53 protein-coding genes, 1 pseudogene and 1 other annotated feature (1 of these 55 running past the window's edge) are annotated in these 57671 nt (G+C 57.3%); of the genes and pseudogenes, 36 read left to right on the forward strand and 18 right to left on the reverse strand.

Annotated features, from left to right (window positions below; translation table 11 throughout):
• The 4 genes from dnaA to gyrB all read left to right on the forward strand — a co-directional run.
• On the forward strand, positions 1-1398 hold a 1398-nt coding region (gene dnaA / locus ACQG22_RS00005), incomplete at its 5' end, for a chromosomal replication initiator protein DnaA (protein ID WP_235172482.1).
• A 4-nt stretch (positions 1399-1402) separates the two neighbouring features.
• Positions 1403-2503, forward strand: a complete 1101-nt coding sequence (dnaN, locus tag ACQG22_RS00010; protein ID WP_008500170.1) for a DNA polymerase III subunit beta — start codon at positions 1403-1405, stop codon at positions 2501-2503.
• Positions 2503-3576, forward strand: coding sequence for a DNA replication/repair protein RecF (gene recF, locus ACQG22_RS00015; RefSeq protein WP_013094779.1), 1074 nt, complete (start codon positions 2503-2505; stop codon positions 3574-3576). The genes dnaN and recF overlap by 1 nt, the downstream gene beginning before the upstream one ends.
• A gap of 28 nt (positions 3577-3604) precedes the next feature.
• On the forward strand, positions 3605-6016 hold the full coding sequence (gene gyrB / locus ACQG22_RS00020) for a DNA topoisomerase (ATP-hydrolyzing) subunit B (RefSeq protein ID WP_013094780.1): 2412 nt from the start codon (positions 3605-3607) through the stop codon (positions 6014-6016).
• Between the two features lie 43 nt (positions 6017-6059).
• Here gyrB and ACQG22_RS00025 read toward each other — a convergent pair.
• Positions 6060-6986 (reverse strand): annotated as a pseudogene (locus ACQG22_RS00025) (LysR substrate-binding domain-containing protein); the annotation flags it as partial.
• 110 nt (positions 6987-7096) lie between these two features.
• On the opposite strand from ACQG22_RS00025, the gene ACQG22_RS00030 reads away from it, so the two are divergent.
• The 8 genes from ACQG22_RS00030 (at position 7097) to ACQG22_RS00065 (ending at position 15320) form a co-directional block, all read left to right on the forward strand.
• Complete coding sequence (locus ACQG22_RS00030) at positions 7097-8122, forward strand: zinc-dependent alcohol dehydrogenase family protein (protein ID WP_102751827.1); 1026 nt, start codon at positions 7097-7099, stop codon at positions 8120-8122.
• A gap of 114 nt (positions 8123-8236) precedes the next feature.
• Positions 8237-9049 (forward strand): sugar-phosphatase, encoded by an 813-nt coding sequence (gene yidA / locus ACQG22_RS00035; RefSeq protein ID WP_020685441.1) that lies wholly within the window; start codon positions 8237-8239, stop codon positions 9047-9049.
• Positions 9050-9275: 226 nt separating this feature from the next.
• A complete protein-coding gene (gene dgoR / locus ACQG22_RS00040; protein WP_003861109.1) occupies positions 9276-9965 on the forward strand; it encodes a D-galactonate utilization transcriptional regulator DgoR in 690 nt (229 codons plus the stop codon).
• Positions 9962-10840, forward strand: a complete 879-nt coding sequence (locus tag ACQG22_RS00045; protein ID WP_102751826.1) for a 2-dehydro-3-deoxygalactonokinase — start codon at positions 9962-9964, stop codon at positions 10838-10840. The genes dgoR and ACQG22_RS00045 overlap by 4 nt, the downstream gene beginning before the upstream one ends.
• Positions 10824-11441, forward strand: a complete 618-nt coding sequence (locus tag ACQG22_RS00050; RefSeq protein WP_102751825.1) for a 2-dehydro-3-deoxy-6-phosphogalactonate aldolase — start codon at positions 10824-10826, stop codon at positions 11439-11441. Before ACQG22_RS00045 ends, ACQG22_RS00050 begins: the two co-directional genes overlap by 17 nt.
• Positions 11438-12586 (forward strand): galactonate dehydratase, encoded by a 1149-nt coding sequence (gene dgoD, locus ACQG22_RS00055; RefSeq protein WP_013094786.1) that lies wholly within the window; start codon positions 11438-11440, stop codon positions 12584-12586. Before ACQG22_RS00050 ends, dgoD begins: the two co-directional genes overlap by 4 nt.
• 116 nt (positions 12587-12702) lie before the next feature.
• The gene (locus ACQG22_RS00060; RefSeq protein ID WP_161496901.1) at positions 12703-14040 is read left to right on the forward strand and encodes an MFS transporter; all 1338 of its coding nucleotides are present in this window, start codon (positions 12703-12705) and stop codon (positions 14038-14040) included.
• Positions 14041-14090: 50 nt separating this feature from the next.
• Positions 14091-15320: a DUF3748 domain-containing protein gene (locus ACQG22_RS00065; RefSeq protein WP_369706824.1), complete on the forward strand. Its 1230-nt coding sequence runs from the start codon at positions 14091-14093 to the stop codon at positions 15318-15320.
• Here the strand turns inward: ACQG22_RS00065 and ACQG22_RS00070 are convergent.
• Positions 15317-15649, reverse strand: a complete 333-nt coding sequence (locus ACQG22_RS00070; protein ID WP_020685435.1) for a YceK/YidQ family lipoprotein — start codon at positions 15647-15649, stop codon at positions 15317-15319. The genes ACQG22_RS00065 and ACQG22_RS00070 overlap by 4 nt on opposite strands.
• A gap of 249 nt (positions 15650-15898) precedes the next feature.
• Positions 15899-15971: a sequence feature (ROSE (Repression Of Heat Shock gene Expression) occurs in the 5'-region of heat shock genes and acts as an RNA thermometer to modulate expression.), on the forward strand.
• On the opposite strand from ACQG22_RS00070, the gene ibpA reads away from it, so the two are divergent.
• The 3 genes from ibpA to ACQG22_RS00085 all read left to right on the forward strand — a co-directional run bounded on the left by ibpA (position 15965) and on the right by ACQG22_RS00085 (position 18767).
• Positions 15965-16375, forward strand: a complete 411-nt coding sequence (gene ibpA, locus ACQG22_RS00075; RefSeq protein WP_006177605.1) for a small heat shock chaperone IbpA — start codon at positions 15965-15967, stop codon at positions 16373-16375. It overlaps the preceding feature by 7 nt.
• Before the next feature lie 136 nt (positions 16376-16511).
• The gene (gene ibpB, locus ACQG22_RS00080; RefSeq protein WP_013094790.1) at positions 16512-16940 is read left to right on the forward strand and encodes a small heat shock chaperone IbpB; all 429 of its coding nucleotides are present in this window, start codon (positions 16512-16514) and stop codon (positions 16938-16940) included.
• A 165-nt stretch (positions 16941-17105) separates the two neighbouring features.
• A complete protein-coding gene (locus ACQG22_RS00085; protein WP_013094791.1) occupies positions 17106-18767 on the forward strand; it encodes a putative transporter in 1662 nt (553 codons plus the stop codon).
• Here the strand turns inward: ACQG22_RS00085 and ACQG22_RS00090 are convergent.
• Positions 18735-19481, reverse strand: coding sequence for a GntR family transcriptional regulator (locus ACQG22_RS00090; protein ID WP_369706825.1), 747 nt, complete (start codon positions 19479-19481; stop codon positions 18735-18737). The genes ACQG22_RS00085 and ACQG22_RS00090 overlap by 33 nt on opposite strands.
• 222 nt (positions 19482-19703) lie before the next feature.
• Between ACQG22_RS00090 and ACQG22_RS00095 the strand changes: the two genes are divergently transcribed.
• The 4 genes from ACQG22_RS00095 (at position 19704) to ACQG22_RS00110 (ending at position 23422) form a co-directional block, all read left to right on the forward strand.
• Positions 19704-21326, forward strand: coding sequence for an alpha-glucoside-specific PTS transporter subunit IIBC (locus ACQG22_RS00095; RefSeq protein ID WP_013094793.1), 1623 nt, complete (start codon positions 19704-19706; stop codon positions 21324-21326).
• Positions 21323-22645: a 6-phospho-alpha-glucosidase gene (locus tag ACQG22_RS00100; RefSeq protein WP_013094794.1), complete on the forward strand. Its 1323-nt coding sequence runs from the start codon at positions 21323-21325 to the stop codon at positions 22643-22645. The genes ACQG22_RS00095 and ACQG22_RS00100 overlap by 4 nt, the downstream gene beginning before the upstream one ends.
• A 92-nt stretch (positions 22646-22737) precedes the next feature.
• On the forward strand, positions 22738-23085 hold the full coding sequence (locus tag ACQG22_RS00105; protein ID WP_013094795.1) for a YidH family protein: 348 nt from the start codon (positions 22738-22740) through the stop codon (positions 23083-23085).
• Entirely contained in the window at positions 23075-23422 is a 348-nt protein-coding gene (locus ACQG22_RS00110) for a DUF202 domain-containing protein (RefSeq protein WP_013094796.1), read from the forward strand. The genes ACQG22_RS00105 and ACQG22_RS00110 overlap by 11 nt, the downstream gene beginning before the upstream one ends.
• Positions 23423-23454: 32 nt before the next feature.
• Here ACQG22_RS00110 and dsdA read toward each other — a convergent pair whose 3' ends face one another.
• Both dsdA and dsdX read right to left on the reverse strand, forming a co-directional pair.
• Positions 23455-24741: a D-serine ammonia-lyase gene (dsdA, locus tag ACQG22_RS00115; protein ID WP_369706826.1), complete on the reverse strand. Its 1287-nt coding sequence runs from the start codon at positions 24739-24741 to the stop codon at positions 23455-23457.
• Positions 24742-24758: 17 nt separating this feature from the next.
• Positions 24759-26096, reverse strand: coding sequence for a D-serine transporter DsdX (gene dsdX, locus ACQG22_RS00120; protein ID WP_029881850.1), 1338 nt, complete (start codon positions 26094-26096; stop codon positions 24759-24761).
• A gap of 204 nt (positions 26097-26300) precedes the next feature.
• Between dsdX and dsdC the strand changes: the two genes are divergently transcribed.
• Positions 26301-27227: a DNA-binding transcriptional regulator DsdC gene (gene dsdC, locus ACQG22_RS00125; RefSeq protein ID WP_038418253.1), complete on the forward strand. Its 927-nt coding sequence runs from the start codon at positions 26301-26303 to the stop codon at positions 27225-27227.
• A gap of 84 nt (positions 27228-27311) precedes the next feature.
• Positions 27312-28400 (forward strand): glycoside hydrolase family 5 protein, encoded by a 1089-nt coding sequence (locus ACQG22_RS00130; RefSeq protein ID WP_032618344.1) that lies wholly within the window; start codon positions 27312-27314, stop codon positions 28398-28400.
• Here the strand turns inward: ACQG22_RS00130 and emrD are convergent.
• The 4 genes from emrD to tisB all read right to left on the reverse strand — a co-directional run bounded on the left by emrD (position 28303) and on the right by tisB (position 31159).
• Entirely contained in the window at positions 28303-29487 is a 1185-nt protein-coding gene (gene emrD, locus ACQG22_RS00135) for a multidrug efflux MFS transporter EmrD (protein ID WP_038420858.1), read from the reverse strand. The genes ACQG22_RS00130 and emrD overlap by 98 nt on opposite strands.
• Positions 29488-29662: 175 nt before the next feature.
• Complete coding sequence (locus tag ACQG22_RS00140) at positions 29663-30496, reverse strand: EamA family transporter (protein WP_369706827.1); 834 nt, start codon at positions 30494-30496, stop codon at positions 29663-29665.
• 62 nt (positions 30497-30558) lie between these two features.
• The gene (locus ACQG22_RS00145) at positions 30559-31005 is read right to left on the reverse strand and encodes a GNAT family N-acetyltransferase (RefSeq protein WP_013094803.1); all 447 of its coding nucleotides are present in this window, start codon (positions 31003-31005) and stop codon (positions 30559-30561) included.
• Positions 31006-31069: 64 nt separating this feature from the next.
• On the reverse strand, positions 31070-31159 hold the full coding sequence (gene tisB, locus ACQG22_RS00150) for a type I toxin-antitoxin system toxin TisB (protein ID WP_020684667.1): 90 nt from the start codon (positions 31157-31159) through the stop codon (positions 31070-31072).
• A gap of 584 nt (positions 31160-31743) precedes the next feature.
• Between tisB and ltrA the strand changes: the two genes are divergently transcribed.
• From ltrA to ACQG22_RS00205, 11 genes are all read left to right on the forward strand, one after another.
• Entirely contained in the window at positions 31744-33231 is a 1488-nt protein-coding gene (gene ltrA, locus ACQG22_RS00155; protein WP_004178082.1) for a group II intron reverse transcriptase/maturase, read from the forward strand.
• A gap of 325 nt (positions 33232-33556) precedes the next feature.
• On the forward strand, positions 33557-33871 hold the full coding sequence (locus ACQG22_RS00160) for a type II toxin-antitoxin system HigB family toxin (RefSeq protein ID WP_020684666.1): 315 nt from the start codon (positions 33557-33559) through the stop codon (positions 33869-33871).
• Positions 33871-34287 carry a helix-turn-helix domain-containing protein gene (locus ACQG22_RS00165; RefSeq protein ID WP_028027984.1) on the forward strand — a complete coding sequence of 139 codons (417 nt, stop codon included), beginning with the start codon at positions 33871-33873 and terminating at the stop codon, positions 34285-34287. The genes ACQG22_RS00160 and ACQG22_RS00165 overlap by 1 nt, the downstream gene beginning before the upstream one ends.
• Positions 34288-34433: 146 nt before the next feature.
• Complete coding sequence (ivbL, locus tag ACQG22_RS00170) at positions 34434-34532, forward strand: ilvB operon leader peptide IvbL (protein WP_071830013.1); 99 nt, start codon at positions 34434-34436, stop codon at positions 34530-34532.
• Positions 34533-34695: 163 nt separating this feature from the next.
• Positions 34696-36384, forward strand: a complete 1689-nt coding sequence (gene ilvB, locus ACQG22_RS00175) for an acetolactate synthase large subunit (protein WP_045293106.1) — start codon at positions 34696-34698, stop codon at positions 36382-36384.
• Positions 36385-36387: 3 nt separating this feature from the next.
• A complete protein-coding gene (gene ilvN, locus ACQG22_RS00180; protein WP_001171659.1) occupies positions 36388-36675 on the forward strand; it encodes an acetolactate synthase small subunit in 288 nt (95 codons plus the stop codon).
• 82 nt (positions 36676-36757) lie between these two features.
• Entirely contained in the window at positions 36758-37351 is a 594-nt protein-coding gene (gene uhpA / locus ACQG22_RS00185; protein WP_013094809.1) for a transcriptional regulator UhpA, read from the forward strand.
• The gene (gene uhpB, locus ACQG22_RS00190; protein ID WP_013094810.1) at positions 37348-38853 is read left to right on the forward strand and encodes a signal transduction histidine-protein kinase/phosphatase UhpB; all 1506 of its coding nucleotides are present in this window, start codon (positions 37348-37350) and stop codon (positions 38851-38853) included. The genes uhpA and uhpB overlap by 4 nt, the downstream gene beginning before the upstream one ends.
• Complete coding sequence (locus ACQG22_RS00195; protein ID WP_013094811.1) at positions 38846-40165, forward strand: MFS transporter; 1320 nt, start codon at positions 38846-38848, stop codon at positions 40163-40165. Before uhpB ends, ACQG22_RS00195 begins: the two co-directional genes overlap by 8 nt.
• Positions 40166-40305: 140 nt before the next feature.
• Positions 40306-41697, forward strand: coding sequence for a hexose-6-phosphate:phosphate antiporter (gene uhpT, locus ACQG22_RS00200; protein WP_013094812.1), 1392 nt, complete (start codon positions 40306-40308; stop codon positions 41695-41697).
• A 161-nt stretch (positions 41698-41858) separates the two neighbouring features.
• The gene (locus ACQG22_RS00205; protein WP_032618346.1) at positions 41859-42863 is read left to right on the forward strand and encodes an alpha/beta fold hydrolase; all 1005 of its coding nucleotides are present in this window, start codon (positions 41859-41861) and stop codon (positions 42861-42863) included.
• On the opposite strand, the gene ACQG22_RS00210 is transcribed toward ACQG22_RS00205, so the two are convergent.
• Positions 42851-43753 (reverse strand): LysR family transcriptional regulator, encoded by a 903-nt coding sequence (locus ACQG22_RS00210; protein WP_369706839.1) that lies wholly within the window; start codon positions 43751-43753, stop codon positions 42851-42853. The genes ACQG22_RS00205 and ACQG22_RS00210 overlap by 13 nt on opposite strands.
• A gap of 99 nt (positions 43754-43852) precedes the next feature.
• On the opposite strand from ACQG22_RS00210, the gene ACQG22_RS00215 reads away from it, so the two are divergent.
• The 3 genes from ACQG22_RS00215 (at position 43853) to nepI (ending at position 46184) form a co-directional block, all read left to right on the forward strand.
• Positions 43853-44305 carry a DUF1198 domain-containing protein gene (locus tag ACQG22_RS00215; protein ID WP_369706840.1) on the forward strand — a complete coding sequence of 151 codons (453 nt, stop codon included), beginning with the start codon at positions 43853-43855 and terminating at the stop codon, positions 44303-44305.
• A gap of 96 nt (positions 44306-44401) precedes the next feature.
• Complete coding sequence (locus ACQG22_RS00220; RefSeq protein WP_369706841.1) at positions 44402-44929, forward strand: SRPBCC domain-containing protein; 528 nt, start codon at positions 44402-44404, stop codon at positions 44927-44929.
• A 64-nt stretch (positions 44930-44993) separates the two neighbouring features.
• Positions 44994-46184: a purine ribonucleoside efflux pump NepI gene (gene nepI, locus ACQG22_RS00225; protein ID WP_023620618.1), complete on the forward strand. Its 1191-nt coding sequence runs from the start codon at positions 44994-44996 to the stop codon at positions 46182-46184.
• Between the two features lie 48 nt (positions 46185-46232).
• On the opposite strand, the gene ACQG22_RS00230 is transcribed toward nepI, so the two are convergent.
• The 6 genes from ACQG22_RS00230 to ACQG22_RS00255 all read right to left on the reverse strand — a co-directional run bounded on the left by ACQG22_RS00230 (position 46233) and on the right by ACQG22_RS00255 (position 52143).
• A complete protein-coding gene (locus tag ACQG22_RS00230) occupies positions 46233-47138 on the reverse strand; it encodes an EamA family transporter (protein WP_023620617.1) in 906 nt (301 codons plus the stop codon).
• A 134-nt stretch (positions 47139-47272) separates the two neighbouring features.
• Complete coding sequence (locus tag ACQG22_RS00235; protein WP_013094819.1) at positions 47273-48652, reverse strand: carbohydrate porin; 1380 nt, start codon at positions 48650-48652, stop codon at positions 47273-47275.
• A gap of 134 nt (positions 48653-48786) precedes the next feature.
• Positions 48787-49089, reverse strand: coding sequence for a PTS lactose/cellobiose transporter subunit IIA (locus ACQG22_RS00240; protein WP_008500136.1), 303 nt, complete (start codon positions 49087-49089; stop codon positions 48787-48789).
• 11 nt (positions 49090-49100) lie between these two features.
• Positions 49101-50474, reverse strand: coding sequence for a glycoside hydrolase family 1 protein (locus ACQG22_RS00245; protein ID WP_369706842.1), 1374 nt, complete (start codon positions 50472-50474; stop codon positions 49101-49103).
• Between the two features lie 17 nt (positions 50475-50491).
• Entirely contained in the window at positions 50492-51817 is a 1326-nt protein-coding gene (locus tag ACQG22_RS00250; RefSeq protein WP_013094821.1) for a PTS cellobiose transporter subunit IIC, read from the reverse strand.
• A gap of 11 nt (positions 51818-51828) precedes the next feature.
• A complete protein-coding gene (locus tag ACQG22_RS00255) occupies positions 51829-52143 on the reverse strand; it encodes a PTS sugar transporter subunit IIB (protein ID WP_013094822.1) in 315 nt (104 codons plus the stop codon).
• Positions 52144-52436: 293 nt separating this feature from the next.
• Here ACQG22_RS00255 and ACQG22_RS00260 point away from each other — a divergent pair, with 293 nt between their 5' ends.
• A complete protein-coding gene (locus ACQG22_RS00260) occupies positions 52437-53387 on the forward strand; it encodes a LacI family DNA-binding transcriptional regulator (RefSeq protein ID WP_013094823.1) in 951 nt (316 codons plus the stop codon).
• A gap of 101 nt (positions 53388-53488) precedes the next feature.
• On the opposite strand, the gene ACQG22_RS00265 is transcribed toward ACQG22_RS00260, so the two are convergent.
• Positions 53489-54853, reverse strand: coding sequence for an efflux transporter outer membrane subunit (locus ACQG22_RS00265; protein WP_369706843.1), 1365 nt, complete (start codon positions 54851-54853; stop codon positions 53489-53491).
• Positions 54853-57671: the 3' portion of an efflux RND transporter permease subunit gene (locus ACQG22_RS00270; protein WP_029881863.1), read on the reverse strand. It continues 292 nt past the right edge of the window; 2819 of the gene's 3111 nt are visible here — the last part of the coding sequence; the start codon falls outside the window, past its right edge; its stop codon occupies positions 54853-54855. The genes ACQG22_RS00265 and ACQG22_RS00270 overlap by 1 nt, the downstream gene beginning before the upstream one ends.

Here is a 57671-nt window from a genome sequence, read left to right on the forward strand (position 1 = left end):
GTGTCACTTTCGCTTTGGCAGCAGTGTCTTGCCCGATTGCAGGATGAGTTACCAGCCACAGAATTCAGTATGTGGATCCGCCCGTTGCAGGCGGAACTGAGCGATAACACGCTGGCTTTGTATGCGCCAAACCGTTTTGTGCTCGATTGGGTAAGGGACAAGTACCTTAATAACATCAATGGACTGCTGAATGATTTCTGCGGGTCAGATGCCCCGCAGCTGCGCTTTGAAGTAGGCACAAAGCCGGTTACCCAGACGGTGCGCGAAACCGTAAACGTGGCAGCGCCTGCTCAGGCGGCACCCGCTCCGGCTCCTCGCGTTGCTCCTGCTGCACGTCCGGGTTGGGATAATGTGCCTGCCCCGGCAGAACCGACCTACCGCTCTAACGTTAACGTCAAACACACCTTCGATAACTTCGTGGAAGGTAAATCGAACCAGCTGGCACGCGCGGCGGCTCGCCAGGTGGCAGACAACCCCGGTGGAGCCTATAACCCGCTGTTCCTCTATGGCGGCACGGGTCTGGGTAAAACGCACCTTCTGCACGCGGTGGGTAACGGCATTATGGCGCGCAAGCCAAATGCGAAAGTGGTGTATATGCACTCCGAGCGCTTCGTTCAGGACATGGTAAAGGCCCTGCAAAACAATGCGATCGAAGAGTTTAAACGCTATTATCGTTCTGTTGATGCGCTGCTGATCGATGACATTCAGTTCTTTGCGAATAAAGAACGATCGCAGGAGGAGTTTTTCCACACCTTCAATGCGCTGCTGGAAGGTAACCAGCAGATCATTTTGACCTCGGATCGTTATCCAAAAGAGATCAACGGTGTGGAAGATCGTCTGAAATCCCGCTTCGGCTGGGGCCTGACCGTGGCGATCGAGCCGCCGGAACTGGAAACCCGCGTCGCGATCCTGATGAAAAAAGCCGATGAGAACGACATTCGCCTGCCGGGTGAAGTGGCGTTCTTTATCGCCAAGCGTCTGCGTTCCAACGTTCGTGAGCTGGAAGGGGCGCTGAACCGCGTCATCGCCAATGCCAACTTTACCGGCCGCGCGATCACCATCGATTTTGTGCGTGAAGCGCTGCGCGATCTGCTGGCACTGCAGGAAAAACTGGTCACTATCGACAACATTCAGAAGACGGTGGCCGAGTACTACAAAATCAAAGTGGCAGATTTACTGTCTAAACGTCGTTCCCGCTCGGTGGCGCGCCCGCGTCAGATGGCGATGGCGCTGGCAAAGGAGTTAACCAACCACAGTCTGCCGGAGATCGGCGATGCGTTTGGTGGCCGTGACCATACGACCGTGCTGCACGCTTGTCGCAAGATTGAGCAGTTACGCGAAGAAAGCCACGACATAAAAGAAGATTTTTCCAATTTAATCAGAACATTATCATCGTGACGCTATGAAATTTACCGTTGAACGTGAACATTTATTAAAACCGCTGCAACAGGTGAGTGGCCCATTAGGTGGCCGCCCAACGCTGCCTATTCTCGGAAACCTGCTGCTTCAGGTCGCGGACGGTACGCTGTCGCTGACCGGCACAGACCTGGAAATGGAAATGATCGCGCGCGTTACGCTGACTCAGCCGCATGACGCAGGCGCGACCACGGTTCCGGCACGTAAATTCTTTGATATCTGCCGCGGGCTGCCGGAAGGCGCAGAGATCGCGGTGCAGCTGGAAGGCGACCGCATGCTGGTGCGCTCTGGCCGCAGCCGTTTCTCCCTCTCCACGCTGCCTGCTGCGGACTTCCCGAACCTGGACGACTGGCAAAGTGAAGTCGAATTCACCCTGCCGCAGGCGACGATGAAGCGTCTGATTGAAGCCACGCAGTTCTCTATGGCGCACCAGGACGTTCGTTACTATTTAAACGGCATGCTGTTCGAAACCGAAGGGGAAGAGCTGCGTACCGTGGCCACCGACGGCCACCGTCTGGCGGTCTGTTCCATGCCAATTGGCGACTCACTACCTAACCATTCGGTGATCGTGCCGCGTAAAGGCGTAATTGAGCTGATGCGTATGCTCGACGGTGGCGACACGCCGCTGCGCGTGCAGATCGGCAGCAACAACATCCGCGCTCACGTGGGTGATTTCGTCTTCACATCCAAGCTGGTTGACGGTCGTTTCCCGGATTATCGCCGCGTATTGCCGAAGAACCCGGACAAAACGCTGGAAGCGGGTTGCGATAGCCTCAAGCAGGCGTTTGCCCGCGCGGCCATTCTCTCGAACGAGAAATTCCGCGGTGTGCGCCTGTACGTAAGTGAAAACCAGATCAAAATCACCGCCAACAACCCGGAGCAGGAAGAGGCAGAAGAGATTCTGGACGTCACCTACGCCGGGGCGGAGATGGAAATCGGGTTTAACGTCAGCTACGTGCTGGACGTGCTGAATGCACTGAAATGCGAGAACGTTCGCATTCTGCTGACTGACTCCGTTTCGAGCGTACAGATTGAAGATGCCGCATCACAGTCGGCTGCGTATGTTGTTATGCCAATGAGACTGTAATGTCGCTCACCCGTCTGTTGATCCGCGACTTTCGCAATATCGAAAGCGCGGATCTCGCTTTATCCCCTGGCTTTAACTTCCTGGTTGGCGCAAACGGCAGCGGCAAAACCAGCGTGCTTGAAGCCATCTATACGCTCGGCCATGGCCGGGCGTTTCGCAGTTTGCAGATTGGTCGCGTGATTCGCCACGAACAGGAATCCTTTGTCCTGCACGGGCGTTTGCAGGGTGAGGAGCGGGAAACCGCCATTGGCCTGACCAAAGACAAGCAGGGCGACAGCAAGGTGCGCATCGACGGTACCGACGGCCACAAAGTGGCGGAGCTGGCGCTGCTGATGCCGATGCAGCTGATCACGCCGGAGGGGTTTACTTTACTCAACGGCGGCCCCAAATACAGAAGAGCGTTCCTCGACTGGGGATGCTTTCACAACGAAGCCGGTTTCTTTAACGCCTGGAGCAACCTGAAGCGTCTGCTTAAGCAGCGTAACGCCGCATTGCGCCAGGTCACGCGCTACGCCCAGCTGCGCCCGTGGGACATGGAATTAATTCCTCTTGCGGAACAAATCAGCCGCTGGCGTGCCGAATACAGCGCAGGCATCGCCGAAGATATGGCCGACACCTGCAAACAGTTTTTACCTGAATTTTCTCTCACCTTCTCCTTCCAGCGCGGCTGGGAAAAAGAGACGGATTATGCCGAGGTGCTGGAGAGAAACTTCGAGCGCGACCGTATGCTGACCTACACCGCGCACGGCCCGCACAAGGCGGATTTCCGCATTCGTGCTGACGGTGCGCCGGTAGAAGACACCCTGTCGCGCGGGCAGCTCAAGCTCCTGATGTGCGCGCTGCGCCTGGCGCAGGGGGAGTTCCTCACCCGCGAAAGCGGGCGACGCTGCCTGTACCTGATAGATGATTTTGCCTCGGAACTTGACGACGCGCGGCGCGGGCTGCTTGCCAGCCGCCTGAAAGCCACGCAGTCGCAGGTTTTCGTCAGCGCCATTAGCGCTGAACACGTTATGGACATGTCGGACGAAAATTCGAAGATGTTTACCGTGGAAAAGGGTAAAATAACGGATTAACCCAAGTTGAAATGAGCGAGAAACGTTGATGTCGAATTCTTATGACTCCTCCAGTATCAAAGTCCTGAAAGGGCTGGATGCGGTGCGTAAGCGCCCGGGTATGTATATCGGCGATACGGATGACGGCACCGGTCTGCACCACATGGTATTCGAGGTGGTAGATAACGCTATCGACGAAGCGCTCGCGGGTCACTGTAAAGACATTATCGTCACCATCCACGCCGATAACTCTGTTTCCGTACAGGATGACGGCCGTGGTATCCCCACCGGTATCCACCCGGAAGAGGGCGTGTCTGCTGCAGAAGTGATCATGACCGTTCTGCACGCAGGCGGTAAATTTGACGATAACTCCTATAAAGTCTCCGGCGGCCTGCACGGCGTAGGTGTTTCCGTGGTAAACGCCCTGTCGCAGAAACTGGAACTGGTTATCCAGCGCGAAGGCAAAATTCACCGCCAGATCTATCAGCACGGCGTGCCTGAAGCGCCGCTGGCCGTGACCGGCGATACCGAAAAAACCGGTACCATGGTGCGTTTCTGGCCGAGCCTCGAAACCTTCACCAACGTCACCGAGTTCGAGTACGACATCCTGGCAAAACGCCTGCGTGAACTGTCGTTCCTGAACTCCGGCGTCTCAATTCGTCTGCGTGACAAACGCGACAACAAAGAAGACCACTTCCACTATGAAGGTGGTATCAAAGCGTTCGTTGAATACCTGAACAAGAACAAAACGCCAATTCACCCAAATATCTTCTATTTCTCTACGGAAAAAGACGGTATCGGCGTGGAAGTGGCTCTGCAGTGGAACGACGGTTTCCAGGAAAACATCTACTGCTTCACCAACAACATTCCACAGCGTGACGGTGGTACGCACCTTGCGGGCTTCCGTGCGGCGATGACCCGTACCCTGAACGCCTACATGGACAAAGAAGGCTACAGCAAAAAAGCGAAAGTCAGCGCCACCGGTGATGACGCCCGTGAAGGCCTGATTGCTGTTGTCTCCGTGAAAGTGCCGGATCCGAAGTTCTCCTCACAGACCAAAGACAAGCTGGTCTCCTCTGAGGTGAAATCGGCGGTTGAACAGCAGATGAACGAACTGCTGAGCGACTACCTGCAGGAAAACCCGAACGACGCGAAAATTGTTGTCGGTAAAATTATCGATGCGGCGCGTGCCCGTGAAGCGGCGCGTAAAGCCCGTGAAATGACCCGCCGTAAAGGCGCGCTGGACTTAGCGGGTCTGCCGGGCAAACTGGCTGACTGCCAGGAACGCGACCCGGCGCTGTCCGAACTGTACCTTGTGGAAGGGGACTCCGCGGGCGGTTCTGCGAAGCAGGGCCGTAACCGTAAGAACCAGGCCATCCTGCCGTTGAAAGGTAAAATCCTCAACGTTGAGAAAGCGCGTTTCGACAAAATGCTCTCTTCTCAGGAAGTGGCGACGCTGATCACCGCGCTGGGCTGCGGCATTGGTCGTGACGAATACAACCCGGACAAGCTGCGCTATCACAGCATCATCATTATGACCGATGCGGACGTCGACGGCTCGCACATCCGTACGCTGCTGTTGACCTTCTTCTACCGTCAGATGCCGGAAATCGTTGAACGCGGCCACGTCTACATTGCACAGCCGCCGCTGTACAAAGTGAAGAAAGGCAAACAGGAACAGTACATCAAAGATGACGACGCGATGGATCAGTACCAAATCGCGATCGCGCTTGATGGCGCGACCCTGCATGCGAACTCCAGCGCCCCGGCACTGGCAGGTGAGCCGCTGGAGCGTCTGGTGTCTGAGTTCAACGCCACGCAGAAAATGATTGGTCGTATGGAGCGTCGCTATCCAAAAGCGCTGCTGAAGGAGCTGATCTATCAGCCAACCCTGACTGAAGCCGATCTGAGCAACGAGCAGGCGGTGACCCGCTGGGTGAACGCGCTGGTGAGCGAGCTGAACGAGAAAGAGCAGCACGGTAGCCAGTGGAAGTTCGACGTTCAGCAGAACGCGGCGCAGCAGTTTGAGCCGATTATTCGCGTGCGTACCCACGGCGTCGATACCGATTACCCGCTGGAGCACGAGTTTGTGACCGGCCCGGAATACCGTCGTATCTGCACTCTCGGCGAGAAGCTGCGTGGTCTGATTGAAGACGATGCGTTCATCGAACGTGGCGAACGTCGTCAGCCGGTGGCCAGCTTCGAACAGGCGCTGGAATGGCTGGTGAAAGAGTCCCGTCGCGGCCTCTCTATCCAGCGTTATAAAGGTCTGGGCGAAATGAACCCGGATCAGCTGTGGGAAACCACCATGGATCCGGAAAGCCGTCGCATGCTGCGCGTTACCGTTAAAGACGCGATTGCTGCCGACCAGCTGTTCACGACCCTGATGGGCGATGCGGTTGAACCTCGTCGTGCCTTCATCGAAGAGAATGCGCTGAAAGCGGCGAATATCGATATTTAATCGTTGTTATACAGCACGACTCAGGCCGCGCATTTAGCGCGGCTTTTTTTTTTGGCTCAGGCATATCCAGCGACAGCACTGACGGTAAACGGCTGGCAAGCGTATCGATGGCAATTCTGACTCTGAGTGGCAGATGCGGCGTCTGTTGCCAGACGGCATGAACGTCGAAGCGTACGTCCGGCGCCTGCTTTAAAAGCGGGATGAGTTTCCCCTGCTGTATTTCTCTGCGGGCCATCCAGCAGGGCAACCATGCAATGCCGTGTCCTGCCAGTGCTGCGTCGCAAATCGCCTGCAAATCATCCATATTGAGGGATGAGCGGGGAGTAAAGGTGTGCGATCTCCCTTCGTTATCCATCAGCTGCCAGGGTAACACTCTGCCTGCTCGCAGATAGTTAATGGCAGTATGGTGGGGTAAATCAGCAACGGTGTCTGGCTGACCGCTTTTTTGCAGATATTCTGGCGCAGCACACAGCACCATGCGGTGTTCTCCCAGCCTTCTGGCGACCAGAACGCTACTGTCCTGCAGCGTGCCGTTGCGCACCGCCATATCAAACCCTTCCTCAACGAGATCCACCACGCGGTCGCTGAATGACATTTCCAGTTCAAGACCGGGATGTTCCTGCGCCAGTTCTATCAGCAGTGGCGCGACGCACTGGCGACCAAACAGCACCGGCATGGCCACACGCAGGCGGCCGCTGACCTGCTGCTTCCCCGTTTCCAGCAGCGACTCCGCGCCCCTAATCTCCTCCAGCGCACGCAGGCAGCGCTCGTAAAAAAGCGCCCCGTTATCGGTCAGGCTTTGGCTGCGGGTGGTGCGGTGAAACAGACGGACTCCCAGCCGCTCTTCCAGGCGAGCGATGCTTTTCCCCACCGCGGAGCGCGACAAATGCAGGCGGATCGCGGCCTGCGCAAAACTGCCCGCCTCCACGGCGGCCACGAAAACGGGAATATCCTTCAGCGTACTGGTCATGGATTGTTTCCATTATGGCGTCAATAGTGGGAAAAGTTATCGCCACTGGCAACAAGGAGTCAACGGTAGACTGTCGATACTGAAGCTTATTTAACGGCAGGAGAAAAACGATGGCAGAGAGAATGCAACGCTGGTCAATGAACGCTCTCGGACGGGAGAATCTTAAACTCACCCAGGAACCTGTTCCGAAGCCAGGTCCAGGCGAAGTGCGCGTGCGGGTGAATGCCGTTGCGCTCAACTATCGCGATAAAATGGTGATTGAAGGCATGATGCCGATCCCGCTTTCCTTCCCGTTCACACCGGCGTCTGACATGGCCGGCGTGGTGGACAGCATTGGTGAAGGCGTGACGCGTTTTCAACCCGGCGCTCGCGTCATCTCGACGTTCTTCCCGGAGTGGATCGACGGCAGGCCGCAGGCGGATGCCCGTCATTTGCCCTATAAAACGAGCGGAGGGTACTTCCCGGGGATGCTGGCTGAGTACGTGATCGTGAATGAAAACGGGCTGGTGGCCGCTCCGGAAACCCTGGATGACGTTGAGGCCAGCACATTACCTTGTGCAGGGCTAACCGCCTGGTTTGCGCTGGTGGAGCGCGGGAACTTGCGAGCCGGACAATCGGTGCTGGTACAAGGCACCGGCGGGGTGGCGATTTTCGCACTGCAAATTGCAAAAGCATTCGGTGCAGAGGTTTACGTGACTTCGGGGAGTGATGAAAAGCTGGCGCGGGCTAAAAAACTGGGAGCCGATCGGGGTATCAACCGGCTGAAAGGCGACTGGGCTGAAGCGCTTTTAACGCTGACTCAGGATCGCGGCATTGACCACATAATTGAAACCGTGGGGGGAGAAAACCTGCAGCACTCCCTGCGTGCCGTTGCCGTTCATGGACGCATCTCGGTGATTGGCGTGCTGGCCGGGAGCGAGATTACGCTATCAGCGGGTGAGTTGTTGCTGAAATCCCCGGTTATTCAGGGGATTGGTGTCGGGCATCGCCGTGCGCTGGAAGAGTTTGTCCGCGCCGTGGAGGTGACAGGGCTGAAACCGGTCATTGAGCAGCGCTACCGTTTTGACCAGCTGGAGCAGGCGCTGGAACACCTCGATCGCGGCGCGTTTGGTAAAATCGTCCTCACCCGCGAGTGAGTCAACGTTCCCCGGGATTGCGGAAAAAGGGGTTTTCTGTTGCGCAATGTAGCTCTATTTTTGTGTGCTTAATCGCGTTAGCATGAGGTAGCACTCATTTATCCCGGGGACCTCATGGCTATCAAACTCATTGCAATCGATATGGACGGCACGCTGCTGCTGCCAGACCACACTATCTCTCCAGCCGTTAAAAACGCAATCGCCGCGGCGCGCGCAAAGGGCGTGAATGTGGTACTGACCACCGGGCGTCCGTATGCGGGCGTGCACAGCTACCTCAAAGAGCTACACATGAATCAGCCGGGTGATTACTGCATCACCTATAACGGCGCGCTGGTGCAGAAAGCGGCGGACGGCAGCACGGTTGCGCAAACCGCGCTGAATTATGATGACTATCTGTTCCTGGAAAAACTGTCCCGTGAAGTCGGGTCTCACTTCCACGCGCTCGATCGTACAACGCTCTACACCGCTAACCGCGACATCAGCTATTACACCGTGCACGAATCGTATGTCGCTACCATTCCGCTGGTGTTCTGTGAAGCAGAAAAAATGGATCCGAACACTCAGTTCCTGAAAGTGATGATGATCGATGAGCCAGAGATCCTCGATAAAGCCATTGCGCGCATCCCGGCGGAGGTCAAAGAGAAATACACCGTGCTGAAAAGCGCACCGTACTTCCTCGAAATCCTCGATAAACGCGTCAATAAGGGCACCGGCGTGAAGTCGCTTGCCGACGCGCTGGGCATTAAGCCTGAGGAGATCATGGCCCTGGGCGATCAGGAAAACGACATCGCAATGATTGAATACGCGGGTATGGGCGTGGCGATGGAAAACGCCATCCCGTCAGTGAAAGAAGTGGCGAACTTCGTCACCAAATCTAACCTGGAAGACGGCGTGGCTTACGCGATTGAGAAATTTGTCCTGTCTTAGCAGTCGCCCTTAATCATCAGCCTCGGTTATCAACCGGGGCTTTTTTTGGCCCTGAATTTATTGAATTGTTCTTTTTGTGATCTGGATTGTAGTACAACATTGGATGATTGTACTACATTGTCATCACAGCAAAGGCGAAAGGCCTCACGTTTGTACTGCAAAAGTGAGGCGAAATTCAGCGGTCGCGGTAAAGTAGTGATGGACTTACAGAGCACAAGGACTCTCCATGACTCTCAATAAAACCGATCGCATTGTCATCACGCTGGGTACACAGATTGTGGGTGGCAAATATGTTCCCGGCTCGCCGCTACCGGCAGAGGCAGAACTGTGTGAGGAGTTTGAAACCTCCCGCAACATCATCCGGGAAGTGTTCCGCTCGCTGATGGCGAAGCGGCTGATTGAAATGAAACGCTATCGCGGCGCGTTTGTTGCCCCGCGTAACCAGTGGAACTACCTCGATACCGATGTTCTGCAGTGGGTACTGGAAAACGATTACGACCCGCGGCTGATTGGCGCCATGAGCGAGGTACGAAACCTGGTAGAACCGGCTATCGCCCGCTGGGCGGCAGAGCGCGCCACCTCAGGTGACCTGGCGCAGATTGAGTCGGCGCTGAACGACATGATCGCCAATAACCAGAATCGTGAGGCATTTAACGAGGCGGATATTCGCTACCACGAGGCGGTACTGCAGTCGGTGCATAACCCGGTGTTACAGCAGCTTAGCGTGGCGATCAGCTCGCTACAGCGAGCAGTATTTGAACGTACCTGGATGGGTGATGAGGCCAATATGCCAAAAACGCTCCAGGAACATAAAGCGCTGTTCGATGCGATACGGCATCAGGACGGCGATGCGGCAGAGCAGGCGGCGCTCACCATGATTGCCAGCTCAACACGAAGGCTGAAGGAAATCACATGACATCACGCTACATCGCAATTGACTGGGGATCGACCAATCTGCGCGCCTGGCTGTACCAGGGCGAGCAGTGCCTGGAGAGCAGGCAATCAGAAGCAGGCGTGACGCGTCTGAACGGAAAATCCCCCGAGGCGGTGTTAGCAGAGGTGACACAAAACTGGCGCGACAGCGCCACGCCCGTGGTGATGGCGGGGATGGTGGGCAGCAACGTGGGCTGGAAAATCGCGCCTTATCTGCCTGTTCCTGCCCCTTTCTCCGCCATTGGCGAGCAGTTAACGTCCGTTGGCGACAATATCTGGATTGTTCCCGGTTTGTGCGTCTCGCGCGACGATAACCATAACGTGATGCGCGGTGAAGAGACACAGCTGCTCGGTGCGCGCACGCTTTCTCCTTCTTCTGTCTACGTCATGCCCGGCACGCACTGCAAGTGGGTCCAGGCAGATGCACAGCATATCCACGATTTTCGCACCGTGATGACCGGCGAATTGCACCATTTGCTGCTTAATCATTCGCTGTTGGGGGCCGGTTTGCCGGAGCAGGTTCCGTCGCCGGAGGCGTTTGCTGCTGGCCTTGATCGTGGGATCGCTTCTCCTGATGTTTTGCCGCAACTTTTTGAGGTTCGCGCCTCGCACGTGCTGGGAAATCTCCCGCGCGAGCAGGTCAGCGAGTTTCTTTCTGGCCTGCTGATTGGCGCAGAAGTCGCCAGCATGCGTGAGTTCGTCGGGCGCGAGCAGGCTGTCACGATTGTCGCTGGTGCAGCGCTGACGTCGCGCTACGAGCAGGCGTTTCGCGCGATTGGCCGTGAAGTATCAACGGTATCCGGCGACACGGCATTTCAGGCAGGAATAAGGAGCATCGCTCATGCAGTGGCAAACTAGTCTTCCCCTTATCGCAATCTTGCGCGGCATTACCCCCGACGAGGCGCTGGCGCACGTCGGTGCCGTGATCGACGCCGGATTCGACGCGGTGGAAATCCCGCTCAACTCCCCCGAATGGGAAAAAAGCATTCCGGCCGTGGTGGATGCGTTTGGTGATAAAGCGCTGATTGGCGCGGGAACAGTGTTACAGCCGGAGCAGGTGGAGAGGCTGGCAAAGATGGGCTGCAAACTCATCGTCACCCCCAACATCAACCCCGAGGTGATCCGCCGCGCGGTGAGCTATGGAATGACCGTGTGTCCAGGATGCGCGACGGCAACCGAAGCCTTTACCGCCCTCGATGCGGGTGCGCAGTCGCTCAAAATTTTCCCCTCTTCGGCCTTTGGTCCTGACTATATCAAAGCACTGAAAGCGGTCTTGCCCGCCAGCGTGCCGGTCTTTGCCGTGGGCGGCGTGACGCCAGAAAACCTGGCGCAGTGGATTAACGCCGGTTGTGTGGGCGCGGGGCTGGGCAGCGATCTCTATCGCGCCAAACAGTCCGTTGAGCGTACCGCGCAACAGGCAGCAGCATTTGTGAAAGCGTATCGAGAGGCAGTGCAATGAAAATAACCAAACTCACCACGTACCGTTTACCCCCGCGCTGGATGTTCCTGAAAATCGAAACCGATGAAGGCGTGGTTGGCTGGGGCGAGCCGGTGATAGAAGGGCGCGCGCGCACCGTGGAGGCCGCGGTGCATGAGCTGGGGGAATACCTGATTGGACAGGATCCGGCACGCATTAACGACCTGTGGCAGGTGATGTACCGGGCGGGCTTTTATCGCGGTGGCCCAATCCTGATGAGCGCCATCGCCGGTATTGACCAGGCGCTGTGGGATATCAAAGGCAAAGTGCTGAATGCCCCGGTCTGGCAGCTGATGGGCGGCCTGGTACGCGACAAAATCAAAGCCTACAGCTGGGTGGGTGGCGACCGCCCTGCGGAAGTGATCGACGGCATTACGCAGCTGCGCAATATCGGCTTCGATACTTTTAAGCTTAACGGCTGTGAAGAGATGGGCGTGATTGACAACTCGCGCGCGGTGGACCGGGCGGTGAATACCGTGGCGCAAATCCGTGAAGCTTTCGGTAACGAGATTGAGTTTGGTCTGGACTTCCACGGACGCGTCAGTGCGCCAATGGCCAAAGTGCTGATTAAAGAGCTGGAGCCCTATCGTCCGCTGTTTATTGAAGAGCCCGTCCTGGCCGAGCAGGCGGAGTACTATCCGAAACTGGCTGAACAGACCCATATTCCTATCGCCGCAGGTGAGCGTATGTTCTCGCGCTTCGAGTTCAAACGCGTGCTGGAGGCAGGCGGTATTGCGATCCTGCAACCGGATCTCTCCCATGCGGGCGGTATCACCGAATGCTACAAAATTGCCGGGATGGCAGAAGCCTACGATGTGGCGCTGGCGCCGCACTGTCCGCTGGGGCCCGTTGCGCTGGCGGCCTGCCTGCACGTGGATTTTGTCTCCCGCAATGCCGTGTTCCAGGAACAGAGCATGGGTATTCACTATAACAAGGGCGCGGAATTGCTCGACTTTGTGAAAAACAAAGAAGACTTCAGCATGGAAGGCGGTTTCTTCAAACCATTAATGAAGCCGGGCCTTGGCGTAGACATTGACGAAGCCAAAGTCATTGAGCTCAGTAAAAATGCGCCGGACTGGCGTAACCCGCTGTGGCGTCATGAAGATGGCTCCGTAGCCGAGTGGTAAATCGCCGGATGGCGCTACGCTTATCCGGCCTACTCTCTCGTAGGCCCGGTAAGCGAAGCGCCACCGGGCAATAAAAACGTACATACAAAAATATAACCCTCTGTAAATTACAGGGCATGGTGAGCGGCTTCGCTATGCCCAAAATCTGGAGACAGATTGCGATGGATATTCCAGTTACTGCTACAAAGACCGGGCGTCGCCGCTACCTGACGCTAATCATGATCTTTATTACCGTGGTCATTTGCTATGTTGACCGCGCCAACCTTGCCGTGGCCTCGGCCCATATTCAGGAAGAGTTTGGGATCACCAAGGCGGAAATGGGCTACGTCTTCTCGGCGTTCGCCTGGCTCTATACGCTCTGCCAGATCCCGGGCGGCTGGTTCCTCGACCGAGTGGGGTCGCGTCTGACCTACTTCATCGCCATTTTAGGCTGGTCCGTGGCGACCCTGTTCCAGGGCTTCGCGACCGGGCTGATGTCGCTGATTGGCCTGCGTGCTATCACCGGCGTTTTCGAGGCACCCGCGTTCCCCACCAACAACCGTATGGTCACCAGTTGGTTCCCGGAGCATGAACGTGCCTCTGCGGTGGGCTTTTACACCTCCGGGCAGTTTGTCGGCCTGGCGTTCCTGACCCCGCTGTTAATCTGGATCCAGGAGCTGCTAAGCTGGCACTGGGTGTTTATCGTCACTGGTGGGATCGGCATTATCTGGTCCCTGATCTGGTTCAAGGTCTATCAACCGCCGCGTCTGACAAAAAATATCACCAAAGCGGAACTGGACTACATCCGCGACGGTGGCGGACTGGTAGACGGCGATGCGCCAGTGAAAAAAGAGGCGCGTCAGCCGCTGACCCGCGCGGACTGGAAGCTGGTCTTCCATCGTAAGCTGGTGGGGGTTTATCTCGGTCAGTTTGCGGTTACGTCGACGCTGTGGTTCTTCCTGACCTGGTTCCCGAATTACCTCACCCAGGAAAAGGGGATTACCGCGCTGAAAGCGGGCTTTATGACCACCGTGCCGTTCCTTGCCGCATTCTTTGGCGTGCTGCTCTCGGGCTGGCTGGCGGATAAGCTGGTCAAAAAAGGCGTCTCATTAGGTGTTGCGCGTAAAACGCCGATTATCTGCGGGCTGCTGATCTCAACCTGTATCATGGGCGCCAACTACACCAACGATCCGGTGTGGATTATGACCCTGATGGCGCTCGCGTTCTTCGGCAACGGTTTTGCCTCTATCACCTGGTCGCTGGTGTCGTCTCTGGCGCCGATGCGTCTGATTGGCCTGACCGGTGGTGTGTTCAACTTCGTCGGTGGACTCGGCGGGATCACTGTGCCGCTGGTCATCGGCTACCTGGCGCAGGACTACGGCTTTGGCCCGGCCCTGGTCTACATCTCCGCCGTGGCGTTGATTGGCGCGCTCTCCTACATCCTGCTGGTCGGCGACGTGAAACGAGTAGGCTAATCCCTGCGGATGTTTTACCCTGATGCGATAACTGCGCATCAGGGTATCCCATGAAACAAATCACCTTTGCTTCCCGCAACCACCAGCTCACCAATATCAATACCTGGACACCGGACAGCCAGTGGCTGGTCTACGATGTGCGCCCGTCCGGGGCATCGTTCACCGGCGAAACCATAGAGCGGGTAAACGTCGGTACGGGCGAGGTTGAGGTGATTTATCGTGCCACGCACGGCGCGCATGTCGGGGTGGTGACCGTTCATCCTGCACAAGACAAATACGTCTTTATCCACGGCCCGAAAAACCCGGATGCAGACTGGCAATACGATTTTCACCATCGCCAGGGCGTGATTGTCCATAACGGCCAGGCGAGCAACCTCGATGCCATGGATATCACCGCGCCCTATACCGCAGGCGCACTCCGTGGCGGCAGCCATGTACACGTCTTTAGCCCGAACGGGCAGTTCGTCAGCTTCACCTATAACGACCATGTGTTGCATGAGCGCGATCCAAAGCTCGATTTACGTAACGTTGGCGTCGCCGCACCCTTTGGCCCGGTCACCCCGCAGGGCAACCATCCTCATGAATATCCGGGCACCTTCTGGAGCGTGCTGGTAAGCCGCACGACGCCAAACCCACAGCCGGGCAGTGATGAGATCAACCGCGCCTATGAAGAGGGCTGGGTGGGCAACGGCAGGCTGGCGTTTATTGGCGATACCCTGTCTGTGAAAGGCGAAAAAGTGCCTGAACTGTTTATTGTCGATCTGCCAAAAGACGAGCAGGGCTGGAAACAGGCAGGCGATGCGCCATTGCAGGGCACGCCAGAGACGATGCCAGCACCGCCTGCTGGCGTGCTGCAGCGCCGTCTGACTTTCACCCATCAAAAGGCGTATCCGGGGCTGGTGAACGTGCCGCGCCACTGGGTGCGCAGCAACCCGCAGGGTACGCAGATTGCTTTTCTGATGCGTGATGACAACGGCATTGTCCAGCTGTGGCTGATCTCACCGGAGGGGGGCGAGCCGCGTCAGTTAACGCATACCGAAAGCGGTATCCAGTCGGCATTCAACTGGCATCCTTCGGGCGACAATCTGGGATTTGTGCTGGAAAATCGTATCGCCTGCTGCGACGCGCAGACCGGAGAGGTCACGTTTTTGACGTCCGATCACGGCAATCCGCCGTCTGCCGATGCGGTCGTCTTTTCCCCGGACGGGCGCGCTATTGCATGGATGGAGGAGAAAGAGGGTTTCCGCCAGCTGTGGCTAACGGAAACCGCACAGGATTAGCGTCGCGGCATCTCGGCGGGCGGGATAACGGCGTTGGTTGCCAGATTTTGCTGCTCGCTTTTCTCAACGCGCGAGCGTACGGAGCTGTCCGTGCGGAACATATCCCAGGGCAGCAAAAGCGTATCGGCCACTGCCGTGAACGGCATATCGAGGATCACCAGGGATTTGGTGCCCCAGTTCGTGTCATCATCGGAGATCATCGCCGCGCTGGCGCGCGTCCCCGGATATGTTCCTTCTTTACCGCCGGTGTGAGACATCACGCTCGAACACCCGCAAAGTAAAACCACCCCGCTGAACATCGTCAGCTTAATCAGAACATTTTTCATCATCACTCAGTCATCGTTAATGGCACTGCATAGACCTGCAACTCTGGGTTATAGCGAGCCTTGTTGAAAATGAATAGCCCAATAACCCCGCACTGTGGCAGCCATCGCAATTTAACCCTTTGTGCTGTTGTCCCAGTCTAAGCGAGAAGCACAAAAGTGCAAAAAAAAGTGCGAACGTCGCGGTTGAAAACACCGGTTCCAGACCCATTTTAAGAATGTAACCCGATAACGAACACGCCTGATGGGTGTTCGGGGGGCGCAATGGCCTGTCCATGGTGGAAGGCTAAAATTTCTCGCTGATTTCAGGAGCTTTTATTTATGCGTAACTTCGATCTTTCCCCGCTATACCGTTCTGCAATTGGTTTTGACCGCCTGTTTAATCATTTAGAAAATAACCAAAGCCAGAGCAACGGCTACCCTCCATACAATGTTGAGTTGGTTGATGAAAACCACTACCGCATTGCCATTGCTGTCGCCGGTTTTGCAGAGAGCGAACTGGAGATCACCGCGCAGGACAACCTGCTGGTGGTGAAAGGTTCACATACGGCCGAGCAGAAAGAACGTACCTACCTTTACCAGGGCATCGCCGAGCGCAACTTTGAACGCAAGTTCCAGTTAGCGGAGAACATTCACGTTAAAGGCGCGAACCTGGTCAACGGTCTGCTGTTTATCGAGCTGGAACGTGTGATTCCGGAAGAGAAAAAACCGCGCCGTATCGAAATTAATTAATGCCGCGGGTCGCGTCAGCGGCCCACTCAGAATTGCTTGCCGAACCGGGAGCATATGCGAATCCACAAGGATTTGCAGGAACAACTGTGCACAAAAATAAACTGTGCCGAACTCGCTTCTCAGAAGGAGATTTAGTATGCGTAACTACGATTTATCCCCCCTGCTGCGTCAGTGGATTGGTTTTGACAAACTGGCTAACGCCCTGCAAAGCACCACTGAGCACCAGACGTTTCCGCCGTACAACATCGAAAAAAGCGACGATAACCACTATCGCATCACGCTGGCGCTGGCCGGGTTCCGCCAGGACGATCTGGATATCCAGCTCGAAGGCACGCGTCTGACCGTGAAAGGGTCGCCGGAAAAACAAGAAACCGAGACCAAATGGCTGCATCAGGGGCTGGTGACTCAGCCGTTTAGCCTGAGCTTTACCCTGGCAGATCATATGGAAGTCTCCGGCGCGACCTTTACCAACGGGTTGCTGCATATTGACCTGGTCCGTAACGTGCCGGAAGCCATCGCGCCACAGCGTATCGCCATTAGCGAGCGGCCGGCGCTGAATAGTTAACGCTGTGCGGGCTGGTGCCCTCACCCCCAGCCCTCTCCCACAGGGAGAGGGTGAAAAGTTAAAGCCCTGCCCCGGCAGGGCTTTTTTGTGCGCCATCACCCATACAACGCCCTTTACCTCTGAGAGAATCCTTAACATAACTAAGGTTATGCAAGGAAGTGGATCATGAGTGATATCGCGTTAACCGTCAGCGTGTTGGCCCTGGTCGCTGTTGTTGGACTATGGATTGGCAACATCAAAATCCGTGGCGTCGGGTTTGGGATCGGTGGGGTGCTGTTTGGCGGCATTTTTGTCGGGCACTTTGCTGACAAACTCGGGCTGGTTCTCAGCGCCGATATGCTCCACTTTACGCAGGAGTTCGGCCTGATCCTCTTCGTCTATACTATCGGCATTCAGGTCGGGCCGGGCTTTTTCGCCTCATTGCGGGTTTCCGGATTACGCCTCAATCTGTTTGCCCTCGGCATCGTCGTAATGGGCGGGCTGGTCACCGCTATCCTGCATAAACTCTTCGCAATTCCGCTGCCCGTGGTGCTGGGCATTTTCTCCGGGGCCGTGACTAACACGCCCGCGTTGGGGGCGGGCCAGCAAATCCTGCGCGATTTAGGTATCGAACCCGGCATTGTCGACCAGATGGGGATGAGCTACGCCATGGCTTATCCGTTCGGGATTTGCGGCATTCTGCTCTCCATGTGGCTGGTTCGGGTGCTCTTTCGCATTAACGTCGACAAAGAGGCGAAGGACCACGAAACCACGCTTACCAACGGCCATATGCCGATCAAAACCATCAACATCCGCGTCGATAACCCCAATCTGAACAACATGGCGATTCAGGACGTGCCGATCCTGAACAGCGCCAATATCATCTGCTCGCGCCTTAAACGTGACGAGATGCTGATGGTGCCCGCACCTGGCACCATTATCCGGCAAGGCGATCTGCTGCACCTTGTCGGGCAGCCCGGAGATTTAAACAACGCGCGGCTGGTGATTGGTCAGGAAGTGGATACCTCGCTCTCTACCCGCGGCACCGACATGCGCGTGGAGCGTGTGGTGGTAACTAACGAGCACGTTCTGGGCAAGAAAATACGCGATCTGCAGGTAAAAGAACGTTACGACGTGGTTATCTCTCGTCTCAATCGCGCCGGTGTTGAACTGGTCGCCAGCCCGGAAGCCAGCCTGCAGTTCGGCGATATTCTTAACCTGGTCGGGCGTCCGTCGTCCATTGACGCCGTGGCGGATATGGTCGGTAACGCTCAGCAAAAACTGCAGCAGGTCCAAATGCTGCCGGTGTTTATCGGTATCGGGCTGGGCGTGCTGCTTGGCTCCATTCCGCTGTATATACCGGGGTTCCCGGTGGCCCTCAAGCTGGGTCTGGCGGGTGGGCCGCTGATTATGGCGCTGATCCTCGGGCGAATCGGCTGTGTCGGTAAGCTCTACTGGTTTATGCCGCCGAGCGCCAACCTGGCGCTGCGCGAGCTGGGCATTGTGCTGTTTCTGGCGGTCGTCGGGCTAAAATCCGGTGGCGATTTTGTCGATACGCTGGTCAGGGGGGAAGGGATGAGTTGGGTCGGCTACGGCATCTTCATCACCGCGATCCCGCTGCTGACGGTCGGCATACTGGCGCGAATGTTCGCGAAAATGAACTATCTGACGCTGTGCGGCATGCTGGCGGGGTCGATGACGGATCCACCGGCGCTGGCCTTTGCCAATAGCCTGCACGCCACCAGCGGCGCGGCGGCGCTGTCGTACGCTACGGTCTATCCGCTGGTCATGTTCCTGCGCATCATCACCCCGCAGCTACTGGCGGTGCTGTTCTGGGGGATGAGTTAGCAGGTCGTCCGGGTGGATGCGCCGCAGATGGTAGTCCACCTGGTAATCACTGGTATTTCGGAACATCACGGAATAGTTAAGGAACTCGCCGCTGTCGCTGTAGGAGAGAGAGGTAATGCGCAGCAGCGGCGTTTGCTCCGGCAGGTTCATGTAACCAGCGAGTTGTTTATCGGCCAGTACCGGCGTCAGGCTCTCGTAATTGCCGCTGATTGTAATTCCGCACTCCTTCTCGATGTAATCAAACTTTGACCCTTCCAGATGCGCCAGCGAGAGGTTGCGAAACAGCTTCACGGGCATAAAGCTGTCCTCCAGCATCAGCGGTTTTCCGTCCACGTAGCGCACCCGGCGGGAAAAGTAGATCCGCTCATCCACCTGGATCCGCAGCTGGCTGGCGATGGCGGGCGGGGCGGGCATCATTTCAAACTGCAACACCTTGCTCTGTACCTCTTTGCCCTGCTGACGCAGTACCTCCACCAGCCCGGTGAGGTTGGTGGTTTCATGGTGCACATCTTTGCGTGCTACAAACGTCCCGCTGCCGTGTCGCCGCTCAACCAGCCCCCAGCTCACCAGCAGATCCAGCGCCTTGCGAATGGTCATGCGCGCCACGCCAAACTCCTGCGCCAGCGCTTTCTCACCCGGAATGGGGCTGCCGATGTTGTAGTCCGATGAATTCAGCCGTAGCCGTAATCGGTCGGCAATGGATTTGTAGATCACCAGTAGACCTCTCTGCCCGTATCGAGGCGTGGATTGCATCCTGACATGTCCATATTTACAGCGAAAAGTAGACCTGATTGGTCAAAATAAAACCATGAATGCGATCACGAATCGCAGCGGCACGCCATGTTCGCGCATCAGTAACTTCTTATGCTCACCTCAGGCCAGCACAAAACCATAAAGGCCTCTCTCCCCTACAGGTTGTTACGTGAGGATTTAAAGATGCTCAGTCAAATACAACGTTTTGGTGGTGCCATGTTTACCCCGGTGTTGCTGTTTCCCTTTGCCGGGATCGTGGTGGGAATCGCCATCATGCTTCGCAATCCGCTTTTCGTGGGCGAAGCCTTAACGGCTCCTGATAATCTGTTCGCGCAGATCGTGCACATCATTGAAGAGGGCGGCTGGGCGGTGTTCCGCAATATGCCGCTGATTTTTGCCGTTGGCTTACCGATTGGTCTGGCGAAACAGGCGCAGGGCCGCGCCTGTCTGGCGGTGCTGATCAGCTTCCTGACCTGGAACTACTTCATCAACGCGATGGGGATGACCTGGGGCCACTTCTTTGGCGTCGACTTTTCCGCCGAACCGACGGCGGGAAGCGGGCTGGCGATGATTGCCGGGATCAAAACCCTTGATACCAGCATTATTGGGGCGATTGCGATTTCCGGTATTGTCACTGCGATCCATAACCGCTTTTTCGAGAAACCACTGCCGGTTTTCCTGGGCATTTTCCAGGGCACCTCGTTTGTGGTGATTATCGCGTTTTTCGTCATGATCCCCTGCGCCTGGCTGACGCTGCTGGGCTGGCCGAAAGTGCAGATGGGCATTGAGTCCCTGCAGGCGTTCTTACGCTCCGCCGGTGCGCTCGGTGTCTGGGTGTATACCTTCCTGGAACGCATTCTGATCCCAACCGGGCTGCACCACTTCGTCTACGGTCCGTTTATCTTTGGCCCGGCCGCCGTTGAGGGTGGGATCCAGGTCTACTGGGCGCAGCATCTTCAGGCGTTCAGCCAGAGCACGCTGCCGCTGAAAACCCTGTTCCCGGAAGGTGGTTTCGCGCTGCACGGTAACGCTAAGGTGTTTGGATCGGTCGGGATTGCGCTGGCGATCTGGTACACCGCCTCACCAGAAAACCGCGTCAAGGTCGCGGGCCTGCTGATCCCGGCCACGCTTACCGCCGTGCTGGTGGGGATTACCGAACCGCTGGAGTTTACTTTCCTGTTTATCTCGCCGCTGCTGTTTGCCATTCACGCCGTGCTGGCGGCCACCATGGCGACGGTGATGTACACCTTTGGCGTGGTGGGCAACATGGGCGGTGGCCTGCTGGACCAGTTCCTGCCGCAAAACTGGATCCCCATGTTCCATAACCACGCTTCAACGGTATTCACCCAGATCGGCATCGGCGTCTGCTTTACCGGCCTTTACTTCGTGGTCTTCAAAACGCTGATTGAGCGTCTGAACCTCAAAACCCCGGGTCGTGAAGAGAGTGAAATCAAACTCTACAGCAAGGCGGACTATAAGGCGGCGCGCGGACAAACCACCGCCCCGGCTGCCGCCAGCCAGCAGGTCGGCCAAGCCGCCGGATTCCTGCAGGCGCTGGGCGGCGCGGCCAACATCGAAAGCATCAACAACTGCGCCACCCGCTTGCGTATCGCGCTGGTCGACATGGCGCAAACCCAAAGCGATGAGGTGTTCAAAGCCCTCGGCGCACACGGCGTAGTGCGACGCGGCAACGGCATACAGGTGATCGTTGGCCTGCACGTTCCGCAGGTGCGAGACCAGCTGGAATCGCTGATGAAAACCCCTTTAACGAATGAACAAACCACCCTGACAGAGGCTATATCATGAAAAAATTCTCAGTTGTCATTGCAGGCGGCGGCAGCACCTTTACGCCTGGTATCGTCCTGATGCTGTTAGCCAACCGTGACCGTTTCCCGCTGCGTGCCCTGAAGTTTTATGACAACGATGGCGCACGTCAGGAAACCATCGCCGAGGCGTGCAAAATTATCCTTAAGGAACAGGCACCGGAGATTGAGTTTAGCTACACCACCGATCCAAAAGCGGCGTTTACCGATGTGGATTTCGTGATGGCGCACATCCGCGTGGGCAAATACCCGATGCGTGAAAAAGACGAGAAAATTCCGCTGCGTCACGGTGTGCTGGGTCAGGAAACCTGCGGCCCCGGTGGGATCTCTTACGGCATGCGCTCCATCGGCGGCGTGCTGGAACTGGTGGACTATATGGAGCAGTACTCCCCGAACGCGTGGATGCTGAACTACTCCAACCCGGCGGCGATTGTGGCGGAAGCGACGCGCCGCCTGCGTCCGCATGCCAAAATTCTCAACATCTGCGATATGCCAATCGGTATCGAAGGGCGCATGGCGCAGATTGTGGGCCTGAAAGACCGCAAACAGATGCGCGTGCGTTACTACGGCCTGAACCACTTCGGCTGGTGGACATCGATTGAAGATCTGAACGGTAACGATCTGATGCCGAAACTGCGCGAATACGTGGCGAAACACGGCTATGTTCCGCCTTCGGAAGATGCGCATACCGAAGCGAGCTGGAACGATACCTTCGCCAAAGCCAAAGACGTGCAGGCGCTCGATCCAGATACCATGCCAAACACCTATCTGAAGTATTACCTGTTCCCGGACTACGTGGTCGCGCACGCCAATCCGGAGCGGACCCGCGCCAATGAAGTTATGGATCACCGTGAGAAGCATGTATTCAGTTCGTGCCGGGCGATTATAGAAGCCGGAAAATCCTCTGCCGGGGAGCTGGAGATCGACGAACATGCCTCGTACATCGTCGATCTGGCGACGGCGATTGCCTTTAATACCCAGGAGCGGATGCTGCTGATTGTGCCAAACAACGGGGCCATTCATAACTTTGATGCCGACGCGATGGTGGAAATTCCGTGTCTGGTGGGTCATAACGGGCCAGAGCCACTCACCGTGGGTGATATCCCGCACTTCCAGAAAGGGCTGATGAGCCAGCAGGTGGCGGTGGAAAAACTGGTGGTGGATGCCTGGGAGCAACGCTCGTACCAGAAACTCTGGCAGGCAATCACCCTGTCAAAAACCGTACCGAGCGCGTCGGTCGCGAAAGCGATTCTGGATGACCTGATCGAGGCCAATAAGGATTACTGGCCAGAGCTGCATTAACCCTCCTGACCGGCATCGCCTGATGCCGGTCTCCTTGTCCTGGCCGATTTACGCTATGCTGAAGCCTGCCTGCAGCATGACAAGGAGCCTTCATGAAAATTTCCCGCCTCGGTGAAGCCCCGGACTACCGCTTCTCGCTGGCCAATGAACGTACATATCTGGCGTGGATCCGTACCGCGCTGGGCTTTCTGGCCGCCGGCGTCGGTCTTGATCAGCTCGCGCCCGATTTCGCCACGCCGTTGATTCGTGAAGTGCTGGCGCTGTTGCTGTGCCTGTTTGCGGGCGTACTGGCGATTTACGGCTATCTGCGCTGGCTGCGTAACGAAAAGGCGATGCGCCTGAAGCAGGATCTACCCTATACGCGTGGGTTACTGATCATCAGTGCGATTTTGCTGACAGTGGCGGGCGTGGTGATGGTGCTGGTGGTGTATGGCGGATAGTCGCAAAGCGCGGCGCGAAGCGGACCCCGGCCTGCAGCCGGAGCGGACGTCGCTGGCGTGGCTGCGCACGCTGCTGGGGTATGGCGCGCTGATTGCCCTGGCGATTAAGCACAACTGGCACCGCACGGGGCTACCCTTCTGGATCTCACTGGTTGTGCTGGCGCTGGTGGCCATCATTTTATGGCGCTATACCCGCAGCCGTAACGTGATGGACGTGGCGCAGGACGATTTTGTGCAGCCGAAGGCGGTGCGGGATAAGTTCCTCATCGCCCTGGCCGTGCTGTCGCTATCACTGCTGTTTGCGGTAACTCACATTCAACAAATTGTGCACCTGTAGGCCGGGTAAGGCGCAGCCGCCACCCGGCATAATTACTTCCCTTTCGCCAGATACTTCGCCATCTCGTCTTCCGGCACCATGCCGCCGCCGGTCGCCCACACCAGATGGATGACGTTGGCATCAGCCTGAACACGCAGCGGCCCGGCCATGCCCGCCAGCGCCGATGGCTCCAGACGAATCCCTTCCTCCTGCGCCAGCCAGCCGAGCATGTCGTACATGCTTTGATCGGAAAGGGTATAGAACCCGTCGAGCAGACGTTCCATCGCGCGGCCGACGAAGCCCGACGCGCGTCCGACCGCCAGCCCGTCCGCTGCCGTCACGTTGTTGATACCCAGATCCTGCACGGCAATCTCATCGTGCAGGCCGGTATAAACCCCCAGCAGCATGCACGGGGAGTGCGTGGGCTCGGCAAAGAAGCAGTGAACGTTGTCGCCAAACGCCAGCTTCAGACCAAACGCCACACCGCCAGGACCCCCGCCAACGCCGCACGGCAGATAGACATACAGCGGGTGCTCTGCATCCACCACACGGCCCTGTTCGGCAAACTGCGCCTTCAGGCGCTCGCCGGCAACGGCATAGCCCAGGAACAGGGTGCGGGAGTTTTCATCGTCGATAAAGAAGCAGTTCGGGTCGTTTTCCGCCGCTTTTCGCCCTTGTTCCACCGCCACGCCATAATCCTGCTCATATTCCACGACGGTAACGCCATGGCTGCGCAGTTTGGCTTTCTTCCACTCGCGTGCGTCGGCGGACATATGTACCGTCACCTTAAAGCCGATGCGTGCGCTCATGATGCCGATGGACATTCCCAGGTTGCCGGTTGAACCCACCGCAATGCTGTACTGGCTAAAGAAGTCTTTAAAGCGCGGTTCCAGCAGGATGCTGTAGTCATCATCAGTGCTCAGCAATCCCGCTTCCAGCGCCAGTTTTTCCGCGTGGGTCAGCACCTCGTAGATGCCGCCGCGCGCTTTAATCGAGCCGGAGATGGGCAGATGACTGTCTTTTTTCAGCAGCAACGTTCCGGGAAGAGCCTTGCCAGATTCTCTCTCCAGCCGTTTTTTCATGGCCGGAATAGCAACCAGCTCAGATTCGATAATCCCGCCCGTTGCCGCGGTTTCCGGGAAGGCTTTCGCCAGATACGGCGCGAAGCGGTTGAGGCGCGCATGCGCGTCGTCCACGTCGGCTTTGGTCAGCCCGACATAGGGCAACCCTTCTGCAAGCGAAGTGGTTCGCGGGTTAAGCCACGTGGTCTCTTTCAGAGCCATCAGATCCTCAACCAGAGGAAACTGTGCGGTTAAAGCAGTGATAGTTGCGTTTTCCATAATACGTCTCGTCGCGCTCAGATAATGAAAGAAAGCAGGAATGTGCCGCCAAGTGCAAGCACCGAGGCGATAAACGTCGCCGTCGTATAGTATTTGAAGGTCTCATTCAGGGTCGCGCCGCAGTATTGCTTGACCAGCCAGAAGAGCGAATCGGTCACGATCGTGCAGCCAATAGCGCCGGAACCGATGGCAATGGTGATGATCTCCGGGCTTACGTTCGGGTAGAGCGGTAGCATCGGCGCCACTATTGCGGTCGCACCCATCATCGCGACCGTAGCGGAGCCTACAGCGGCATGCAGCACCAGCGCCACCAGCCAGGCGAGCAGGATCGGATGCATGTGCAGGTTCGAGAGAATATGCGCCAGCGAATCTGCCAACCCGCTGGTTTTGAGAATAGCGTTGAACGCGCCACCGGCACCAATAATCAACAATATGTTCGCGATAGAGCCAAAGCCGTGCTCCGTATGGGTCAGCATTGCGCCCATGCCCATATGCTGGCGGATCCCCAGCAGGTAGTAGGCGACAAATACAGCGATAAACATTGCCGTGATCGGGTTGCCGATAAACTCCAGCAGGGTATACAGCGTGCCTTCCTTCGCCATATTGAGCTCAGCGAGGGTCTTCACCAGCATCAGAACAATCGGCAGCAGCACCGTAAACAGCGTTGCCCCCAGCGACGGCAGGGTATGCTCCTCCCGCACCTTCAGATCTGAAAATTCTGCCGGAACCGGTTTATACGGCAGACGGTTGCCGAGCAGTTTCAGGAACAGCGGGCCACCAACCAGAGATGCCACCAGACCCACCAGCAGGCCGTAAACAATCACCGTTCCGACGTCCGCACCTAATTTGTTGGTGACAAACAACGCAGCCGGATGCGGCGGTACCACGCAGTGCACCGCCATCAGTGCGGTACAGAGCGGAATGGCAAGCTTAAGCAGCGACGTATTCGTCTTTTTGGCGATGGAAAACGCCAGTGGGATCAGCAGTACCACGCCCACTTCCACGAACAGCGTAATACCGCAGATAAGACCCACCAGCACCATAATGACGTCCGCTGACAGCCAGCGGCAGCGCTGTAGGGTGATCCCGATGCGCTCCGCCGCACCGGAGACTTCCATCATCTTACCCAGAATGGTACCCAGACCGATGACTGCTGCCAGGAAGCCCAGCGTACCGCCAATCCCGCTTTCAATGGCATTCACCATATCCAGCGGGCTCATCCCCATCATCGCGCCGACGAAAAAGCTCGCCAGCAGCAGCGCAAGGAACGGGTGAAACTTCAGTTTTACGATGGTTAAAACAATCAACACAATGCTGACAAGCAGCGTTACCACAACCCAGACCGGCGATCCCATATCTCACCTCACCCTTATGTCATCTGTGGGTATTGGACGAAAAAACGGCGTGAGCTGACAAACGATAAAAATTGCCGTTCAGGTGAGCCAGATTGAATCAACTGAGTGACTAAACTCAAAAAAGCGCACTTATTTCGCTGTTGGTTCACATAAATTCATGCCTGGGCGGTATGCTGGGCGCAGAAATAACGTGTGAGAATTGTGATGACCGATGCGAATGAAGTCAGAAACCGGCTGCTAAATGGCTGGCAACTGTCAAAGATGTACACTTTTGAAGTGGCTGCCCGGCATGAATCCTTCGCGCTGGCGGCGGCGGAACTGTCGCTCAGCCCCAGCGCGGTGAGCCACCGCATCAACCTGCTGGAAGAGGAGCTGGGCATTCAGCTGTTTGTCCGCTCGCACCGTAAAGTTGAGCTGACGCAGGAGGGAAAGCGCGTTTACTGGACCCTAAAATCATCCCTCGACACCCTGAATCAGGAGATCCTGGATATTAAAAACCAGGCGCTGTCCGGTACGCTGACGGTGTATTCCCGGCCGTCAATCGCCCAGTGCTGGCTGGTCCCCATGCTGGGGGATTTTACCCGCCGTTATCCGTCGATATCTCTCACCATTCTCACCGGCAATGAGTACGTCAATATGCAGCGAACCGGCATCGATTTGGCCATCTATTTCGACGATACGCCGCCAAACTACCTTTCTCATCACTTCTTGATGGACGAGGAGATTTTGCCCGTCTGCTCGCCCGCATATGCCCGCGAGCATGCGCTGTTGAAAAACCCCGATAACCTCAGCCACTGCACGTTACTGCACGACCGTCAGGCCTGGAGTAATGATTCCGGTACGGATGAGTGGCTCAGCTGGGCGCAGCATTTTGCGATGAATATGCCGTCATCATCGGGTATTGGCTTCGATCGTTCCGATTTAGCGATAGTGGCAGCCATGAATCATGTGGGCGTGGCGATGGGGAGAAAGCGGCTGGTGCAAAAGCGCCTTGAGCGGGGCGAGCTTATCGCCCCGTTTGGCAACAAGACCCTCAAATGCCATCAGCACTATTACATCTCAACGCTTCCCGGCCGTCAGTGGCCGAAAATTGACGCCTTTATTGGCTGGCTAAGAGAACTGGCAGGCTGAAGAATTATTACGCTTTGGCGCTACACCAAATACAAAAAAGCGTGCTAAATACAGGTAATGCTTTTGATTTATCCAGGGTAAGCCGTGTTAAAGCCTCTTATTGCGACCGCTTTACTTCTCTCTTCCGGCTGGGCGATAGCCGCCGAGCCGCCGCTGACGGCTGCGCTTTATGCGCAAAAGCTGGGTGTGGGTATGGACGTGGACTGGGCGCGCACCGAGCGCGGGATACGGGAATTCGACCCGCTGGTGGTACGCGACTTCCGCGCGAAAGGCATCAGCCATGTGCGTATTCGCGTGGCCGATGAGCCGACCGAAGCACGGCTGATCCACCTGCGTAAGCTGGTGGAAGCCTGCGAGCAGTACGGCGTGATCCCGATTATCGCGTATCAGGCGGACAGCTATAAAAACGATCCGAAAGCCGATAACGAAAAAGAGGTTACCGACTGGTGGATTGCCGTGGCGCACTATTTCGGCAAACGTTCGCCGCTGCTGGGCTTTGACCTGATTTATGAGCCTGCGGACAAGCTCAACCACAACGCAGCCTCGCTCAACCGGGTGTATGAAAAAACCATCAAGGTCATCCACAGCATTGATGCGGACCGGATGATCTTCATCGCTCCCCGCCTGCGTGCGGCCCCCGAAGATCTCCCCAGCCTCAAGCTGCCTGCGCACAGCCAAAACTTCCTGCTGGCGGAGTGGCATATCTTCCCCTGGGGGCCGCTGAAAAATAACGGCAAATACCCGTGGACCTCCGGTACGGCGGCGGAGAAAGCGGCGATTCACAATCGCATCGCGACGGCGCTGCGCTGGCAACAAAAAACCGGACACGTCAGCTGGGTCGGGGGCTGGGGCGTGGGGGAGTCAAACCGCTTTACACCCACCGCGTCGCAAATGGCCTTTGCCACGTTTATGGCCTGCGAGCTGCAAAAGGCGAAAATACCCTACGCGATTAACGCCGATTTCCAGTTTTATGACGGAGAGGAGGGGGCCTGGCGGCCAGCGCCAGAGCCGCTGCTGGAGGCGATGATTGCCCCGGCGTGTGAAAAGCCCGGCGAGAAGCCGGGCCATCATGCGGTTAAACAGGCTGCTCGTGGTGGGGAACACGCGACGCCAGCGGCAGCCAGCACAGCAAAATCAGTAGCCCCATCAGCGTCATCAGTAAACCCAAACTAGCCTGCCCGGTTTGCGGCATCATGGCGGAGAGCCAGGCCAGCGCGCCGGAACCGATGTTTTGCAAACCGCCCACCAGCGCACCCGCCGTACCCGCGAGGAACGGGAACGGCTCCATGGCGCCGCTGGTGGCAAGCGGGAACAGCATCCCCGCGCCGAAGAAGAACAGCGCCGCCGGGATCAGCAGCGTCCAGACGGTCATTATGCCAAACAGACCTGGGATCCACATCATCAGGCCAGCCAGCAGGCAGCTGATCACAGACTGCCACATCAGCGTTGAGAAGCGTTTGTTCTGACGTCCGGCGAACCAGGCTCCAAAGAACGCCGCCGGGATCGGCAGGATAAACAGAATACTCACCACCATGCTGCTCAGGCCAAGCCCCGCTCCCAGCAGTACGCCGGAGCAGGCTTCGAACACCGCAATGCCCGCCAGACCGCCGATCAGCATCAGCAGGTAACAGGTAAAAGCCCCGTTGCCGAACAGTGTTTTGTAGCTGGCGAGAAGCTTCGTGCGCGGTGCGTCCTGGGGACGGGTTTCCGGCATCCAGCGCGCCATACTGAAGGTGACAATCACGCACAGCACCAGCAGGAAGGCATAGCAGGCGCGCCAGGACCACATTGTGTCCAGCAGGCCGCCAATCAGTGGTGCCAGCAGCGGGCTGACCAGAATACCCATATTCAACAGGCTGTTGGCATGGCGGAGTTGCGTGCCCTGATACATATCGCGCGGTAAGGTACGCGCCATCACCCCACCGACGCCCGTGCCTACCCCCTGCAGCGCGCTGGCGGCAATTAGTACGGTCAGGCTATGGGTGGTAATAGCAATCACCGTCGCGACCATGAAAATGCACATGCCGGTCAGAATGACCGGACGGCGGCCAATGCGGTCGGATAATGGCCCGTAGAACAGCTGCGAAACGCCATAGGTCAGCAGGTAGGCGGCCATCACGCTTTGTACCGCGCCCTCGCGGACGTTGAGTTCCTTTGCCATGTCGGCAATCGCCGGAATGTAGATGGTTTGCGCCATCTGACCGACGGCCACCAGTAACACCAGCATCAACAATAAGTTAACGTTCCTTTGTTTTTTCATGTCGCTGAATACTTTTGCCAAATGAGAAAAATGAAGAATAAGTGACTACGCATTCCCATAAATGCGCGAGGAATCTACCACAATGAGATGACAAATTAAGCATTGTTATGATGAATGAAAAAAAGGATTAAGGCAGGTTTTGTAAACAAGAACGGCAACTAATGTTGCCAGTGAATTACGCCAGACGCAGCAGGATCGCACCGGCTGCAATACCCAACGCGGCAGCGATACGCAGACCGGCAACCTTTTCTTTTAAAAGCACAAATGCGATCAGCGCACCGAAGAGTATGGAGGTTTCACGCAGCGCAGCGACAACCGCCAGCGGAGCCTGCGTCATCGCCCATAAGGCCAGGCCATACGAGCCCATGGTTCCCACCCCGCCGAGCAACCCCTTTTTCCAGTGCAAACGCAGGTAGCTGGAAGCTTCGCGGCGTCGCGCCACCATTGCCCAGCACAGCAGGCAGAAGCCGTTCATAAAGAACGTCCACAGTGTATAGCCCAGCGCGGTATCCGATAAACGTACGCCCGTTCCGTCCACCAGCGTATAGCCGGCGATAAAGCAGGCGTTCAGCAGTGCCAGCCAGATCCCCTTGCGAGACTGCAGTCGGCCATTCATCGCCATCGCGAGGATCGACAGGCAGATCACCCCGATGCCCGCCCAGGCGAGCCAGGAGAGGCTATCCCCGAGCACCAGCACGCTGATCAGCGCCACCAGCAGTGGGGCTGTTCCGCGCATCAGCGGATAGGTCTGGCTCATGTCTGAGACCTGATACGTCTTCGCCACCAGTACCGTGTACACCACCTGCAGCGCGCAAGAGATCACTAAAAATGGCCAGCTGGCTACGGAGGGTTGAGGAGAAAATGGCAATAAAACCAGTGCAATGAGCGTGGCGGAGCCGCTAACGCTGATCGCCGAGTAAAGCTTATCCGTTCCGGCTTTGACAATGGCGTTCCAGCTGGCATGCAGCAGTGCGGCGAACAGCAAAATACAGAAAACGGAGATGGTCATGGCGTCTTTGGCGGTGAATTGTCACTCAACTGTAACATTCACGACCTGATGTCGCCAGCCAGCTACACCGCGCAAAAGAGACGATGGGTAACCCGTGGCTCGTCTGACACCAGCCTGAAGCCTGCCCGACGGTAGAAGCCGCAGGCCGTATCGGGGGCATGGGTATTGAGGAAATCAAACCAGATGCTGGCATCGGCCATCACCACCGTTAACAGCTGTTTACCAATGCCCAGACCGCGGCACTTCTCGCTGACATAAAGATGGCGAATACGTCCGGCACGCGGCTGCTGGCTGAACGGATCGCGGTTAAGGCCGCAGACGCCCACCAGCTTGCCGTTTAAAAAGGCACCCAGCAGCTTTTCACCCGGCGCGTTAAAGCGGTTTTCACCACGCTGCCAGTTCTCTTCCAGCCTGCGCAGCATATTGAAATTCGCCGCGATGCTTTCGGCTTTCAGCGCGATATACCCGGGCTCTTCCGGCGTGATGGGTTCAATTAACAGACGCGACATAGCATTCCCTCGTTATTAAAGAGGGGCGGTTGCCCGCCCCTCTCAGGTGCGACTTGAACCTGAATCACCGAAGGTATTTCAGGACAGCATCAAGCAGTTGCAGAACAGCAACAATGAGTTTGAGGATAAGTATCACCATATCCACTACGCTCATACGCGTCTCCTTTTGGTAAAAAGGAGCACGATGCTGGCGTACCTTTCCGCCGCCTGTTGCCAGCACCTCGATTGACGTAACACAGTGTGCTCACTTCAGAGGGTTAAGGCACTGACGGCACCACCCGTTTCAGCCAGGACTTCGTTGCGCCGGTAGAACTGCGGCCCCCTCGCTCACTGCGAACATCCTCAGTATAGATAAATACTGTATGTATGAACAGTGTGCGCCGGGAGACCGGTAGAGATCAAGGGGTGAAAGTCCCCGACCATTGAAGGACCAGCAATCCACAAGGTCCCCGAGTCATGCGTTGCATACCGCGAGGTATGGGGCGAAGCGTTGACAGGGGTGTTGACAGGCCAGCCATTGAGCCACGAAATGTATATTAAATTACCGGGTGCCGACGTTGTACTGTTAACGGAAGGCAAAATCATAGGGTGCGATACTGCGAGTGCCACATGGACCCGGCGGGGTCTGAGACCCTGGCATGTCAATACGATCTCTACGCGGGAACCGGGAGATCTCCCCTCTGACCATCTGCCAGTGTCGGAGATGGCCCGCACCGGGAAGACGAGGAGTCATAGCCGGTGATGTACGGAGAGGAGAAGTCGGACTCGCTCATAGTAGCGGCGAAGCAGGCGAACAACCCGAAAGGAGCGGAGTCAGTGGAGCGAAGGAGCGGGGCCAAGGGGAACGCGGAACAGCCACACATGCGCCGGACACAGAGCCGGGAAAGCATGTCACAGAGGCTGTCACGCGTGCGGGAAGCTGCGAAGCAGCGGAAGAAAGAACGGTTTACAGCATTGTTCCACCTGCTGACAGTCGAAGCACTGGAAGCCGCATTCCTCTCCCTGAGCAGGAAAGCGGCCGCCGGAGTGGATGGCATCAGGTGGATGGACTACGCCGGAAACATGAAGAACAACATAACAGATCTGCACCGGAGGCTACATCAGGGCAGCTACAGGGCGCAGCCCGGCAGGCGTCACTACATCCCAAAAGCGGATGGAAAACAACGCCCGCTCGGCATCGCCTCGCTGGAGGACAAGATCGTCCAGTATGCGCTGGTGAAAATCCTGAACGCAGTCTATGAAAACGACTTTATGGGGTTCTCATACGGGTTCAGACCCGGGCGAAGCCAGCACGATGCACTGGACGCACTGGCCACAGGGCTGGTACGCACTAACGTAAACTGGGTACTGGATGCCGACATCAGTCAGTTCTTCGACAGGGTGAGCCACGAATGGCTGATCAGGTTCACAGAGCATCGGATCGGCGACCGGAGGGTAATCAGGCTCATACGTAAGTGGCTCACAGCCGGGACGTCGGAGGAGGGTCAATGGCGAGCAACGGAGGAAGGCACCCCACAGGGTGCGGTCATCTCACCGCTGCTGGCAAACATATACCTCCACTACGTCTTCGATCTGTGGGCGCATCAGTGGCGACGTCGCTATGCCACAGGCAATGTGGTAATGGTCAGATACGCCGATGACATCGTCATCGGGTTCGACAAACGATACGATGCCCGGCGCTTCCGTATAGCCATGCAGCGCAGACTGAGGGAGTTCGGACTCACGGTTCACCCGGAGAAAACCCGTCTGATGGAGTTCGGCCGCTTCGCTGCCGAAAACCGTGCCATCAGGGGAAAAGGCAAACCAGAAACGTTCAACTTCCTCGGGTTCACGCACATCAGCGGGAAAGATCGCAACGGCAGGTTCATGCTGATACGAAAGACCCGCCGGGATCGGATGACGGCAACTCTGAAAGCCATCAAAGACGGTCTGCGAAGGCGCTGGCATTACTCAATCCCCGAACAGGGAAAATGGCTCAGGAGAGTGGTTCAGGGATACCTGAACTATCACTCGGTACCGGGCAACTTCCCCACCATGCAGAAGTTCAGGACACACGTAACAAACCTCTGGCGCCGGGCGCTCAGGCGCAGGAGCCAGAAGGATGATACGACCTGGACGAAAGCAAACAAACTGGCAGCCGCATGGCTACCAAGGGTTCGGGTTCTTCATCCATGGCCTGTGGAGCGGTTCACCGCCAGACACCCGAGGCAGGAGCCCGGTGCGTAAATCGCGCACGCCGGGATCTGTGCGGGGGGTATCCGGTAACGGGTATCCCTACCGCGACATTTTGTGGACAAAATTCGAAACCCATTCCATACTCAAAAACGTCAAAATCCGTGCCGGAATTGCGCGTTCGTCTTCGATCGCATATACTTCGTGCGTTGACGTAACACAGTGTGTTCTGCGGCAACCAACCGCAAAACCCTGAAAAAACCTCGCTCCGGCGGGGTTTTTTGTTTTCTGCTTTCTGTACCGAACGGGATGCTTGTTGACTTATTGGCAACGACTGCTATTGTTGCCATAATGGCAACGGACGCGGCAGGCATGCAGTATGCATTTAATCTCGATGAAGGCAATTTTGGATGCGGTTATCCAGTTTCCGCAGCACAGGGAAGAACTCCTCGTTTTGGGACGCACTCTTGAAAAGAGTCATTGCCCAACACCTGCTGCGTTAAAAAAACTATTTCCGACGCTGGATAACTTCAAGTATCTGGATAAGCATTATGTTATTGATATTGCGAACAACAATCTTAGGGTAGTGGCTCTCATATTCTTTGAAAGCCAAAAGTTTTATGTGCGCCATGTTTTTACTCATAAGGAATATGACCGTTTTACGGAAAAACATCGCACTAAGGGGAAGAAATGATGATCGTCGCTGATGCAATGAAAGCTACGCATGCCCTTGTTGAGGCCGTTCCTCTATTGGGAGAGCAGCCGAGCGAGAAAGATTATAACGATGCACTGGAGTTGGTTGAGTATCTGCTTATTAACGAACCTAATAGCCCATTGCTGGATATCGTGTGCGCCAGAATCAGCCGTTACGAAGCCAATCGGCCAGAGATCGTCGCGTTACGCAAGGAGATGGAACTCGTGCCTGTCGGTATCGCGGTTTTAAGAACCTTGATGGATCAGTATAAACTGACAACATCTGATTTTCAGGATGAAATTGGTAGTAAATCAATGGTTTCAAGGGTTCTTAATGGTCAGCGACAACTTACTCTGAACCATATTAAAAAGCTGGCGTCCAGATTTGGTGTTTCACCAGCACTATTTATTGAATAAGGCAAAACGGCTTTTTTGCTTTCATCACCCAACAAACGAAATGTGATCCCTGACGCATTTTTGCGCAGATGAAAATATTTCCATTGTCACGCCCGAAAACCTGTGTTTGTATAAATTCATTCAATGATTCCAAACACAGGTCCCCCATGACTGCATCCATGAACACCGCGACCCTACTAAAAACTGCGCAACCAGCCGCAGTGGTCGTCGTGCGTGTAGTGGTGGTCGTCGGCAATGCGCCGTAGGGACTGGATCAACACACGAATCCAAAACCCCGCCGGCGCAAACCGGGCGGGGTTTTTCGTTTAGGACCCCTCCCGGATACGCTAAGTAGTTCGGGTTGCAGCCAACGCATCTGCAACCTGAAATACGACGCGTAAAGCTGGCTCAGAAGAAAAGGACTGGAGCATGGCAAGTTCGGGCACAACATCCACCAAGACGCGTTTTACAGGCGCGCAGCTGATTGTTCATTTACTGGAACGACAGGGCATTACCACGGTTGCGGGTATTCCGGGCGGTACGGTGCTGCCGCTGTATGACGCGTTAAGCCAAAGCACGCAGATCCGCCACGTGCTGGCGCGTCACGAGCAGGGAGCGGGTTTTATCGCTCAGGGGATGGCGCGTACGCAGGGTAAACCGGCAGTCTGTATGGCCTGTAGCGGTCCGGGGGCGACCAACCTGGTAACCGCCATCGCCGACGCGCGTCTCGACTCCATTCCGCTGATTTGCATTACCGGCCAGGTGCCGTCCTCAATGATCGGTACCGATGCGTTCCAGGAAGTGGATACCTACGGTATCTCTATCCCCATCACCAAACATAACTATTTAGTTCGCGATATTACCGAGCTTCCTCAGGTTATCAGCGATGCGTTCCGCATTGCGCAGTCCGGTCGCCCAGGCCCGGTGTGGATAGACATTCCTAAGGATGTCCAGACCGCAGAAATTGAGATCGACGTCCTGCCGGAGCCGGGCGAGCGGGCACCTGCGCCAGAATTCAGCGCTGAGAGCGTGCGCGATGCCGCGGCCATGATCAACGCCGCTAAACGTCCGGTGCTCTATCTGGGCGGCGGGGCAATCAACGCCGCAGATGAAATCCGTCAGTTCGCTGAAAAAGCCAACCTGCCTACCACCATGACCCTGATGGCGCTCGGCATGCTGCCCAAAGCACACCCGCTGTCATTAGGAATGCTGGGCATGCACGGCGCGCGCAGCACTAACTACATCCTGCAAGAGGCGGATTTGCTGATTGTGATGGGCGCGCGTTTTGATGACCGGGCGATTGGTAAAACCGAGCAGTTCTGCCCGAACGCAAAAATCATTCACGTGGATATCGACCGCGCCGAGCTGGGTAAAATCAAACAACCGCACGTGGCGATTCAGGGAGACGTGGCCGACGTGCTGGCACAGCTGATCCCGCAAACGGACGCAACTGACCGCGCCGACTGGCGTCAGATGGTGGCGGATCTGCAACGCGAGTTCCCGGGCGCGATCCCAACCGAAGGCGACCCGCTGAGCCACTACGGGCTGATTAACGCCGTGGCCGCCTGCGTGGACGACAGCGCGATTATTACCACCGACGTTGGGCAGCACCAGATGTGGACCGCCCAGGCCTATCCGCTGAACCGTCCGCGTCAGTGGCTGACCTCCGGCGGTCTGGGAACCATGGGCTTTGGTCTGCCTGCGGCAGTTGGTGCGGCGCTGGCGAACCCGGACCGCAAGGTGATTTGTTTCTCCGGTGACGGCAGCCTGATGATGAACATTCAGGAGATGGCCACCGCGGCCGAAAATCAATTAAACGTTAAAATCATCCTGATGAACAACGAGGCGCTGGGGCTGGTACACCAGCAGCAGAGCCTGTTCTACAAGCAGGGAGTGTTTGCGGCAACCTATCCGGGGATGATTAACTTCATGCAAATTGCCGCCGGTTTTGGCCTGCATACCTGCGATCTGAACGCAGAAGAGGACGCCCACGCAGCGCTGCAGGCGGCGATCTCTCGTCCGGGCCCGGCGCTGATCCACGTCCGTATCGACCCTGAACAAAAAGTGTATCCGATGGTGCCGCCGGGTGCGGCAAATACTGAGATGGTGGGGGAATAAGCCATGCAGAAACAACATGAAAACGTCATTCTGGAACTCACCGTCCGCAACCACCCTGGCGTTATGACCCACGTCTGCGGGCTGTTTGCCCGTCGCGCGTTTAACGTCGAAGGCATTCTCTGTCTGCCGATTCAGGGCAGCGAGCACAGCCGCATCTGGCTACTGGTCAATGACGATCAGCGTCTGGAGCAGATGATGGCCCAGATCGACAAGCTGGAAGACGTCACCAGAGTGGCGCGCAACCAGTCCGATCCCACCATGTTTAACAAAATTGCGGTGTTCTTCGAATAGATCGCTTAAGGTAAGCGTCTTTCGCTCTTGTAGGCCGGATAAGCGCAGCGCCATCCGGCGTTTTCAGACCGCAGGAACAGACATGACCACCATCGCTCTCATCGACGACCACCTTATCGTTCGCTCCGGCTTTGCCCAGCTTTTAAACCTCGAACCGGATTTTCAGGTGGTGGCAGAGTTCGGCTCGGGGCGCGAGGCGCTGGCGGGCCTGCCGGGGCGTGGCGTACAGGTCTGTATCTGTGACATCTCAATGCCGGATCTCTCCGGGCTGGAGCTGCTAAGTCAGTTACCGAAAGGGATGGCGATTATCATGCTCTCGGTTCATGACAGCCCGGCGCTGGTGGAGCAGGCGCTCAATGCCGGTGCGCGTGGGTTTCTGTCAAAACGCTGTAGCCCGGATGAGCTGATCGCCGCTGTGCGCACCGTCTCGACGGGCGGCTGCTACCTGACGCCGGATATCGCCCTCAAGCTGGCGGCCGGACGTCAGGATCCGCTTACCCGGCGTGAGCGTCAGGTGGCAGAAAAACTCGCTCAGGGGATGGCGGTGAAAGAGATTGCCGCCGAACTGGGTTTGTCGCCCAAAACCGTGCACGTTCACCGCGCTAACCTGATGGAAAAACTCGGCGTCAGCAACGACGTCGAGCTGGCGCGCCGTATGTTCGATAGCTGGCAATGAACCCGTTGATTTCGCGGCTGATCGCCGTTGTTGCCAGCTTTTTTATCTTCTCTGCCGCCTGGTTCTGCCTGTGGAGCATCAGCCTGCATCTGGTGGAACGCCCGGAGCTGGCGGTGCTGCTGTTTCCCTTTGGCCTGCGTCTGGGGCTGATGTTGCAATGCCCGCGCGGCTACTGGCCGGTTTTGTTGGGCGCAGAGTGGTTGATGCTGATCTGGTTGTCGCAGGAAGTCGCCCTCGCGCATCTGCCCTTATTGATGACCGGAAGCCTGCTCACGCTCCTCCCGGTTGCGTTGATTTCCCGCTATCGTCACCAGCGCGACTGGCGCACGCTGCTGCGCCAGGGGGCGGCGCTGATTGCCGCCGCGCTGCTGCAATCCCTGCCGTGGGTAGGCGAAAAGGAGATGCTTAACGCCCTGCTGCTGACCCTGACCGGCGGCCTGACGCTGGCACCCACCTGTCTGGTTTTCTGGCACTATCTCACCAGCACTGTCTGGCAGCCGCTCGGGCCATCGCTGGTCTCCCAGCCGGTTAACTGGCGCGCCCGACATCTCATCTGGTATCTGCTGCTGTTTGTGGTGAGCCTGTGGCTACAGCTTGGCCTGCCTGCTGAGCTTTCCCGTTTTACCCCGTTTTGTCTGGCGCTACCGATCATTGCTCTCGCCTGGCATTACGGCTGGCAGGGGGCGCTGATCGCCACACTGATGAACGCCATCGCGCTGATTGCCAGCCAGACCTGGCACGATCACCCGGTCGATTTACTGCTCTCTCTGCTGGCGCAGAGCCTGACCGGGCTGCTGCTCGGGGCAGGTATTCAGCGCCTGCGTGAGCTGAACCAGTCCCTGCAAACCGAACTGTCGCGCAATCGCCGCCTAGCAGAACGTCTGCTGGAGACCGAAGAGAGTGTGCGCCAGGAGGTGGCGCGCGAACTGCACGACGACATCGGCCAGACCATTACCGCCATTCGCACCCAGGCGGGCATTGTTCAGCGCCTGGCGGCGGATAACGCCGGAGTGAAGCAGGGCGGGGCGCATATCGAACAGCTCTCTCTTGGCGTGTACGATTCGGTGCGTCGCCTGCTGGGCAGGCTCCGTCCGCGCCAGCTGGACGATCTCTCTCTTGAACAGGCGGTGCGCTCCCTGATGCGCGAGATGGAGCTGGAAAGCCGCGGAATTGTCAGCCATCTCGACTGGCGCATTGATGAATCATTGCTGAGTGAAGGCCAGCGCGTCACGCTGTTTCGCGTCTGTCAGGAAGGGCTGAACAATATCGTCAAACACGCCAACGCCAGCGCGGTGACGCTGCAGGGCTGGCAGCAGGATGAAAGCCTCAGGCTGGTGATTGAGGACGACGGCTGCGGCCTGCCGCCGGGCTCCGGGCAGCAGGGGTTTGGCCTGGCGGGCATGCGCGAGCGCGTGAAGGCGCTGGGCGGCACGCTGAATATCTCCTGCACCCACGGGACGCGCGTCAGCGTCAGCCTGCCGCTAAGGAGCCATCATGTTTAAAACCCCCGCAAACGCCGCGCCGATAGGCAACAAAGCGGAGATCGACGCCCGCTACCGCTACTGGCGTCGTCATATCCTGATCACTATCTGGCTCGGCTACGCGTTGTTCTACTTTACCCGCAAAAGTTTCAACGCCGCCGCGCCGGAAATCCTTGCCAGCGGCGTGATGACGCGCACCGATATCGGCCTGCTGGCGACGCTGTTCTACATCACCTACGGCCTGTCGAAGTTCTTCTCCGGCATCGTCAGCGACCGCTCCAACGCCCGCTATTTTATGGGTTTTGGGCTAATCGCCACCGGCGTGGTGAACATTCTGTTTGGCTTTTCCACCTCGCTCTGGGCGTTTGCCCTGCTGTGGGCGTTGAACGCCTTTTTCCAGGGCTGGGGCGCGCCGGTCTGCGCCCGCCTGCTCACGGCGTGGTATTCGCGCAACGAGCGCGGCGGCTGGTGGGCTATCTGGAACACCGCGCATAACGTCGGTGGAGCGCTGATCCCAATGGTGGTGGGCGCAGCGGCGCTGCACTACGGCTGGCGCGCGGGGATGATGATTGCCGGTGGTCTGGCGATCCTGGCCGGGTTGTTCCTCTGCTGGCGGCTGCGCGACAGGCCACAAACCGTGGGGCTGCCCGCGGTGGGCGACTGGCGGCACGATGAAATGGAAGTGGCGCAACAGCTTGAGGGGGCGGGGCTGACGCGCAAAGAGATCCTCACCAAATACGTGCTGTTAAACCCGTATATCTGGCTGCTGTCGCTTTGCTACGTGCTGGTCTACGTGGTGCGCGCGGCCATCAACGACTGGGGTAACCTGTACATGTCCGAGACGCTGGGGGTGGACCTGGTGACCGCCAACTCGGCGGTGACGATGTTCGAGCTGGGCGGGTTTATCGGCGCGCTGGTGGCGGGCTGGGGCTCGGATAAGCTCTTCAACGGCAACCGTGGCCCAATGAACCTAATCTTTGCGGCAGGAATCTTACTCTCCGTCGGTTCGCTGTGGCTGATGCCGTTCGCCAGCTACGTGATGCAGGCGGCGTGCTTCTTTACCATCGGCTTCTTCGTGTTTGGCCCGCAGATGCTGATCGGCATGGCGGCGGCAGAATGCTCGCATAAAGAGGCGGCGGGTGCGGCGACGGGCTTCGTCGGGTTGTTCGCCTACCTGGGCGCGTCCCTCTCCGGCTGGCCGCTGGCGCGGGTGATCGACATCTGGCACTGGAGCGGTTTCTTTGCCGTGATCGCCATCGCGGCGGGGATATCGGCCCTGCTGCTGCTGCCGTTTTTGCATGCGCAGGCGCCGCGTGAAGCCAGTGTGATGTGATGCGCCTCACCTTTTCACTCCGAGTGGCGCAAAACTAAGAAATTTTCCCGGTTTTACCTGGACGCTGTCTCAGGCATCTCTCCTGGCTGATTTTTACAATGCCTGCCATTCGCAGGTAAAAATCAGCTCAGGAGCAAACCATGCTGGCCTTCCTTAATCAGGTGCGCAAGCCGACCCTGGATCTGCCGCTCGACGTGCGGCGCAAAATGTGGTTCAAACCGTTCATGCAGTCCTATCTGGTGGTCTTTATCGGCTACCTGACCATGTACCTGATCCGCAAAAACTTTAACATCGCGCAGAACGACATGATCTCCACCTACGGGCTGAGCATGACGCAGCTGGGGATGATTGGCCTGGGCTTCTCCATCACCTACGGCGTGGGCAAAACCGTTGTCTCGTACTATGCAGACGGCAAAAACACCAAGCAATTCCTGCCGTTTATGCTGATCCTCTCCGCCATCTGTATGCTCGGCTTCAGCGCCAGCATGGGCGCGGGCTCCGTCAGCCTGTTCCTGATGATCGCCTTCTACGCCCTGAGCGGTTTCTTCCAGAGTACCGGTGGGTCGTGCAGCTACTCCACCATCACCAAATGGACCCCGCGCCGTAAGCGTGGTTCATACCTTGGCATGTGGAACATCTCCCACAACCTCGGCGGGGCGGGGGCAGCAGGCGTGGCGCTGTTCGGTGCTAACTACCTGTTTGACGGTCACGTCATCGGCATGTTTATCTTCCCGTCGATTATCGCCCTGATTGTCGGCTTTATCGGTCTGCGTTTCGGCAGTGACTCTCCGGAATCTTACGGCCTCGGCAAAGCCGAAGAGCTGTTTGGCGAGGCGATCAGCGAAGAGGACAAAGAGACCGAAGAGAACGAGATGACAAAATGGCAGATCTTTGTTGAGTATGTGCTGAAAAACAAAGTGATCTGGCTGCTCTGCTTCTCCAACATTTTCCTGTACGTGGTGCGCATCGGTATTGACCAGTGGTCGACCGTGTATGCCTTCCAGGAGCTGAAGCTCTCTAAAGAAGTCGCGATTCAGGGCTTCACCCTGTTTGAGGTGGGTGCGCTGGTCGGTACGCTGCTGTGGGGCTGGCTCTCTGACCTCGCCAACGGTCGTCGTGCGCTGGTGGCCTGCGTCGCGCTGGCGCTGATTATCGCTACCCTGGGCGTCTACCAGCACGCCAGCAACCAGTACGTTTACCTGGCGTCTCTGTTTGCGCTCGGCTTCCTGGTGTTTGGTCCGCAGCTGTTGATCGGCGTAGCGGCGGTAGGTTTTGTACCGAAAAAAGCGATCGGCGCCGCCGATGGGATTAAAGGCACCTTCGCCTACCTGATTGGCGACAGCTTCGCCAAGCTGGGTCTGGGGATGATTGCCGACGGCACGCCGATTTTCGGCCTCACCGGCTGGGCAGGCACCTTTGCGGCGCTGGATGCCGCCGCCATCGGCTGTATCGTCCTGATGGCGATGGTTGCGGTGCTCGAAGAACGTAAAATTCGCCGTGAAAATCGTGTGCAGAAATTAAAAGCAGCCTGAGTGTGCAGGTGACTTCTTTGCCCGGTGTGTGATGCCGGGCTTTTTTGTTTTAAATTCCAGTTTTTACCCCGCTTTACACAATCGCCCCTCTCCTTGCTCTACAGTTTTTTTTGCTGCCGCCTTTCGCGCAGCCTTATTCCTTTTGCTATGGGAGAGCTTGCATGTTGACCCGACGATTATCCTGCCTGGCGCTGTTGATGGCGCTGGCAACCCCCGCAATGGCTACGGATGCGCCCACCTACGGCGAGAAGCTGGAAGGTTTCGACTACGGCTGGCCGGTAAAACACTTTACGTTTACCTCCCAGGAACAGTCTCTGGATATGGCTTATCTGGACGTGAAGCCGGAAAAACCCAACGGCCGCACCGTGGTGCTGATGCACGGCAAAAACTTCTGCGCCGGTACCTGGGACGGCACTATCCGTGCGCTCTCAGCCAGCGGTTATCGGGTGATCGCTCCCGACCAGATTGGCTTTTGTAAATCCACCAAACCGGAGCATTATCAGTACACCTTTCAGCAGCTGGCGGATAACACCCACGCCTTGCTGAAAACGCTCGGCGTCGATCGCGTGACGGTTATCGGCCATTCGACCGGAGGGATGCTGGCGACCCGCTACGCCCTGATGTGGCCGCAGCAGGTGGAGCAGCTGGTGATGGTCAACCCAATTGGTCTGGAAGACTGGAAAGCGCGCGGCGTGCCGCATATTACGGTCGACCAGTGGTACCAGCGCGAGCTGAAGGTCAGCGCCGACGGTATTCGTCAGTACGAGAAAAATACCTACTACGCCGGAGCGTGGAAGCCGGAGTACGAGCGTTGGGTCACCATGCTTGCCGGGCTTAACAACGGGCCGGGAAAAGAACGTGTGGCCTGGAACTCGGCGCTGCTCTACGACATGATTTACACCCAGCCGGTGATCTACGAATTTAGTGAACTGAAGATGCCGGTATTATTGATGATCGGCACGAAGGACAACACCGCCATCGGGAAAGATCTCGCCCCGCCTGAGATCCGCAAAACGCTCGGCAACTATGCGGTGCTGGGGAAGGAGACGGCGAAACGCATCCCGCACGCGACGCTGGTCGAGTTCAACGACATGGGGCACGCGCCGCAGATGCAGGATCCTGCACGCTTCCACGAGGCACTGCTGAAAGGGCTTCAGGCTCGCTGACTGGTTTCCAGCAACAACCCGCGCAGCCACATCTGCGCGGGATTACGGTGTGTTCTGGCGTGCCAGGCCATGCACTTGGTGAAACCCGGCACCGGAATCGGTGTGTCGCAGACAAACATTCCTGTCTGGTTTTCCGCTATCCGTGACGGTACCACGGCGATCATATCGCTTATCGCCAGTACATCCGGCAGTACCAGGAAGTTGCTCACCGATAACCCCACGTGCCGCGTCCGGCCCATTTTTTCCAGCGCGCCATCCGTCACGCCGCGAAAACTGTCACCCTCATAAGAGACCAGCACGTGCTCAAGGGCGCAAAAGCGCGCCAGAGAGAGCGGTTTGCCCGCGTCCGGGTGGTCGGCACGCATCATGCAAACGTACCGTTCATCATAAAGCGCCCGGCTGTGCAGGTCGTCTGGCGTGGTGTGGGGCGTGATCAGCGCCACGTCAACGTTCCCGCGTTCAAGCTGGTTCATCATGCGCTCGGAATCGACAGGTATAACCCGCACGCGTACTGCCGGTGCCCGCACCTTCAGTGCCGCGATAAACGGCACCGCGATCGCGCGGAGCGCGTAATCGGTGGCAGCAAGCGTGAAGGTGAGGGTGGCCTGTCGTGGATCAAACGGCACCGGCTGCAGCAGGAGGTCGATATCTGCCAGGATGCGCTTCACCGGCGCGGCCAGCTCTTCCGCACGCGTCGTGGGTACGATGCCGTGGGGCGCTCGGATAAACAGTGGGTCGTCGAAGTAATCCCGCAGGCGGTTCAGCATGCCGCTGACCGCCGGCTGGGTCAGGGCCAGACGCGTCGCCGCGCGGGTGACGCTGCGTTCATCCAGCAGGGCGTCGAGCGTTTTCAGCAGGTTAAGATCCAGCGTGCGCAGATCCGTTTTCATGACGACATTCTACCTTTTTTCAGTTCACTATTATGGCCGTGCCCGCTGTCGATACCCTGCGTTTCCCGCTATGATGAGCGGCTATTCAAAGGAGAACGCATGGTCTGGATAATGCTGGCAACGCTTGCCGTGGTGTTTGTGGTTGGGTTTCGTGTCCTGACCTCGGATTCCCGCCGCGCCATCAAACGCTTGAGCGAACGGCTGGGTATCACCCCGATGCCGGTAGAATCGATGATCGATCAGTTCGGTAAAACGCCCGGCAATGAGTTTATCCGCTATCTTGAACGCCCGGACGAGGCGCATCTGCAAAACGCTGCCCAGGTGCTGCTCATCTGGCAGGTCTGTATCGTCGACGGTAGCGAAGAGAATCTCCACACCTGGCACCGCATGTTGCGTAAAGCCCGTCTGGCCGCGCCGATCACCGATGCGCAAATCCGCCTCGCCCTCGGCTTTATGCGCGAGATGGAGCCGGAACCGCAGGAGTTGAACGCTTTCCAGCTGCGTTACAACCAGCTCTTTCTGCCAGAAGAGGGTGTGTTTTACCTGCACTGATATCACGAACCGTGATGATGAGTATAAGGCATCATCATTAGATTTATACCACTCACGGGCGCACCATCACCTCATCCACTAACGATGAGGTGAACCATGAAACAATCCGCCATTATCTGGCCAGACGATTACCTGCCAGGCACCACCGATAACTTTGCGTCCAACGAAATCATTGTCGCCGGGCTGAGCGCAAAAGAGATTTGGGCGCAGCTTAACGACACTACCCTGTGGCCGAACTACTACAGCAACGCCGAAGATATTCGTTTTCACGACGGCAGCGGTCCGGAACTGAGCGCCAACGCCCGCTTCCGCTTCACGACCTTTGGCTTTCCGGTTGAGGCGCAGGTGACGGAGTATGTTCCGCCGGTCGATGGCGAGGCGGCGCGTATCGCCTGGCACGGCTGGGTGGAAGGGGAGGAGAGCGCGCGTCTGGATGTGATCCACGCCTGGCTGTTTGAAGACTTACCGGGTAACCGCGTCCGTATTTTGACTCAGGAGTCGCAGAAAGGCGTTCCGGCACAGGAATTAGCACGTACCCTACTGAACCCGATGATCAACGGGCATCAGGAGTGGATCGTCGGGCTGGCGAAGGCGGCGATGCAAGAAAAGTTGTCGAAACGTTAAATTCGTCACACTTTTGATGATAAACTGCGCGACTTTCCCGCACGTTTTTATCTCAGGTGACACCATGACAGAACATATCCAGCCCACGACCAGACCGCAGACCAAAGAGGTTTCTCGCCCTAACTGGTCGGCGGTTTTTTCCGTGGCGTTCTGCGTCGCCTGTCTTATTACCGTCGAGTTTTTACCGGTCAGCCTGCTGACGCCGATGGCGCAGGATCTGGGCATTTCCGAGGGCGTAGCAGGACAGTCCGTTACCGTGACCGCGTTTGTGGCGATGTTTGCCAGCCTGTTTATCACGCAGGTTATTGGCGCGATTGATCGCCGCAAAGTGGTCATTCTCTTCAGCGTGCTCCTGACGCTCTCCTGTCTGCTGGTCTCTTTCGCGGAGAGCTTCACCCTGCTGCTGCTTGGCCGCGCCTGTCTGGGTCTGGGGTTGGGCGGGTTCTGGGCAATGTCCGCCTCGCTCACCATGCGTCTGGTGCCGGCACGCACCGTGCCGAAAGCCCTCTCCGTTATCTTTGGCGCGGTCTCCATCGCGCTGGTGATTGCCGCGCCGCTGGGGAGTTTCCTTGGCGGAATCATCGGCTGGCGTAACGTCTTTAACGCCGCAGCGGTGATGGGTTTTCTCTGCATTCTGTGGGTGTGGAAAGCGCTGCCGTCCCTGCCGGGAGAAGCGGCGCACCACAAACAGAACATGTTCAGTCTGCTTAAGCGCCCCGGCGTGCTGGCGGGGATGACCGCCATCTTCATGGCCTTTGCCGGGCAGTTTGCCTTCTTTACCTATATCCGCCCGGTCTTTATGACCATGGCGGGCTTTGACGTGGATGGCCTGACACTGGTGCTGCTCAGCTTCGGTATCGCCAGCTTTGTCGGCACCTCGCTGTCGTCTCAGTTCCTGAAGCGCTCCCTGAAAGTGGCGCTTGCTGGCGCCCCGCTGGTACTGGCTGTCAGTGCCGTCGTGCTCATTCTGTGGGGCAGCGACAAATGGGTTGCCTCGGCGATTGCGATTATCTGGGGCTTTGCCTTTGCGCTGGTGCCGGTGGGCTGGTCGACGTGGATCACCCGCTCGCTTGCCGATCAGGCTGAAAAAGCCGGGTCGATTCAGGTGGCGGTGATCCAGCTGGCGAACACCTGCGGCGCGGCGGTGGGCGGCGTGGCGCTCGACCACCTGGGGCTGACGTCGCCGCTGGTCATCTCCGGCACGCTGATGCTGCTGACCGCGCTGCTGGTGGCAGGGAAAGTGAAGACGAAGTAATGCTTTTCTCCCTCTCCCGTGGGAGAGGGCTGGGGTGAGGGCAACAGGCTATGCCGGGGCTTTCACCCGTTTTCTCGAATCCATCGAAATCAACACCACCGACGACACGATCAGCAGCGTGCCCAGCCAGTCCGGCAGGGTAAACGCCACGCCAAGTAAAATCACCGACAGTAACGCGCTGCTCAGCGGCTCGGCGCAGCTCAGAATGCTCGCCTTCGGCCCGCCGATCATCTGCGCGCCTTTCAGGTACAGGCTGAAGGTCAGCGCCGTGCCGATCACCACCAGGTAGAAAAACGCCAGCAGCAGGCTGCCGTCAATGACAAACGCGGTGCCGCGTCCGGCGTAGAACGGCGTCAGCGTTAAGCCGGCGATCAACATACTCCAGCCGACAATCGGCAAGGTGCCGTAACGGGCGATCAGGGTTGACGGATACGTCGTATAAAACGCCGCGGCAAAGGCCGATGCAATGCCAAAGAACAAAGCCGCAGGCGAGATGGAGAGTGAAGTGGGGTCGCCGTGGGTGACCAGCAAAAATGTCCCCACCAGTGAGGTCAGGATCGCGGAAAGCACAAACAGACCCGGCCGCTTTTTCCGCGCCAGCGCAAACCACGCCACGATAATCGTCGGTGACAGAAACTGCAGCACGGTGGCCGTAGCCGCGTTGGATTTCTCGATTGTCACCAGGAAGGTGAGCTGCACCGTGAGCGCGCCAGCCAGGGAGAAAAACAGCAGGCTGAGGGCGTCTTTGCGATGTTTGATGACCGAGAAAATTTTGTCGCCGTGAACGAAGGAAAGCGTCAGCAGGATCAGGCCGGTAAACAGCAGGCGAACCATGGTCAGATACGGTGACGAGATCTGGCTTTTCTCCATGATGTACTGCGCGCAAACCCCTGAGCTGCCCCATAAAACGGCGGCAATCAGGACGTTCAGCATCCCTTTACGTGTGGAACCCATGTTCTCCCCTGCGATGTTGGTTTTTTTGTAGCATAACATGGGATCTTGCCGGGTGGCGCTACGCTTACCCGGCCTACAAAACCTTGTAGGCCCGTGCAAGCGCAGCGCCGCCGGGCGAAACAAACGACGCTCTACTAGAACCATGCCTCCCACATTGCGCCGACGTTGAAGTCGTCCAGCGTTTCGTCTTTGGTATTGTTCACGCGGGCGGTACGTTCGTTATCCACTTTGCCGCCGGTGACGTAGAAGCGCAGCATCGGACGGAACTCCGGCCCCATGGCGATAGACATGTTCTGCGACAGGGTCAGCTTCCAGCCCTTGTTGTCGCCGCCGTTGTCGTAATCCACATGCTGCCAGCCTGCTTCCAGCCAGGTGGAGTGGACGTCGTTCCACCAGTGCATCGGACGTACAATGGCGTTGTAGTTCTTACGGTTATCGGTCTTATCACGGCTGTTGTCGTAGTCGTGGAAGGCGAGGATGTACTCCACCTGCGTGGCCTGGGTGAATTTGTACAGCCCTTCGAAGCTGGCATAGACCGTGGTCAGATCCTCGGTTTTATTGAACACGCTGTTGTCCGCGTTATCAGAGTAACGGGCAATCACCTTGTTCACGCCGCTGTCGTTGGTGTGGCTCAGCACCACGCCACCCTGCCAGGCATTCAGACGCTCATCGCTCTCCACCGCTTTTGAATCAAAGCCGTAGTTGGCGTACAGCTCCAGATCCAGCGGACCAACCTTCATGCCGTGGATTTTAGAGGTGGCCGCATAGTTACCTTTGTCGCCCGTGCCGGACCCGCCGGTACAGGTGATGCGTGACGGGTTGGCTTCATCTTCCATGACTTCCGGGCTACAGGATTCCACCGCCGCCACCGCGGCCACGTCAAACTGCACGCCGCCGATGTCGAAGTTCTTCACCCCGGCGCCCTGGCCGTCGTGGTTCATCCAGAAGTAATCGTTGATGCCCTGCTGCGGACGCTGGTGGAAGTCACGACCGGCCCAGAAGTAGGCGTTCGGGTTGGAGGCCATAATGTTGGTCACCCCCGCGTAGGCTTTTTTCAGGTTAACTTCATCGCCCCAGTGGTCGATCATCACGTTGATGTCCCAGATGGCGCCGTTGTCACCCTTGAAGGCCTTGGAGAGCTGGAATTCACCACCGTTGCCTTCGTTACCCAGACGACCGATGGCAGATGCCCCGTTATAGGAACCGTCCACCGCCACGTATTTCTGGTCAGCGGCCTGGAAGTGCGCGCCGTAACGGGCATAACCGGTAAATTTAATGCCGAACGGAATAGCCATATCCGGGGATTGCGCCGCGCTTTGCGGCTCCGTCACCACGTCGGCTTTTTTCGCGACTGCGGCATCCATTTTGGCCTGACGCTCCGCGAGGGCTTTATCCACCGCTTTTGCCACAATGGCGTCGATTTGTTCCTGGGTAAATTCCTGTGCGAGTACAGAAATTGGGCAAAGCGCGGCGATAACCGCCATGGTTAATGGAAGTTTTTTTAGGGTAGTCATGGTTATCTCAATATAGTTTAATTTTATTCAGACAATAACCATCCCGCTCCGATCTGACAGAGTATGTCGCTATCATCAGAACAAGTGGATTTCTATTTAAGGTACAGAGGTATTACTCGTTATTTCGCCATAGATTATCTCTGATATAAATGAATAATTTCTTCGGATAATTCACGCGCCAGTAATGAATTCATTAAATGATCTTGCGCGTGCACCATAATTAACGTCATCGGCTGACGGGCTTCACCCGCATCCTGCTCAATGAGTTTGGTCTGCATCTTGTGCGCCTGGCGCGCGTAGCCATCGGCTTCGCGCAGCAGGCTTTTGGCTTCGTCAATGTTGCCCTGCCGCGCAGCGTGCAGTGCTTCAAAGCACAGGCTGCGCGACTGACCCGCATTGACGATGATTTCCATCACGGCTTCTTCTAAGGCAATCATCGTCTTTCTCTCTATTTCTCGAAACTATTATGTAAAGAGGTGGCAGCAAACCACTCTCCGCTCTTTTTAATGGTGCGCTGTTGCGTAGTTAAATCGAGCTGAATAAAGCCATAGCGGTTTTTATACGCATTACACCACGACCAGTTATCAATAAACGTCCACATATGGTAACCAAGACAGTGACACCCTTCGCTAATACCTTTATGCAGCCAGGCTAAATGTCCGGAAATAAAATCGATGCGGTATTGATCGTTGATTTGGCCATTTTCAATAAAACGCTGCTCATTTTCGACACCCATTCCGTTTTCAGAAATAAAACAGCGTGGGTTGCCGTAATTGTCGCGCAGATTAACCAGAATATCGTAAATACCCGGCTCGTAAATTTCCCAGCCACGGTACGGGTTCATCTTGCGGCCCGGCATTTCGTAGTTATCAAAGAACCACTCCGGCATAAACGGCGCCTGCGGGTTCACTGCGCTGTCGCGACACTTCACGCGACGCGGCTGGTAATAGTTAATGCCGAGCAGGTCGATTTTCCCTTCCGCGATCAGGAAACTGTCCTCCGGTTTACAGGCGGGCAGCTGGTCGTAAGATTTCAGCAGCGCCACCAGATCGGCCGGGTATTCGCCACGCAGAACCGGGTCCAGAAAGCTGCGGTTGAACATTAGATCCGCAATGTGCGCCGCCTTCACGTCCGCCGGGTTTTGCGAGCGCGGGTAGGACGGCGTCAGGTTGAGCACGATGCCGATCTCACCTGCGTAATGTCCGGCGCGGTAGGCCTGGACAGCCTTCGCGTGGGCCAGCACGGTGTGATACGCCACGGTGGCCGCCCGACGGAAATCCACCACGTTGGGGTAGTGGAAATCGTACAGATAACCGCCCTCAACCGGGACAATCGGCTCGTTGAAGGTAAAGCAGTGCAGCACGCGGTCGCCAAACAGGTCGAAGCAAATCTGCGCATAGCGGGCGTAAGCGTCCACCACCTCCCGGTTTTCCCAGCCGCCAATCTCCTGCATCGCCATCGGCATGTCGAAATGGAACAGGGTGATAAACGGCGTAATGCCCTGCTCGATCAGCTCATCAATGACCTGGTTATAAAATTCGACCGCCTTTGGATTCACTTCACCGATACCGTCGGGGATCAGGCGCGCCCAGCTTATAGAAGTGCGAAAGCTGTTGTGGTTCAGCTGCTTTAACAGCTGAATGTCCGTTTTCCAGTGCTGATAAAACGTGGAGGTATGCTGCGGCCCCACGCCGTTGTGAAAACGGTTCGGTTCGCGGGCAAACCAGTAATCCCATGTGGTTTCACCCTCTCGTGTCCCTTCGGTCTGGAGAGCAGAGCTTGCGCTGCCCCACCAGAAATTATCGGGAAATGTATATTTCATGACGCTTCCTCTTTGACTTAATTGCTTGCGGTCTCAGCGGTACCGACGGTTGCCTGAGCTTTCTGCTCTTCGTTTTTCATCAACGTACGCTCGTAAGCACGCAGGAACGGCAGGTACATCAGCGCTGACATCACCATACAGATGAGACACATCACCACCGGGCTCAGCGCCCAGTTGGCGGCCCATGAGGCGCCAATTGGTGCGGGCGTGGTCCACGGCGTTAACGATACCACCTGTGCCAGCCAGCCCAGTTTGGTTGCCGCGTACGCCAGGCACGCATTCACCAGCGGAACACACACGAACGGGATAAACAGCATCGGGTTCATGATAATGGGGGCGCCGAACAGGATCGGTTCGTTGATGTTAAAGAAGCTTGGCACAACGCCCATTTTGCCGATGGTGCGTAAGTGCGTTACCCGGCTACGCAGCAGCAGGAAGGCCAGCGGCAGCGTGGAGCCTACGCCGCCAATCAGCAGGTAGTGATCCCAGAAGCCCTGCAGGTAGACGTGTGGCAGTGCCGCACCGGCCGCCAGAGCCGCCTGGTTTGCCGACAGGTTCGCCATCCAGAACGGGTTCATGATGCCGGTGACAATCAGCGAGCCGTGGATACCGGCGAACCAGAAGATCTGGCACAGCAGCACGGAGAGCAGAATGGCAGGCAGCGAGTCAGACGCAGAGACCAGCGGTTCCAGCAGGTGCATAATCGCCTGTGGGATGATCATGCCGGTCTGCGCCTCGATAAACAGGTTCAGCGGATGCAGGGTGCCAATCACCACCATCACCGGGATCAGGATCTCAAACGAACGCGCCACGCCGGTCGGGACTTCCTTCGGCAGACGAATGGTCACGTTGTTCTGCTTCAGCCACGCATAGACGCGGGTGGCGTAGATGGCGGTGATCAGCGCAGTGAAAATCCCCTGACCAGACAGGTACTGGGTGGAGATCTTACCGTCCGCATACGGCGCGGCGACCAGCAGGAAGGCCATAAAGGCCAGCAGGCCGGACATCACCGGGTCGAGATTAAACTGACGCCCCAGGCTCGCCCCGATCCCCACCGAGATGAAGAAGGTCATCACGCCCATGCTGAGGTTAAATGGCAGCATCAGCTGTTCGCGATAAGTCTGGGAGAAATCCAGCCAGCCGCGGGCAAAGCTGTTGGTGGTATCCGCCGAGAACGGCGGGAAGATGAACACCAGCATAAACGAGCCGATGATCATAAACGGCAGCGCGGCAGTAAAGCCGTCGCGGATGGCAATCACATACTTTTGCTGGCCGAGCTTCGCGGCCAGCGGGGTAATTGACTGCTCAATCACCGCGACCATGGATTGATATAACGAACTCATGTGAACACCTTTTAGTGTGCCGCTTCGATGAGCGACAGAGCATAGTCCAGTACTTTATCGCCACGCTGCATGCCGTAGTCCATCATATCGATGGGCTGGACCGGAATGCCTTTTGTGGCCGCCTTGTCTGAGAGTGTCTGTAACATGTATTTCACTTGCGGTCCGAGAAGCACCACCTGATATTGCGGAAACTGCGTATCAAATTCGGAAACGCCGTACGCATCAATTTTTACCGCCAAACCGCGTTCTTTCGCCACATCGACCATTTTGCTGACCAGCAGGCTGGTGGACATCCCGGCAGAGCAGCAGAGCATAATCTTGAACATCGACAACCATCCTCAAAATGTAAATAGATATTGCGGTAATGATTGGATATCAGATGGAAACCGGTTTCCATTTATAAAAGACAGAAGTGTGACAACCATCAAGATCCCTTATATATGAGGCTAATTAACCCGATGTGCGTCACAGAATTTGGCTGTTTTGACATCATTTTGAGTGGAAACGGAAAATCGGTTTCCATGGAAAACGGAAACGGATATACTCCTTACTGGCTATAATGTGAGCCGTAGCGGTAATGGAATTTGCAGGCGCGAGATAAGCCTGTCAGGGGAAAAAGATGTCGACAATCAATGATGTATCACGTCTTGCCGGGGTGTCGAAAGCCACGGTATCGCGAGTGTTGAGTGGGTCGCGTGGCGTAAAGGAAGCCAGCCGTCAGGCCGTTCTGAAAGCGGTAGATGAACTGAACTACCGGCCCAATGTGATTGCGCAGTCGCTGCTGAGCCAGTCGACGGGGTGTATCGGGGTGATTTGCGCGCAGGAGAATATTAACCAGACGACCGGTTATCTGTACGCGCTGGAAAAACAGCTCAGCCAGCATCAAAAACACCTGCTGCTGCGCTTCGCCCATAGCAAAGCGGACGTGCTGCACGCCCTGGAAGAGCTCTCCTGTGGGCTTTGCGATGACATTCTGGTAATTGGCGCGCGTTTTCCACTGGATATCGACATGGATAACGTCATCCTGGTTGACTGTATGGGCTCAGAAAATCCCAACAGCATCCAGTTCGATCACGCCTTCGCCGCCGAAACCGCCTGTAACTACCTTACCAGCCAGGGACGCCGCCAGATTGCCCTGATCCATCCGCACGGTAGCGGCTTTGCCGATCAGGTGCTGCTGGGCTACAAACATGCGCTGGAAAAAAATTTCCTGCCCTTCAACCGCAACCTCGTGTTTATGGACGCGACCTCCTCGTCCGTGGCGCTGCAGGAGCTGCTGAATAACGCCAGCACGCTGAATTTCAACGCATTACTGGTTGCGGACGAGCAGGAAGCGCAGCGGGTGATCCCGCAGTTGCAGGCGTTTAATAAATCGGTGCCGGAGGACATCATGGTCTTCAGCCTTGCCGGATCGCTGCATCTGCCAGGCATTCCGGTGATCCCGGCCATTGAGTATTCCATGGATGCCATGGCGGCGCGCATCGTGAGCTGGTTGACGGAAAAAACACAGATGCTCGGGTCGTACGTGCTGCGCGGGGATTTGATCATTCCGGATGTGCGTAAGCGTTAAAAATGTTGTGCAGGCCGGGTAAGGCGCAGCCGCCACCCGGCGAGAAGCACGTTTCCAGCCCTCAATAATCCTCCATAGAATCCACTCGCCGCATATCCGGTTTACTCAATCCCACCCCCCAGCGACTGCCACAGCGTGATGCGGTTTTCCAGGTCGGTTTGCTGCAGCGATATCAGTGATTCCTGCGCCGACCACAGCGACCGCTGCGCGGTCAGTACCGTCAGATAATCCCCTGCACCCGCCTGATAGCTGCGGGTCGCCACATCCAGCGTTTTTTGCTCGGCCGCAACGTATTCACGCTGGGCATCAAGCTGCTCGCTGAGCGTTTCACGGCGTGCCAGCGCATCGGCCACGTCTTTAAACGCGCTCTGGATGGTTTTCTCGTAGGTGGCGATCAATCCCTTCTTCTCCGCTTCCGCGTAGCGCAGCTGGGCCAGATTGTTACCGCCGCTGAACAGCGGCAGGGTGATGGACGGTGCGAATGACCACACCTTCATCCCGTGGCTGAAGAGGAACGAAAGCGAATCGCTGCCGACGCCCGCACTGGCGGTCAGTGAAATGGTCGGGAAGAAGTTGGCGCGCGCGGCACCGATATTGGCGTTGGCGCTCAGCAGGTTGTGCTCCGCCTCCTTAATATCCGGGCGACGCAGCAGCGCGCTGGAACTGACACCCGCCGGGATCAGTGTGATGGCGTTATCGCTCAGGCTCTCCAGCGTACCCGGCAGCAGAGTGTCCGGCACCGTGTCACCCGCCAGCAGATTAAGGGCGTTTTTGTCCTGCATTACCTGCGTTTGATAGCTCGCCACGCTGGCTCGCGCCTGCTGGTAAACCGCCATCGCCTCGCTGACGTCCGTAGCCGCCGCCACGCCGACCTGCTGCTGACGCTTCACTATCCTGAGCGAGCTGGCGGCGCTCTCCATCGTCGATTTTGCCAGCGCCAGGTTGCTGTTATCGGCCGCCAGGGTCACCCAGGCGGTGGTCAGTTCGCTGACCATCGTCAGGCGCGTGTTCTGCGCGGTAAATTCACTGGCAAGCCAGGTTTCACGTGCTGCGCGCGACAGGCTCTGGTTGCGGCCAAACAGATCCAGCTCGAAGCTGGAGACCGTGCCGTTGGCCTCATCGCTGGTCGCGACACCGCTTGCCAGCGTGCGGCTGCGGGTGTGGCTCAGCTCCGCGTCCACCGTCGGGAACAGGGACGATCGCGTTTCGCCGTACTGGGCGCGCGCGGCGTCAATATCGGCAATCGCTTTTTGCAGGTCGCGGTTGCTGTTGAGCGCCATCGTCACTACGCCTTTCAGGCGCGCATCGTTCATCACCTGTTGCCACTGACTCACCACGGCGGTGGCTTCGCCGTGCGCACCCGGCAACGTCGCCGGGACGGGCGCAGCCGGGCGCTGATACGTGGGATCTAAAGAGACGCAGCCCGCGCTCATCAGCGCTAACACGAAAACAGATAAACGAAACATTATGACCTCCGGTTGCTGTGTTTACCGGAGAACAGACGTTTCACCAGTACAAAGAATAACGGAACGAAGAAGATCGCCAGCAGCGTGGCGGCCAGCGTCCCACCAATAATGCCGGTACCGATCGCCACCCGGCTGTTGGCCCCTGCACCGGTGGCAATCGCCAGCGGCGTCACGCCTGCAATAAACGCCAGCGAGGTCATGATGATGGGGCGCAGACGCGTCTGGGCAGCACGCAGCGCCGCACGTGTCAGGGAGTAGCCTTCGGCGACTTTCGCCTCGGCAAATTCAACAATCAGAATGGCGTTCTTCGACGACAGGCCGATGGTGGTCAGCAGTGCCACCTGGAAGTAGACATCATTGTTCAGGCCGCGCAGGGAGGCGGCAATCGCCGCGCCCAGCACCCCAAGCGGGATCACCAGGATGACGGAAATCGGTACCGACCAGCTCTCATACAGCGCCGCCAGACACAGGAACACCACCAGGATCGAGAGGGCATACAGGCTCATGGCCTGGCCACTCGCCAGTTTTTCCTGTAAGGACAACCCGCTCCACGCCCAGGTGCTGCCGGACGGCAAATTATTCGCCAGCTGCTCCATTTTGCTCATCGCCGTACCGGAACTGGCGCCACTGGCGTTCTCGCCCTGAATTTCATACGCCGCCGAGCCGTTGTAGCGCACCAGGCTTTCCGGGCCATACTCCCAGCGGGTGGTGGCAAAGGCGGAGAACGGGGTCATGGTGCTGTCGCTACCGCGTACATACCATTTGTTGAGATCGGACGGCACGGCGCGATAGTCGCTGTCGCCCTGGATATAGACCTTCTTCACGCGGCCGCGATCGATAAAATCGTTCACGTAGGTGCCGCCCCATGCGCTGGAGAGGGTGTCGGTGACGTCGCTCAGGGAGAGCCCCAGCGACACGGCTTTATTGTTGTCGATATCCACCTGAAGCTGCGGCATCTGCGGCAGATCGTTGGCGCGAACCGCGTGCAGGGAGGCATCCTGATTCGCCTCGCCAATCAACTGGTTACGCAGCTTGAGCAGCGTGTCGCGGTCGGTGCCGCCGCTCGCCATCAGCTCAAAGGTAAAGCCATTGCTCTGGCCCAGGCCGTCCACCGCCGGTGGCGTCATGGCAAAGATGGTCGCATCGCGGATGGTGCTCAGCTCCTGCGTGGCGCGCAGGGCAATGGCCTGAGCGGTGTTTTCATCCCCCTTACGTTCGGACCAGTTTTTCAGGGAGACAAACGCCATCCCGGCGTTCTGGCCGCTGCCGCTAAAGCTGAAGCCCTCAATGGTGAAGATAACGTTGGTGTTGGCTTTCTCTTTGGTGAGGAACCATTCGCGCACCTGGCGGCTGACTTCGGCGGTACGTGTCGATGTTGCGCCGGCTGGCAGGGTGTACTGCACCATGATTTCGCCCTGGTCTTCCGTCGGCAGGAAGCTGCCCGGCAGTTTCAGCATCGCGAACCCCATCGCGCCGCAGAGCAGGGCGTAGATGACCAGCATGCCGCCGGAACGGCGCAGGGCGCGCAGCACCTTGTTCTGATAGCCATGCTCGGTCTTGCTGTAGAAGCGGTTAAACGCGCCGAAAAAGCCCTTCTTATGTGGGGCGGTGTGGCTCAGAATCGAGCCGCACAGCGCAGGCGTCAGGGTTAATGCCACCACCACGGAAAGGAGCATCGCCGAGATAATGGTGACCGAGAACTGACGGTAAATCACCCCGGTGGAGCCGCCAAAGAAGGCCATCGGCAGGAACACCGCAGAGAGCACCAGCGCAATCGCTACCAGCGCACCGGAAATTTCGCCCATCGATTTTTCCGTGGCTTCCCGGGCGGGCAGCCCTTCGTCGCGCATAATACGTTCGACGTTTTCCACCACCACGATGGCATCATCCACCAGCAGCCCTATCGCCAGCACCATCGCAAACAGGGTCAGGGTGTTGATGGAGTAGCCGAACAGCGCCAGTACGCCAAAGGTGCCCAGCAGAACCACCGGAACGGCCAGCGCCGGGATCAGCGTGGCGCGGATGTTTTGCAGGAAAAGGTACATCACCACGACCACGAGGATAATGGCTTCGAACAGGGTCTGAATGACATCCTCAACGGAGATTTTGATGAACTCGGTGCTGTCTTTCGGGTAGGCCACGTCGTAGCCTTCCGGCATCGACTTTTTGAACTCGGCGATTTTCTCTTTCACCGCCGTGGCGGTATTGAGCGCGTTAGCGCCCGGTGAAAGCATCACCGCCATCCCCGCGGCCGGGTGGCCGTTCAGCTTCGCGGTGGAGGTGTAATCTTCGCTGCCCATCTCCACGCGTGCAACATCGCTGATGTGTACCACCGCGCCGTTAGACTGGCTCTTGACGATGATATTTTTGAACTGATCCACCGTCTGCAGACGCGACTGGGCGCGCACGGTGGCGGTCAGCTGCTGGGCGTTCGACGAAGGCAGCGCGCCGATTTTACCGGCGGAAACCTGCACGTTCTGCGCTTCAATCGCACTTTGCACATCTGACGGCATCAGCGAGTAGGACGCCAGCTTCGCCGGGTCGAGCCAGATACGCATCGCGTATTCCGCACCAAACACCTGCAGACTCCCGACGCCATCCACACGCGCCAGCGGATCCTGCATATTACTGACCAGCCAGTCGGCGATATCCGAGCTGCTGGCGGTGTCGGTTTTGTCGTACACCCCCATGATCAGCAGGAAGTTGCTCTGCGATTTCTCGACGGTGATCCCGGACTGCTGTACTTCAGTCGGCAGGCGTGATTCCGCCTGCTGGACTTTGTTCTGCACCTGGACCTGCGCGGTGTCCGGGTCGGTCC

Source organism: Enterobacter cloacae complex sp. 309I3, assembly GCF_050031595.1.
GTDB lineage: Bacteria > Pseudomonadota > Gammaproteobacteria > Enterobacterales > Enterobacteriaceae > Enterobacter > Enterobacter cloacae.

Coding starts and splice junctions, on each gene's coding strand:
- dnaN (WP_008500170.1), top strand. CDS start 1,403: ATGAAATTTACCGTTGAACGTGAACATTTATTAAAACCGCTGCAACAG.
- recF (WP_013094779.1), top strand. CDS start 2,503: ATGTCGCTCACCCGTCTGTTGATCCGCGACTTTCGCAATATCGAAAGC.
- gyrB (WP_013094780.1), top strand. CDS start 3,605: ATGTCGAATTCTTATGACTCCTCCAGTATCAAAGTCCTGAAAGGGCTG.
- ACQG22_RS00030 (WP_102751827.1), top strand. CDS start 7,097: ATGGCAGAGAGAATGCAACGCTGGTCAATGAACGCTCTCGGACGGGAG.
- yidA (WP_020685441.1), top strand. CDS start 8,237: ATGGCTATCAAACTCATTGCAATCGATATGGACGGCACGCTGCTGCTG.
- dgoR (WP_003861109.1), top strand. CDS start 9,276: ATGACTCTCAATAAAACCGATCGCATTGTCATCACGCTGGGTACACAG.
- ACQG22_RS00045 (WP_102751826.1), top strand. CDS start 9,962: ATGACATCACGCTACATCGCAATTGACTGGGGATCGACCAATCTGCGC.
- ACQG22_RS00050 (WP_102751825.1), top strand. CDS start 10,824: ATGCAGTGGCAAACTAGTCTTCCCCTTATCGCAATCTTGCGCGGCATT.
- dgoD (WP_013094786.1), top strand. CDS start 11,438: ATGAAAATAACCAAACTCACCACGTACCGTTTACCCCCGCGCTGGATG.
- ACQG22_RS00060 (WP_161496901.1), top strand. CDS start 12,703: ATGGTGAGCGGCTTCGCTATGCCCAAAATCTGGAGACAGATTGCGATG.
- ACQG22_RS00065 (WP_369706824.1), top strand. CDS start 14,091: ATGAAACAAATCACCTTTGCTTCCCGCAACCACCAGCTCACCAATATC.
- ACQG22_RS00070 (WP_020685435.1), bottom strand. CDS start 15,649: ATGATGAAAAATGTTCTGATTAAGCTGACGATGTTCAGCGGGGTGGTT.
- ibpA (WP_006177605.1), top strand. CDS start 15,965: ATGCGTAACTTCGATCTTTCCCCGCTATACCGTTCTGCAATTGGTTTT.
- ibpB (WP_013094790.1), top strand. CDS start 16,512: ATGCGTAACTACGATTTATCCCCCCTGCTGCGTCAGTGGATTGGTTTT.
- ACQG22_RS00085 (WP_013094791.1), top strand. CDS start 17,106: ATGAGTGATATCGCGTTAACCGTCAGCGTGTTGGCCCTGGTCGCTGTT.
- ACQG22_RS00095 (WP_013094793.1), top strand. CDS start 19,704: ATGCTCAGTCAAATACAACGTTTTGGTGGTGCCATGTTTACCCCGGTG.
- ACQG22_RS00100 (WP_013094794.1), top strand. CDS start 21,323: ATGAAAAAATTCTCAGTTGTCATTGCAGGCGGCGGCAGCACCTTTACG.
- ACQG22_RS00105 (WP_013094795.1), top strand. CDS start 22,738: ATGAAAATTTCCCGCCTCGGTGAAGCCCCGGACTACCGCTTCTCGCTG.
- ACQG22_RS00110 (WP_013094796.1), top strand. CDS start 23,075: ATGGCGGATAGTCGCAAAGCGCGGCGCGAAGCGGACCCCGGCCTGCAG.
- dsdA (WP_369706826.1), bottom strand. CDS start 24,741: ATGGAAAACGCAACTATCACTGCTTTAACCGCACAGTTTCCTCTGGTT.
- dsdX (WP_029881850.1), bottom strand. CDS start 26,096: ATGGGATCGCCGGTCTGGGTTGTGGTAACGCTGCTTGTCAGCATTGTG.
- dsdC (WP_038418253.1), top strand. CDS start 26,301: ATGACCGATGCGAATGAAGTCAGAAACCGGCTGCTAAATGGCTGGCAA.
- emrD (WP_038420858.1), bottom strand. CDS start 29,487: ATGAAAAAACAAAGGAACGTTAACTTATTGTTGATGCTGGTGTTACTG.
- ACQG22_RS00140 (WP_369706827.1), bottom strand. CDS start 30,496: ATGACCATCTCCGTTTTCTGTATTTTGCTGTTCGCCGCACTGCTGCAT.
- ACQG22_RS00145 (WP_013094803.1), bottom strand. CDS start 31,005: ATGTCGCGTCTGTTAATTGAACCCATCACGCCGGAAGAGCCCGGGTAT.
- tisB (WP_020684667.1), bottom strand. CDS start 31,159: ATGAGCGTAGTGGATATGGTGATACTTATCCTCAAACTCATTGTTGCT.
- ACQG22_RS00160 (WP_020684666.1), top strand. CDS start 33,557: ATGCATTTAATCTCGATGAAGGCAATTTTGGATGCGGTTATCCAGTTT.
- ACQG22_RS00165 (WP_028027984.1), top strand. CDS start 33,871: ATGATCGTCGCTGATGCAATGAAAGCTACGCATGCCCTTGTTGAGGCC.
- ivbL (WP_071830013.1), top strand. CDS start 34,434: ATGACTGCATCCATGAACACCGCGACCCTACTAAAAACTGCGCAACCA.
- ilvB (WP_045293106.1), top strand. CDS start 34,696: ATGGCAAGTTCGGGCACAACATCCACCAAGACGCGTTTTACAGGCGCG.
- ilvN (WP_001171659.1), top strand. CDS start 36,388: ATGCAGAAACAACATGAAAACGTCATTCTGGAACTCACCGTCCGCAAC.
- uhpA (WP_013094809.1), top strand. CDS start 36,758: ATGACCACCATCGCTCTCATCGACGACCACCTTATCGTTCGCTCCGGC.
- uhpB (WP_013094810.1), top strand. CDS start 37,348: ATGAACCCGTTGATTTCGCGGCTGATCGCCGTTGTTGCCAGCTTTTTT.
- ACQG22_RS00195 (WP_013094811.1), top strand. CDS start 38,846: ATGTTTAAAACCCCCGCAAACGCCGCGCCGATAGGCAACAAAGCGGAG.
- uhpT (WP_013094812.1), top strand. CDS start 40,306: ATGCTGGCCTTCCTTAATCAGGTGCGCAAGCCGACCCTGGATCTGCCG.
- ACQG22_RS00205 (WP_032618346.1), top strand. CDS start 41,859: ATGTTGACCCGACGATTATCCTGCCTGGCGCTGTTGATGGCGCTGGCA.
- ACQG22_RS00210 (WP_369706839.1), bottom strand. CDS start 43,753: ATGAAAACGGATCTGCGCACGCTGGATCTTAACCTGCTGAAAACGCTC.
- ACQG22_RS00215 (WP_369706840.1), top strand. CDS start 43,853: ATGGTCTGGATAATGCTGGCAACGCTTGCCGTGGTGTTTGTGGTTGGG.
- ACQG22_RS00220 (WP_369706841.1), top strand. CDS start 44,402: ATGAAACAATCCGCCATTATCTGGCCAGACGATTACCTGCCAGGCACC.
- nepI (WP_023620618.1), top strand. CDS start 44,994: ATGACAGAACATATCCAGCCCACGACCAGACCGCAGACCAAAGAGGTT.
- ACQG22_RS00230 (WP_023620617.1), bottom strand. CDS start 47,138: ATGGGTTCCACACGTAAAGGGATGCTGAACGTCCTGATTGCCGCCGTT.
- ACQG22_RS00235 (WP_013094819.1), bottom strand. CDS start 48,652: ATGACTACCCTAAAAAAACTTCCATTAACCATGGCGGTTATCGCCGCG.
- ACQG22_RS00240 (WP_008500136.1), bottom strand. CDS start 49,089: ATGATTGCCTTAGAAGAAGCCGTGATGGAAATCATCGTCAATGCGGGT.
- ACQG22_RS00245 (WP_369706842.1), bottom strand. CDS start 50,474: ATGAAATATACATTTCCCGATAATTTCTGGTGGGGCAGCGCAAGCTCT.
- ACQG22_RS00250 (WP_013094821.1), bottom strand. CDS start 51,817: ATGAGTTCGTTATATCAATCCATGGTCGCGGTGATTGAGCAGTCAATT.
- ACQG22_RS00255 (WP_013094822.1), bottom strand. CDS start 52,143: ATGTTCAAGATTATGCTCTGCTGCTCTGCCGGGATGTCCACCAGCCTG.
- ACQG22_RS00260 (WP_013094823.1), top strand. CDS start 52,437: ATGTCGACAATCAATGATGTATCACGTCTTGCCGGGGTGTCGAAAGCC.
- ACQG22_RS00265 (WP_369706843.1), bottom strand. CDS start 54,853: ATGTTTCGTTTATCTGTTTTCGTGTTAGCGCTGATGAGCGCGGGCTGC.